At 71.0% G+C, this 56,285-nt stretch carries 50 protein-coding genes (1 of these 50 cut by a window edge); 35 read left to right on the plus strand and 15 right to left on the minus strand.

What is annotated here, in order from left to right; translation table 11 throughout:
- Nucleotides 1-1,689 carry the 3' portion of an FtsK/SpoIIIE domain-containing protein gene (locus ACFV3I_RS08800; RefSeq protein ID WP_247638655.1) on the plus strand. It extends 966 nt beyond the left edge of the window, so the window shows 1,689 of its 2,655 coding nt (coding positions 967-2,655); the start codon falls outside the window, past its left edge; the stop codon is at nt 1,687-1,689.
- A gap of 10 nt (nt 1,690-1,699) precedes the next feature.
- On the opposite strand, the gene ACFV3I_RS08805 is transcribed toward ACFV3I_RS08800, so the two are convergent.
- Nucleotides 1,700-2,695 (minus strand): asparaginase, encoded by a 996-nt coding sequence (locus ACFV3I_RS08805; protein ID WP_136030025.1) that lies wholly within the window; start codon nt 2,693-2,695, stop codon nt 1,700-1,702.
- An 85-nt stretch (nt 2,696-2,780) separates the two neighbouring features.
- Here ACFV3I_RS08805 and ACFV3I_RS08810 point away from each other — a divergent pair, with 85 nt between their 5' ends.
- Nucleotides 2,781-3,278: an OsmC family protein gene (locus tag ACFV3I_RS08810; protein WP_136030023.1), complete on the plus strand. Its 498-nt coding sequence runs from the start codon at nt 2,781-2,783 to the stop codon at nt 3,276-3,278.
- Between the two features lie 99 nt (nt 3,279-3,377).
- Here ACFV3I_RS08810 and ACFV3I_RS08815 read toward each other — a convergent pair whose 3' ends face one another.
- Nucleotides 3,378-4,157: a 1-acyl-sn-glycerol-3-phosphate acyltransferase gene (locus tag ACFV3I_RS08815; RefSeq protein WP_205812755.1), complete on the minus strand. Its 780-nt coding sequence runs from the start codon at nt 4,155-4,157 to the stop codon at nt 3,378-3,380.
- 123 nt (nt 4,158-4,280) lie between these two features.
- Here ACFV3I_RS08815 and ACFV3I_RS08820 point away from each other — a divergent pair, with 123 nt between their 5' ends.
- Together ACFV3I_RS08820 and dxr are read left to right on the plus strand one after the other, a co-directional pair.
- On the plus strand, nt 4,281-5,243 hold the full coding sequence (locus tag ACFV3I_RS08820; RefSeq protein ID WP_378822720.1) for an FKBP-type peptidyl-prolyl cis-trans isomerase: 963 nt from the start codon (nt 4,281-4,283) through the stop codon (nt 5,241-5,243).
- A gap of 37 nt (nt 5,244-5,280) precedes the next feature.
- The gene (dxr, locus tag ACFV3I_RS08825; protein ID WP_136030019.1) at nt 5,281-6,363 is read left to right on the plus strand and encodes a 1-deoxy-D-xylulose-5-phosphate reductoisomerase; all 1,083 of its coding nucleotides are present in this window, start codon (nt 5,281-5,283) and stop codon (nt 6,361-6,363) included.
- Nucleotides 6,364-6,416: 53 nt separating this feature from the next.
- Here dxr and ACFV3I_RS08830 read toward each other — a convergent pair whose 3' ends face one another.
- From ACFV3I_RS08830 to ACFV3I_RS08840, 3 genes are all read right to left on the minus strand, one after another.
- The gene (locus ACFV3I_RS08830; RefSeq protein ID WP_378823215.1) at nt 6,417-8,012 is read right to left on the minus strand and encodes a Mur ligase family protein; all 1,596 of its coding nucleotides are present in this window, start codon (nt 8,010-8,012) and stop codon (nt 6,417-6,419) included.
- Nucleotides 8,009-8,704 (minus strand): YcnI family protein, encoded by a 696-nt coding sequence (locus ACFV3I_RS08835; protein ID WP_247638659.1) that lies wholly within the window; start codon nt 8,702-8,704, stop codon nt 8,009-8,011. Before ACFV3I_RS08835 ends, ACFV3I_RS08830 begins: the two co-directional genes overlap by 4 nt.
- 83 nt (nt 8,705-8,787) lie before the next feature.
- A complete protein-coding gene (locus tag ACFV3I_RS08840) occupies nt 8,788-9,372 on the minus strand; it encodes a hypothetical protein (RefSeq protein ID WP_378822721.1) in 585 nt (194 codons plus the stop codon).
- 65 nt (nt 9,373-9,437) lie between these two features.
- Between ACFV3I_RS08840 and ACFV3I_RS08845 the strand changes: the two genes are divergently transcribed.
- On the plus strand, nt 9,438-10,751 hold the full coding sequence (locus ACFV3I_RS08845) for an RIP metalloprotease (protein ID WP_136035342.1): 1,314 nt from the start codon (nt 9,438-9,440) through the stop codon (nt 10,749-10,751).
- Nucleotides 10,752-10,772: 21 nt separating this feature from the next.
- On the opposite strand, the gene ACFV3I_RS08850 is transcribed toward ACFV3I_RS08845, so the two are convergent.
- Nucleotides 10,773-12,656 carry a chorismate-binding protein gene (locus tag ACFV3I_RS08850; RefSeq protein ID WP_378822722.1) on the minus strand — a complete coding sequence of 628 codons (1,884 nt, stop codon included), beginning with the start codon at nt 12,654-12,656 and terminating at the stop codon, nt 10,773-10,775.
- Between the two features lie 215 nt (nt 12,657-12,871).
- Here ACFV3I_RS08850 and ispG point away from each other — a divergent pair, with 215 nt between their 5' ends.
- Both ispG and ACFV3I_RS08860 read left to right on the plus strand, forming a co-directional pair.
- Nucleotides 12,872-14,023 (plus strand): flavodoxin-dependent (E)-4-hydroxy-3-methylbut-2-enyl-diphosphate synthase, encoded by a 1,152-nt coding sequence (gene ispG, locus ACFV3I_RS08855; protein ID WP_205812722.1) that lies wholly within the window; start codon nt 12,872-12,874, stop codon nt 14,021-14,023.
- 50 nt (nt 14,024-14,073) lie between these two features.
- On the plus strand, nt 14,074-14,940 hold the full coding sequence (locus ACFV3I_RS08860) for a hypothetical protein (protein WP_206251393.1): 867 nt from the start codon (nt 14,074-14,076) through the stop codon (nt 14,938-14,940).
- Here ACFV3I_RS08860 and ACFV3I_RS08865 read toward each other — a convergent pair.
- Nucleotides 14,909-16,366: an RNB domain-containing ribonuclease gene (locus ACFV3I_RS08865; RefSeq protein ID WP_378822723.1), complete on the minus strand. Its 1,458-nt coding sequence runs from the start codon at nt 16,364-16,366 to the stop codon at nt 14,909-14,911. The genes ACFV3I_RS08860 and ACFV3I_RS08865 overlap by 32 nt on opposite strands.
- Nucleotides 16,367-16,471: 105 nt before the next feature.
- Between ACFV3I_RS08865 and ACFV3I_RS08870 the strand changes: the two genes are divergently transcribed.
- From ACFV3I_RS08870 to ACFV3I_RS08880, 3 genes are all read left to right on the plus strand, one after another.
- The gene (locus ACFV3I_RS08870; RefSeq protein WP_136032876.1) at nt 16,472-17,527 is read left to right on the plus strand and encodes a zinc-dependent alcohol dehydrogenase family protein; all 1,056 of its coding nucleotides are present in this window, start codon (nt 16,472-16,474) and stop codon (nt 17,525-17,527) included.
- A 130-nt stretch (nt 17,528-17,657) separates the two neighbouring features.
- Nucleotides 17,658-18,428: an isocitrate lyase/phosphoenolpyruvate mutase family protein gene (locus tag ACFV3I_RS08875; RefSeq protein WP_378822724.1), complete on the plus strand. Its 771-nt coding sequence runs from the start codon at nt 17,658-17,660 to the stop codon at nt 18,426-18,428.
- Between the two features lie 40 nt (nt 18,429-18,468).
- Complete coding sequence (locus ACFV3I_RS08880) at nt 18,469-20,226, plus strand: proline--tRNA ligase (RefSeq protein ID WP_378822726.1); 1,758 nt, start codon at nt 18,469-18,471, stop codon at nt 20,224-20,226.
- An 18-nt stretch (nt 20,227-20,244) separates the two neighbouring features.
- Here ACFV3I_RS08880 and ACFV3I_RS08885 read toward each other — a convergent pair whose 3' ends face one another.
- Nucleotides 20,245-20,745 (minus strand): pyridoxamine 5'-phosphate oxidase family protein, encoded by a 501-nt coding sequence (locus ACFV3I_RS08885; RefSeq protein WP_136032881.1) that lies wholly within the window; start codon nt 20,743-20,745, stop codon nt 20,245-20,247.
- 140 nt (nt 20,746-20,885) lie between these two features.
- Here ACFV3I_RS08885 and ACFV3I_RS08890 point away from each other — a divergent pair, with 140 nt between their 5' ends.
- From ACFV3I_RS08890 to ACFV3I_RS08915, 6 genes are all read left to right on the plus strand, one after another.
- Nucleotides 20,886-21,926 (plus strand): TIGR00730 family Rossman fold protein, encoded by a 1,041-nt coding sequence (locus ACFV3I_RS08890; protein WP_378822727.1) that lies wholly within the window; start codon nt 20,886-20,888, stop codon nt 21,924-21,926.
- 106 nt (nt 21,927-22,032) lie between these two features.
- The gene (gene nusA / locus ACFV3I_RS08895; RefSeq protein ID WP_136032885.1) at nt 22,033-23,016 is read left to right on the plus strand and encodes a transcription termination factor NusA; all 984 of its coding nucleotides are present in this window, start codon (nt 22,033-22,035) and stop codon (nt 23,014-23,016) included.
- A 76-nt stretch (nt 23,017-23,092) separates the two neighbouring features.
- Nucleotides 23,093-23,332, plus strand: coding sequence for a YlxR family protein (locus ACFV3I_RS08900; RefSeq protein WP_240744613.1), 240 nt, complete (start codon nt 23,093-23,095; stop codon nt 23,330-23,332).
- 94 nt (nt 23,333-23,426) lie between these two features.
- A complete protein-coding gene (gene infB / locus ACFV3I_RS08905) occupies nt 23,427-26,174 on the plus strand; it encodes a translation initiation factor IF-2 (RefSeq protein ID WP_378822728.1) in 2,748 nt (915 codons plus the stop codon).
- A gap of 69 nt (nt 26,175-26,243) precedes the next feature.
- The gene (rbfA, locus tag ACFV3I_RS08910) at nt 26,244-26,669 is read left to right on the plus strand and encodes a 30S ribosome-binding factor RbfA (RefSeq protein ID WP_136035107.1); all 426 of its coding nucleotides are present in this window, start codon (nt 26,244-26,246) and stop codon (nt 26,667-26,669) included.
- Nucleotides 26,670-26,774: 105 nt separating this feature from the next.
- Nucleotides 26,775-28,910: a LuxR C-terminal-related transcriptional regulator gene (locus tag ACFV3I_RS08915; RefSeq protein WP_378822729.1), complete on the plus strand. Its 2,136-nt coding sequence runs from the start codon at nt 26,775-26,777 to the stop codon at nt 28,908-28,910.
- A gap of 7 nt (nt 28,911-28,917) precedes the next feature.
- Here ACFV3I_RS08915 and ACFV3I_RS08920 read toward each other — a convergent pair whose 3' ends face one another.
- Nucleotides 28,918-29,784 carry an A/G-specific adenine glycosylase gene (locus ACFV3I_RS08920; protein WP_247638884.1) on the minus strand — a complete coding sequence of 289 codons (867 nt, stop codon included), beginning with the start codon at nt 29,782-29,784 and terminating at the stop codon, nt 28,918-28,920.
- A 142-nt stretch (nt 29,785-29,926) separates the two neighbouring features.
- Between ACFV3I_RS08920 and truB the strand changes: the two genes are divergently transcribed.
- The 6 genes from truB (at nt 29,927) to ACFV3I_RS08950 (ending at nt 36,218) form a co-directional block, all read left to right on the plus strand.
- On the plus strand, nt 29,927-30,820 hold the full coding sequence (gene truB / locus ACFV3I_RS08925; RefSeq protein ID WP_378822730.1) for a tRNA pseudouridine(55) synthase TruB: 894 nt from the start codon (nt 29,927-29,929) through the stop codon (nt 30,818-30,820).
- Complete coding sequence (locus ACFV3I_RS08930) at nt 30,817-31,185, plus strand: hypothetical protein (protein WP_136035100.1); 369 nt, start codon at nt 30,817-30,819, stop codon at nt 31,183-31,185. The genes truB and ACFV3I_RS08930 overlap by 4 nt, the downstream gene beginning before the upstream one ends.
- 56 nt (nt 31,186-31,241) lie before the next feature.
- The gene (locus tag ACFV3I_RS08935) at nt 31,242-31,679 is read left to right on the plus strand and encodes a hypothetical protein (protein WP_205812769.1); all 438 of its coding nucleotides are present in this window, start codon (nt 31,242-31,244) and stop codon (nt 31,677-31,679) included.
- Nucleotides 31,676-32,626 (plus strand): bifunctional riboflavin kinase/FAD synthetase, encoded by a 951-nt coding sequence (locus tag ACFV3I_RS08940; RefSeq protein ID WP_136035096.1) that lies wholly within the window; start codon nt 31,676-31,678, stop codon nt 32,624-32,626. The genes ACFV3I_RS08935 and ACFV3I_RS08940 overlap by 4 nt, the downstream gene beginning before the upstream one ends.
- 209 nt (nt 32,627-32,835) lie before the next feature.
- Nucleotides 32,836-34,980: a DEAD/DEAH box helicase gene (locus tag ACFV3I_RS08945; RefSeq protein ID WP_136037264.1), complete on the plus strand. Its 2,145-nt coding sequence runs from the start codon at nt 32,836-32,838 to the stop codon at nt 34,978-34,980.
- A gap of 209 nt (nt 34,981-35,189) precedes the next feature.
- Nucleotides 35,190-36,218 (plus strand): 6-phosphofructokinase, encoded by a 1,029-nt coding sequence (locus tag ACFV3I_RS08950; protein ID WP_136035092.1) that lies wholly within the window; start codon nt 35,190-35,192, stop codon nt 36,216-36,218.
- 11 nt (nt 36,219-36,229) lie between these two features.
- Here ACFV3I_RS08950 and ACFV3I_RS08955 read toward each other — a convergent pair whose 3' ends face one another.
- Nucleotides 36,230-38,329, minus strand: a complete 2,100-nt coding sequence (locus ACFV3I_RS08955) for a S9 family peptidase (protein WP_206251386.1) — start codon at nt 38,327-38,329, stop codon at nt 36,230-36,232.
- A gap of 152 nt (nt 38,330-38,481) precedes the next feature.
- On the opposite strand from ACFV3I_RS08955, the gene ACFV3I_RS08960 reads away from it, so the two are divergent.
- The 4 genes from ACFV3I_RS08960 to ACFV3I_RS08975 are packed head-to-tail and all read left to right on the plus strand — an operon-like array spanning nt 38,482 to nt 42,721.
- Nucleotides 38,482-39,888, plus strand: a complete 1,407-nt coding sequence (locus ACFV3I_RS08960; protein WP_136045665.1) for an inorganic phosphate transporter — start codon at nt 38,482-38,484, stop codon at nt 39,886-39,888.
- Nucleotides 39,885-40,220, plus strand: a complete 336-nt coding sequence (locus tag ACFV3I_RS08965) for a peptidase (protein WP_136045664.1) — start codon at nt 39,885-39,887, stop codon at nt 40,218-40,220. Before ACFV3I_RS08960 ends, ACFV3I_RS08965 begins: the two co-directional genes overlap by 4 nt.
- A gap of 59 nt (nt 40,221-40,279) precedes the next feature.
- The gene (locus ACFV3I_RS08970) at nt 40,280-41,209 is read left to right on the plus strand and encodes a phosphodiesterase (protein ID WP_136035084.1); all 930 of its coding nucleotides are present in this window, start codon (nt 40,280-40,282) and stop codon (nt 41,207-41,209) included.
- 51 nt (nt 41,210-41,260) lie between these two features.
- Complete coding sequence (locus tag ACFV3I_RS08975) at nt 41,261-42,721, plus strand: aspartate ammonia-lyase (protein ID WP_136035081.1); 1,461 nt, start codon at nt 41,261-41,263, stop codon at nt 42,719-42,721.
- 60 nt (nt 42,722-42,781) lie between these two features.
- On the opposite strand, the gene ACFV3I_RS08980 is transcribed toward ACFV3I_RS08975, so the two are convergent.
- Entirely contained in the window at nt 42,782-43,651 is an 870-nt protein-coding gene (locus tag ACFV3I_RS08980; protein ID WP_247638671.1) for a fumarylacetoacetate hydrolase family protein, read from the minus strand.
- Between the two features lie 89 nt (nt 43,652-43,740).
- Between ACFV3I_RS08980 and ACFV3I_RS08985 the strand changes: the two genes are divergently transcribed.
- The 3 genes from ACFV3I_RS08985 (at nt 43,741) to ACFV3I_RS08995 (ending at nt 46,349) form a co-directional block, all read left to right on the plus strand.
- On the plus strand, nt 43,741-45,042 hold the full coding sequence (locus ACFV3I_RS08985; protein ID WP_240745440.1) for a PrsW family intramembrane metalloprotease: 1,302 nt from the start codon (nt 43,741-43,743) through the stop codon (nt 45,040-45,042).
- A 205-nt stretch (nt 45,043-45,247) separates the two neighbouring features.
- Nucleotides 45,248-45,616, plus strand: a complete 369-nt coding sequence (locus ACFV3I_RS08990) for an FKBP-type peptidyl-prolyl cis-trans isomerase (RefSeq protein ID WP_136035078.1) — start codon at nt 45,248-45,250, stop codon at nt 45,614-45,616.
- A gap of 178 nt (nt 45,617-45,794) precedes the next feature.
- A complete protein-coding gene (locus ACFV3I_RS08995) occupies nt 45,795-46,349 on the plus strand; it encodes a YceI family protein (RefSeq protein ID WP_136035076.1) in 555 nt (184 codons plus the stop codon).
- Between the two features lie 31 nt (nt 46,350-46,380).
- Here the strand turns inward: ACFV3I_RS08995 and ACFV3I_RS09000 are convergent, their stop codons facing one another.
- Nucleotides 46,381-47,673 (minus strand): MFS transporter, encoded by a 1,293-nt coding sequence (locus ACFV3I_RS09000; RefSeq protein WP_378822731.1) that lies wholly within the window; start codon nt 47,671-47,673, stop codon nt 46,381-46,383.
- A 184-nt stretch (nt 47,674-47,857) separates the two neighbouring features.
- Between ACFV3I_RS09000 and rpsO the strand changes: the two genes are divergently transcribed.
- From rpsO to ACFV3I_RS09015, 3 genes are all read left to right on the plus strand, one after another.
- Nucleotides 47,858-48,127 carry a 30S ribosomal protein S15 gene (gene rpsO, locus ACFV3I_RS09005; RefSeq protein WP_055993247.1) on the plus strand — a complete coding sequence of 90 codons (270 nt, stop codon included), beginning with the start codon at nt 47,858-47,860 and terminating at the stop codon, nt 48,125-48,127.
- A gap of 169 nt (nt 48,128-48,296) precedes the next feature.
- Nucleotides 48,297-49,166 carry a hypothetical protein gene (locus ACFV3I_RS09010; protein ID WP_136035071.1) on the plus strand — a complete coding sequence of 290 codons (870 nt, stop codon included), beginning with the start codon at nt 48,297-48,299 and terminating at the stop codon, nt 49,164-49,166.
- Nucleotides 49,159-49,488 carry a transcriptional regulator gene (locus ACFV3I_RS09015; protein WP_136035069.1) on the plus strand — a complete coding sequence of 110 codons (330 nt, stop codon included), beginning with the start codon at nt 49,159-49,161 and terminating at the stop codon, nt 49,486-49,488. Before ACFV3I_RS09010 ends, ACFV3I_RS09015 begins: the two co-directional genes overlap by 8 nt.
- 6 nt (nt 49,489-49,494) lie before the next feature.
- On the opposite strand, the gene ACFV3I_RS09020 is transcribed toward ACFV3I_RS09015, so the two are convergent.
- Complete coding sequence (locus ACFV3I_RS09020) at nt 49,495-50,493, minus strand: isopenicillin N synthase family oxygenase (protein WP_206251380.1); 999 nt, start codon at nt 50,491-50,493, stop codon at nt 49,495-49,497.
- A 173-nt stretch (nt 50,494-50,666) separates the two neighbouring features.
- Here ACFV3I_RS09020 and efeU point away from each other — a divergent pair, with 173 nt between their 5' ends.
- The 3 genes from efeU to efeB are packed head-to-tail and all read left to right on the plus strand — an operon-like array spanning nt 50,667 to nt 54,167.
- A complete protein-coding gene (efeU, locus tag ACFV3I_RS09025; protein ID WP_247638674.1) occupies nt 50,667-51,608 on the plus strand; it encodes an iron uptake transporter permease EfeU in 942 nt (313 codons plus the stop codon).
- The gene (efeO, locus tag ACFV3I_RS09030; protein ID WP_378822732.1) at nt 51,605-52,837 is read left to right on the plus strand and encodes an iron uptake system protein EfeO; all 1,233 of its coding nucleotides are present in this window, start codon (nt 51,605-51,607) and stop codon (nt 52,835-52,837) included. Before efeU ends, efeO begins: the two co-directional genes overlap by 4 nt.
- Nucleotides 52,838-52,859: 22 nt before the next feature.
- A complete protein-coding gene (gene efeB / locus ACFV3I_RS09035) occupies nt 52,860-54,167 on the plus strand; it encodes an iron uptake transporter deferrochelatase/peroxidase subunit (protein ID WP_247638676.1) in 1,308 nt (435 codons plus the stop codon).
- Nucleotides 54,168-54,173: 6 nt separating this feature from the next.
- Here the strand turns inward: efeB and ACFV3I_RS09040 are convergent, their stop codons facing one another.
- Together ACFV3I_RS09040 and ACFV3I_RS09045 are read right to left on the minus strand one after the other, a co-directional pair.
- Nucleotides 54,174-55,067, minus strand: a complete 894-nt coding sequence (locus tag ACFV3I_RS09040) for a serine hydrolase (protein ID WP_247638677.1) — start codon at nt 55,065-55,067, stop codon at nt 54,174-54,176.
- On the minus strand, nt 55,064-56,194 hold the full coding sequence (locus ACFV3I_RS09045; RefSeq protein WP_136035058.1) for an acyltransferase family protein: 1,131 nt from the start codon (nt 56,192-56,194) through the stop codon (nt 55,064-55,066). The genes ACFV3I_RS09040 and ACFV3I_RS09045 overlap by 4 nt, the downstream gene beginning before the upstream one ends.
- Nucleotides 56,195-56,285 lie beyond the last annotated feature (91 nt).

Raw genomic sequence — 56,285 nt, forward strand, 5'->3', positions numbered from 1 at the left:
GGCGCGGGCAAGAGCGAACTGCTCGTGACCTGGGTTGCGGCGATGTGTGCAGCGTACGGACCGGATCGGGTGACGTTCGTGCTGGCCGACTTCAAGGGTGGGACGGCGTTCGAGCCGCTTCGCGCTCTCCGCCAGGTGTCGGCGGTGATCACGGACCTCGACGACGAGGGTGCGCGCCGGGGTGTCTTGAGCCTGCGGGCGGAGATGCGACGACGGGAGGCCGCCCTCGCCGCGGCCGGCGTTCGTGACGTGTCAGAGGCCGACCTGCCACGCCTGGTGATCGTGGTCGACGAGTTCGCCGCCCTGCTCCTCGAGCACGCCGACCTCGGCGACGTGTTCATCGACATCGCTGCGCGCGGCCGCGCCCTGGGGATGCACCTGGTCCTCGGGACGCAGCGTGCGGGCGGCGTGATCCGTGACGCCCTGGCGGCGAACTGCCCGCTGCGGATCAGCCTGCGGGTCGCAGATCCCGCGGACAGCAGGGCCGTGATCGGGACGGACGGCGCGGCGCTGCTCGATGGGGGGCCGGAGGGGCGCGGCTGTGCGCTCGTGCGTCGACCGCAGGATGCGGAGCCGCAGCTCGTGCGCGTCGCGCTGACCGGTCCCGGAGACCTGCGGCGTGCAGCGACGCGCTGGAGCCAGGCGGTTCCGGCTGTCAGCCCCTGGCTCCCGCCGTTGCCGCGACGCATCGATCTCGCAGACCTTCGTGGCGCGGATCACGACGGCAGCGACGACGCCGGGGGAGACGCGGTGGTGCTCGGTCTCGCCGACGACCCGCAGCGACAGCGGCAGCCTCGGGAGCTCCTGCGTCCGGGACGTGAGCGCGGGCTCGCCGTGGTCGGCGCTCCGGGCAGCGGACGCACGGCGCTCGTGCGCGCGGTGGCGGCCCAGCGCCATGATGCCCTGCTGTTCCCCTCCGATGCGGAAAGCGCGGTGGACCTGCTCGCGGCGTGGGTCAGGGGTGACACGGAGATCCCCGAGCTCGTGCTGTGCGACGACATCGACGCGCTGCACGCCGAGCTCCCCGTCGAGTACGCACAGGAGTTCGCGCAGCGGTGGGAGCAGTCGCTGCGCCTGTCACCTTCGACGACCTGGATCCTCACGGCCGCACGGGCATCGGGTCCCTTGGGCCGTGTGCTCGACGCGCTGCCCCGTCGAGCGCTTCTACGCGCGGCGTCGCGCGTCGAGCACCTCGCAGCGGGTGGCGAGACGTCGGGGTTCGTGCGGGACCGACCGCCGGGACGCGCGGTGCTCGACGGGCGGGAGGTGCAGTTCGCCTGGGCGGACGAGCGGCCGAGGCAGTCCGCTGCCTCCTCGACGGAGATCTGGGCACCGGCGAGGCCGGTCGTGGCGCTGGTCACGGCGGGCGCGTCGGACGCGGTGGGCGCACTCCGCGCGGCGCGCCCGGAGTGGGACGTGCGGACGGCCGGGAGCGACGTGCCGACGACCGCGAGCCCGTGCATCCTGATGGCCGACGCGGAGGGCTGGCAGCGGCAGTGGGCCCTGTGGCAGCAGATCCGCGCCGAGGGCGAGGTCCTGGTCCGCGCGGAGCGTCCGTCCGATCTGCGCCAGCTAGTCGGTGTGCGCGACCTCCCGCCGTTCGCCCGGCTGCATCAGGGGCGCGCGTGGTCGGTGGTGGGGGACCGCGCGCCGCGGCGGGTCGTCGTGCCGGGGCTCGGGTCGCGGTGAGGCTGGTGCGTCAGAGGCCGGCGCCGGGGCGGACCGTTCCCACGCGGGCACCGCCCCCGAGCACGTCGAGCGGGAGGGCCTCCGCGAGACCGGCCACGTCGGTGTCGCTCAGAGAGCCCGCGCGAGCCAGGAGGGTGGCGGCGACGATGGTGGACGCGCGCGCGGCGCCGTCGAGCATCTTCAGGGCCGCGGTCGTCCCGTCCGGCGCCACCATCACCATGACGCCCTCCGCGCCGCCCTTGGTGAAGACGCCGAGACGCTCGGTCGCGATGGTGTCGGGGCGGCCGGGCCCTTCGACGGTCCAGGGGTTCTCGCGCACCGCGCGGACGAGCGACCCGGCCACGCGGTGCAGCGCGAACGGCGAACGGTCGGACGCGGTGCCGATGCGGTGGATCGCGCGCGCGAGCCCGGTGAGGGTGAGCGCATGCACCGGAGCGCCGCAGCCGTCGATGGAGGTGTGCGCGATCTTCTCCCCGGTGAGGCGCTCGACGACCTCCCGGATGTGAGCCTGCAGCGGATGCGCGGGGTCGAGGTATCCGGCGGTCGGCCAGCCGGTGGCCACGCAGGCCCGCAGCATCGCGGCGTGCTTGCCCGAGCAGTTCATGCGGACGCGCGCCTCCTGGCCGTGTTCGCGCACCAGCTCGTCGCGGGTCGCGGAGTCGCCCGGCCAGGCCGGAGGGCACGCGAGGTCGTCTTCCGTCAGGCCCCCGGCGGTGAGGATGTCGCGCACCACCGCGGCGTGCCGGTCCGTGCCCGTGTGGCTCGCCGTGGCGAGGGCGAGCTGTTCGCCCTCCAGCGGTGCGCCGGCGGTGATGCACGCCACGGCCTGCAGCGGCTTGAGACTCGACCGCGGGAGGATGAGCGCGTCGGCGTTGCCGTGTCGCGCGATCACCTCGCCGTCGGGCGAGAGCACCACCGCGGCGCCGGCGTGACGTGACTCGATGAATCCGCTCCGTTCGACGACGGCGAGCTCGACGGAATCCTGAACGGTGAGTGTCTCCAGCACTCCACCAGCCTAGTGCCGGTGGTCCCGCGGCCTCGGGGTCCCCGCGGAGGGTCGCGACGTCGGCGGCACCTGGCAGACTGAGCGCATGGCAGAGCACACCACGTCGCGTCCGCTCGGTGAACACCGCTACGCTCTCACAACTACGTGGACGGGCAACTCCGGCACCGGAACGAGCGGATACCGCGACTATCGCCGCGACGTCACGATCGAGATCGAGGGCAAGCCCGCGCTGCTGGCCTCGTCCGACAAGCCGTTCCGCGGAGACCCCTCCCGCTGGAACCCCGAAGACCTCCTGCTGGCCTCGCTCTCCGAGTGCCACCTGCTGTCGTATCTGCACGCCTGCGTCACCGCCGGCGTCGTGGTCGTCTCCTACCGCGACAGCGCGCGCGGGCTGATGCGCGAGAACGGGGCAGGAGGGGGATCATTCGTCGAGGTGACGCTCTCCCCGGAGGTCGTGGTCGCCGATCCGTCCATGATCGAGGCGGCAGAGCGGGCGCACGCCCAGGCGAACGAGTGGTGCTTCATCGCGAACTCGGTCAACTTCCCGGTGCGGCACGAGGCCACGGTCACCGCGAGCGCGTGACCCCCGCGGCGGAGGGGCAACCGCTGTTGGACTCCTCGCCCGGGAAGGGACACGTGGTCGCCGCTACCGGGAGGGTCCGGGGTTCACGCTCAGCGCTACTCAGCGGCGCTCGTGCGGGAGCGCCTGCTTGATCTTCTCGATGGTGCCCTGGGCCGGAGCCTCGTTGTAGGTGCCCGCCAGTTCCTGACCGGACAGGGCATGGATCGCGGCCATGATCTCGTCGGTCGCGAGCCGCCGTGCGCGTCCGCTGGTAGCGGGTCCGTGGGGGGACAGGTCGAGCGGCTCGCCGAACCGCACCGTCACGCGTTCGGAGAGCGTCGGCATCTTCGCGCCCACCGGCATCACCTTGTCGGTGCCGATGAGTCCCACCGGGACCACCGGTGCGCCCGTCTGCAGGGCCAGGAACGCCACGCCCGTCCGGCCCTTGTACAGGCGACCGTCGGTGGAACGGGTCCCCTCGGGGTACAGCGCGACCGCGAGGCCCTCCTCGAGCAGCTGCCGCTGCAGATCGAGCGCGTCGAGTGCTGCCTGACCCGCGCCGCGCCGGACGGGGATCGCGCCGATCGCCTCGAAGAAGGTCTTGGTGAGGCGGCCGCTGAATCCGGTCCCCTCGAAATAGCTCGACTTCGCAAGGAAGTGCACGGGCCGCGGTGCCGCGACCGGGATGGCGATCGAGTCGATGAACGACAGGTGGTTGCTCGCGAAGATCACCGGACCGGTGGTGGGGACGTTCTCGCGGCCCTCGATCCGGGGACGGTAGATCAGCCGCGCGAGCGGGGCGATCAGGCTGCGACCGAGCGCGTACGTGAAGCCCGCATGGCGCGGCTTCGGCGTGTCCTCTGAGGCGGGTTCGGGCTCGACGGACTGCTCAGAGGTCATCAGAGCAGGATACTCCCGGCCCCATGCCGACGTGGGAATGAAGACTCGCGCCCCACCTCCCAGGGAGGGCAAAGGGCGATGGGGCAGGATGGAGTGTCCCGCCCGCGATCCCGAGGTCTCACTGTGCGCAAGCGTCCGCTCATCGTCCTGTCCACCGTCGCCGCGGCGACCCTCCTGCTCGCCGGCTGCTCCGGCAGCGGTGCGCCGGAGAGCTCGGGCACCCCCGACCCGTCCTCCTCGAGTGGGTGTCTGCTCGACGCGCAGCCGGGCAAGACCTCGGATTCCATTGACGTTCAGGGCGAGGGACTCGATGCCGTCGTCAAAGTGCCAGCTGATGCGGCCTTCGCCGATGTGGAGCGAACGGTGATCGCTGAGGGCACAGGTGACGAGGTCGTCGCGAATGACCTCGTCGGGGTGAAGTACCAGATCGTGGAAGCGTCGACAGGTGAAGTCGTCGATTCCTCGGCACGAAGCGAGGGTGGTGAGGCTCCCGTCCTTCTCGACCAGAACAGTGCATCTCTCTTCATCGCCGCTCTCGAGTGCCAGCCGATCGGAACGCAGGTCGTCCTCGCCCTTCCAGGCGAGGTCTTCGGCGAGGGCGGGACGAATAAGGTCGTGTACGCAGAGGCCGTCGAGCAACTGCCCGAGGTCGCCACCGGTACGCCGGTCGACCCGACCCCCGGCATGCCCGAGGTGAAGCTGGACGACGACGGCAAGCCCAGCATCACGATCCCGGACGGCGATGCGCCGGCCGAGACCCAGGTCGCCGTGCTCAAGCAGGGAGACGGAGCGACGGTCGCCTCGGGCGACCTGGTCGTCGTGCAGTACCTCGGCGTCAAGTGGTCCGACGGCAAGGAGTTCGACTCGAGCTGGAGTCGCGACGCGGCACCGGCGCAGTTCCAGACCACCGGCGTGGTCGCCGGATTCCGGAAGGCGCTCGAAGGTCAGAAGGTCGGCTCGCAGGTGCTCGTCGTGATGCCCCCGTCCGACGGCTACGGTGCGAGCGAGGGCAACGAACTGCAGAACGAGAGCCTCGTATTCGTCGTCGACATCCTCGCCACGACCCCGGTCCAGGCGCAGCAGTAGCGCGGGCGCGACGGCGGCCGTGTCCTAGGCTGGCGTCATGCGTCGCGTCATCGTCCTCGGCTCCACCGGTTCCATCGGCACCCAGGCGCTGGACGTGATCCGCGCCAACCCGCGCCGGTTCGAGCTCGTCGGGCTCGCCGCGGGCTCCAACCGCGAGCTGCTGACAGAGCAGGCGGAGCAGTTCCAGGTGGAGGACACGGCCCTCGGAGCCGTCGAAGCGGAACAGCTCGTGCGGGACGTCGAGGCCGATGTGGTGCTCAACGCCATCACCGGCTCGATCGGACTCGGCTCCACGCTCGCCGCGCTGCAGGCGGGCCGCACGCTCGCCCTCGCGAACAAGGAGTCGCTGATCGTCGGGGGAGATCTAGTGCTGGCGGCGGCCGCCCCCGAGCAGATCGTCCCCGTCGACTCCGAGCACTCCGCCCTCGCACAGGCGCTCCGCTCCGGGACGCATGACGAGGTGCGACGCCTGGTGGTGACCGCGTCGGGCGGACCGTTCCGCGGACGCACGCGCAGTGAGCTCACCGAGGTCACACCGGGGCAGGCGCTCGCGCACCCCACCTGGAACATGGGCAGGACGGTCACGACGAACTCCGCCACCCTCGTCAACAAGGGGCTCGAGGTGATCGAGGCGCACCTGCTGTTCGACGTGGCCTACGACGACATCGAGGTGGTCGTGCACCCGCAGTCGATCGTGCACTCCATGGTCGAGTTCATCGACGGGTCCACCATCGCACAGGCGTCCCCGCCGGACATGCGTCTGCCGATCTCCCTCGGCCTGGACTGGCCGCACCGCATCGGCGGCGTGGGTCGACCGCTGGACTGGACGACCGCGAGCTCGTGGACCTTCGAGCCGCTCGACGGCGAGGCCTTCCCGGCCGTCGCACTCGCCAAGGCGGTCGGACGCGCGGGCGGCACCTTCCCGGCCGTGTACAACGCAGCCAACGAGCAGGCCGTCGACGCGTTCCACGAGGGACGCCTGTCGTTCCTCGGCATCGTCGACACGATCTCCGCGGTCGTCGACCAGCACGAGGCGCCGAGCACCCTCACGGTCGAGACGCTCGCAGAGGCCGAGGACTGGGCACGGCGCACGGCCGATCGGCTCATCGCCGCGAGCTGACGGCGCGGCCGCCGAGGGCGCCCGATGCAGCGCGGCGCTGCACCGGGCGGCGGTCAGTCCTCGTCCGGGTAGGGCACGGGCCAGCGCGGTTCCGGGACCGGCCATCCGGCGGCCTTCAGCGCGCGGCGGGACAGCTCACGCGCCGAGTACGGGGTGCGCACGCCGCGGATGTCCCGGTAGTCCTGATGCCCGGGACCCGCCCACAGGATCGCGTCGCCGTCGCCCACCAGGCCGACCGCCGCGACGATCGCCGCCTCCGGTGGGGAGTACTCGTGGATCTCCGCGTCGGGTCGTGCCCGGCGCGCGCCCTCCACGAGGGTCGCCCGGATGGACGCCGGGTCTTCGAAGCGCGGGTGGTGATCGGTCACGACGAGGATGTCGCTGCCCTCCACGGCCGTGCGCGCCATGTCGAAGCGCTTGCTGGCGTCGCGGTCGCCATCCGCGCCGAACAGCATCAGCACCTTTCCGGGGGTGACCCGGCGCACGGCGGCGAGGGTCTTCTCGAAGGCGTCCGGCGAGTGCCCGAAGTCCACGAACACCGCCGGTCCGCGGTCGCCGGAGACGAGCTGCGTACGGCCGGGGAGGTAGGCGTGGATGCCGCCGTCGCGGCCGAGCGCGTCGGTGATCCGCTCCCACGCGTACCCGCCCTCCAGCAGCATGACGATCGCGAGCGCGGCATTGGCGGCCATGTGCGGACCGATCACCGGCACCGTGGTGGTGAGGGTTCCGGCAGGGCCGCTCATCGTGAAGGTGGTGCCGGCGGCGCGCTCCTCGTCGATCACGACCACCCAGTCCGCGCGGGCCGCGGCATCGGGATCGGCGGCGATCGACGGCGTGCCGACCGTGACGACGGGGATCTCCGCGCGATCGACGACCAGCGCGCCGGAGGGGGAGTCGAGGCAGATCACGCCGCGGACCGCGCGATCGGGACGGAACAGCGGCAGCTTCGCCTCGAAGTACTCCTCCATGTCGGCGTAGTCGTCGAGGTGGTCGTGGCTGAGGTTCGTGAAGCCGGCGACATCGAACCGGATCCCGTCGACGCGGTGGCGGGACAGCGCCTGCGCGCTCACCTCGACCGCGACCGCTTCCACGTGCCGCTCGCGCATCAGCGCCAGGAGCGCGTGCATCTCCGACGCCTCCGGCGTGGTGAGCCGCGACACGATGACCTCGCCCGCGATGTGGCGCTCGGCCGTCGACGACAGCCCCGTGACGACGCCCATCTGCTCGAGGATGCCCTCCAGGAGGTGGGAGACGCTCGTCTTGCCGTTGGTGCCCGTCGTCGCGAAGAGCAGCGGCAGGGGGTCGTCCGCCCCGGTGCCGTAGACCCAGGCGCTCAGGTCGCCCAGCACGGCGCGCGGATCGTCCACCACGAGGACGGGCAGGCCGGCGTCCGCGGCGATCTCCGCGCCGCGCTCGTCGGTGATGACCGCGACCGCGCCCTTCTCGGCAGCGGTCGCCGCGAAGTCGGCTCCGTGGCGGTTCACGCCCTGGATCGCGACGAAGGCCTCACCGGGGCGAAGATCCGCGGTGGCGAGAGTGATGCCGCTCAGGGACACTCCGGTGGCGTCGCCGCGCACGGTGGCGGCGAATCGGGAGGCCAGTTCGGAAAGCTCGCGCCGGGGTCGGACGCGCGGCGGGCCGGGGCTCAGGCCCGGCGGCGGTAGGCCAGCACGGCGACCACGAGAGCAGCCGCCCCGGCGAGGAGCCCGCCCGTGCCGAGGGCGATGCCGAGCGGGTCGGCGGCCGTGGCGGCCGCGTCGGCGTCCGCGGTGTCCGCCTCCCCGTCGCCGTGGGCGCCATGCATCGACGCCTCCGCATCCGTGACCGTGACCACGGGAGCGGGGGCATCGAGCGCGTGCGGGTCCTCACCCTCCTCGGCGAGCTGCGTCCATTCGGTCGCACCGTCGACGCACTGCTGCACCACCGGGAAGGCGAGCGTCTCGGGCGTCTTCTCGTCGAGCCCGACCGACATGCTGACCGCGCCGCGGAGGTCGGTCGGCACCGGCGTGAGCGCGGTGTACGTGACGGCGCTCACGAGGCCGTCTTCACCGCGCTCGACCTGGATGGTCCAGTCGCCGTCCAGGGTCGGGGCGACGGACGTGAGGCCGTCCGGCATGGTGATGCGCAGTGCCGTGGTCGGCGAGGTGCCGCAGCCGTGGGCGAACGAGAACGTGAGCACGCCGTGGTCGCCGGCGGCGAGCTCATCCGGGCTGACGGACACGTGGGCTCCCGCCATGAGCGGAACCGCGAGGGCGAGGGCGATCCCGCCGAGCGCGCCGGTCGTGGCGACGAGGGCCCGGCGGGAGCGCGGACGACGAGGGGACGTGGTGGTACGGGACATGATTCTCCAGAAAAGGTGTGCGGGCGCGCCGGAGGGCGCGCAAAGGGTGGCCGAGGGTTCGGCCGTGATTCTCGGGCGGCGGGTCAGCCGCGTGCGCACACCGGGGGGCCGCGCCGGGAGACGGCGGCGGCCACGGCACGGTCGAGGGGAGCGAAGCGCAGCGGACGCAGCGGGGTCGGGCGGCGATGGCCGGAGAAGCCCGTCGGCGACGCGCGACGCACGAGAGCGCGGAACCAGCCGGCGACGGCCCGCAGGAGGCGTTCGGCGTGCCACACCAGCAGAGTTGTCAGCACGGCGGCGCCGGCGTGCGCGAGGAGCATCGTCGCGTCGATGGGCGCGACGGAGACGGTGCCGCTCAACGCTGCCAGGTCGAAGTGATGGACGTGCGGGCCGATCGCGCCGTCGACGTCCGCGGTGGGGGAGCCGAGCAGCTGGAACACCAGGTGGAACACGGCTTGAGACACGAGCACGGCGACCGCGACGCGCCAGCGCGACCGACGGAGCCCGAGGAGGGCGGCGGTCGGTGTCAGGAACAGCACCGTGACCGCGAGGATCAGCAGCGGGTGGGGTGCCGCGCCGCCTCCGATGGTGTGGGACACCGCGGCGATGAGGGTCGCGGTGGCGGACACGGCGGCGGCGCGCAGGAGTCGCAGCTGCCGGGTGGTCACCATCCCAGCCTAGCCAAGCGGCGCGGGCGGGGCGGATTCCTAGCTGCGGGCAGTACCGTGGGCGGGTGGAAATCCTGCTCTATGTGGGCGGCATCCTGTTCATGCTGATCGGCCTCGGCCTCTCGATCGGTCTGCACGAGGTCGGCCATCTCGTCCCCGCGAAGCTCTTCGGCGTGCGCGTCGGCCAGTACATGATCGGCTTCGGCCCGCGGCTGTGGTCGAAGCGGATCGGCGAGACCGAGTACGGCTTCAAGCTGCTCCCGCTCGGCGGGTTCATCTCGATGTCCGGCATGTATCCGTCGTCGAAGGGGGAGCGTCCGGCGTCCGGGGTGTTCCGCACGCTCATCCAGGACGCCCGCTCGGCCAACGACGAGACGATCGCCGAGGGCGCGGAGGACCGGGTCTTCTACAAGCTGCCGGTGTGGAAGCGCGTGATCGTGATGCTCGGCGGTCCGCTGATGAACCTGGTCCTGGCCGTGGTGATCTTCACGGTGCTCGTGTGCGGCATCGGCGTGCAGCAGGGGACGACGACCATCTCCGCGGTGAACGAGTGCGTGGTGCCCGCGTCGTCGACCGCCACCGAGTGCGCCCCGGACGACCCGGAGTCCCCCGCGGCGGAGGCGGGGGTGCGACCCGGTGACGTGCTGGTGTCGATCGACGGTCAGCCCGTGTCGACCTTCGAGCAGGCGACGACGATCGTCCAGGCCTCGCCCGGCGAGACGCTCGAGCTGGTGGTGCGCCGCGACGGGGCCGAGCAGACGCTGAGCCTCACGCCCATCGCGGCGGAGCGCACCATCACCGACGCGAGCGGGCGGCCCGTGCTCGACGATCAGGGCGACCCGGTCGTGCGCGAGGTCGGGTACGCGGGGATGATCTCGCAGATGGGCTTCGTGCAACAGCCGCTGAGCGCCGGACCGGAGATGGCCGCCGAGAACGTCGCGAGGGTGGCGTCGCTCATCGTCACGCTGCCCGTGCGGCTGTGGGATGTGGGTGTGTCCCTGGTCACCGGGGGCGAACGCGACCCGAACGGCCCGTTGAGCGTCGTCGGCGTCGGGCGCCTGGCCGGCGAGGTCGCGGCGACCGATGCCCCGATCCTCAACCGGTTCGCCGTCCTCCTGGGGCTGCTGGGGTCGCTCAACGTGGCGCTGTTCGTGTTCAACCTGATCCCGCTGCTGCCGCTCGACGGCGGTCACATCGTGGTCGCGCTGTGGGAGGGGATCAAGCGGGCATGGGCGAAGCTCTTCCGGCGCCCGCCGCCCGCACCCGTGGACGCCACCCGGCTGGTGCCGCTGACGGTGGTGGTGGCCGTCCTGCTGATCGGGATGGGGGCGCTGCTCCTCGTCGCCGACCTGTTCAACCCCGTCAAGCTGCTCGGCTGACCGGCCCGGCACCGGCGCCGGTCACGCGAGGGCGTACGACACCAGGCGTTCGAGCGTGCGGATGCCGTCGCGCGACAGGATCGACTCCAGGTGTCCCTGCACGGACGCGAAGCGCGGGCCGCGGAGTGCGAACACGTCGCCGGAGCCCGGGTGGGCGGAGACCTCCGCATCCCCGATCCTCGTGACACCGGGTGTCACACGCGCGGTGAAGGTGTTGTAGAACCCGATCGAGGCGTCCTCGCCGAACACGGGCACCGACTTCTGCAGTCCCTGATGCGGGGCGGCCAGCGGGACCAGCGCCGCGCCCTGACGGTCCGCGAGGATCTGGTGGCTCAGGCACACGGCGAGCAGGGGGGCCTCGGCGTCGAGCCGTCGCTCCACGACCGCGCGCATCCGGGCGATCCGCGCGCTGCCGGTGTCGCGGGGGTCGCCGGGGCCGGGGCCCGCGACGACGAGGTCGGCCGCGGCCACTGCGTCGTCGGTCACGGCATCCCAGGCGGAGATCGTCACGTCCAGGCCGAGGTGACGCAGCTGGTGGGCGAGCATCGTGGTGAAGCGATCCTCGGCATCGACCACGAGGGCGGAGCGCCCCGTGAACGGGCCGGTGAACTCCTCGCCCTGCGGGTTCAGCCAGAACTCGGCGAGGCGGGCGTTGCGGGAGGACAGCAGCGCGGCGATCTCCGGGTCGTCGGCGAGGGAGCGGCGTGCACCGGGGGCATCGGCGTCGCTGCGAGCCTCGGCCGCACGGTCGCGGTCGATCGCCCCGATGGCGCCGAGCACGCCCGCCGCCTTGCCGTGGGTCTCTGACACCTCGCCGTGCGGGTCGGAGTGGCGCACGAGGGTCGCGCCGACGGGGACGCTGAGCTCGCCGTCGGCGAGATACACGGTCCGGATGAGGATCGGGGCGTCGAGGTCGTGCCCGCCGTCGGCGTTCGGGGTGAACAGCGCTGCGACGCCCGAGTAGTAGCCGCGGGGCTTCTTCTCATGGCGACGGATCACCGCGCACGCGTTCTGCATCGGTGAGCCCGTGACCGTGGGAGCGAACATCGTCTCGCGGAGGATGTCGCGCGGATCCATGCCGCTGCGTCCGCGGAGCATGTACTCCGTGTGGGTGAGGCGGGACATCTCCTTGAGGTGCGGGCCGGTGATGCGCCCGCCGTCGGCGCAGACGGCGCTCATCATCTTGAGCTCCTCGTCCACCACCATGAACAGCTCCTCGGTCTCCTTGGTGGAGGCGAGGAAGTCGGCGAGGGTCTCCTTGGTCGAGCCCCCGGCCGGATGCCGGAAGGTGCCGGAGATGGGGTTCATGGTGACGACGCCCTCACGCGCGACGACGTGCGCCTCCGGGCTCGCGCCGACCGCGATCCGCCCCGGGGTGACCACCGCGAACGTCCAGTACGCCCCGCGCTCATGCGCGAGCAGGGCACGGAACCACGTGAGGGCGGCCGTGCGGTCGTCGGTGTCGATGCTGGCGGTGTAGTCGCGGCGGATCACGAAGTTCGCGCCCTCGCCGCGTCCGATCTCGTCGGAGATGACCGTCTCGACGATGGCCGCGTACTCCTCGTCAGCGATGTCGAAGCCGCCGTCGCGCAGGGGGACCGACGAGGTCGGCAGCGCATCGAGCACCGCAGGCGTCGGCAGGTGCAGGTGCTCGTCCACCACGATGCAGCGCAGGGGAGCGCCGTCGTCCTGCGCGACGAAGCCGCGCTCGCGCACCTGGCGGTAGGGCACCAGTGCGAACACCTCACGCGGCACGCCGTCCGCGGTGAGCGGGATGTCGGCGAGCAGGTCGACGTCGACGACCTCGCCCGTGAGCAGCTCGACGGAGTCGGCGCCGTCGCGCGCGATGAGCATGAAGGATGCGGACGGATCGGCGCTGAGCTCGGCGAGTCGTGAGAGGGTCATCGATGTCTCCTGTGCAGGGCTCCGGCTCGGCGCAACGAAAAGACCGCCCCGGAGGCGGTCTGGATTCGTGGGAACGCGAACACCGCCTAGGAGGCGGGCCACCAGGTGAGGTTCGCGAGCATGGGGCGAAACTACCACACGCGGCACCCGCGACCCGGGCGGATGACGGGCCGCGCATCCAGCCCGCGTGCATCCGGGCGGCGTAGGCTGAGGGGGTGCCAGCTGTGAACCTTGGGATGCCTCGCATCCCCGAAGTCCTCGCCCCGCGCCGCAAGTCCCGCCAGATCAAGGTCGGCAAGGTGCTCGTGGGCGGCGACGCCCCCGTCAGCGTGCAGTCGATGACGACCACCAAGACGACCGACATCAACGGGACCCTGCAGCAGATCGCCGAGCTCACCGCCTCCGGGTGCGAGATCGTGCGCGTCGCCGTGCCGTCCCAGGACGACGCCGACGTGCTGCACATCATCGCGAAGAAGAGCCAGATCCCGGTGATCGCCGACATCCACTTCCAGCCGAAGTACGTGTTCCAGGCGATCGATGCGGGCTGCGCGGCCGTGCGGGTGAACCCGGGCAACATCCGGAAGTTCGACGACCAGGTGGGCGCGATCGCCAAGGCGGCGCAGGACGCGGGTGTCTCGCTGCGGATCGGCGTGAACGCCGGGTCCCTCGACCGCCGCCTGCTGGAGAAGTACGGCAAGGCCACGCCCGAGGCGCTCGTCGAGAGCGCGGTCTGGGAGGCGTCCCTGTTCGAGGAGCACGACTTCCACGATTTCAAGATCTCCGTCAAGCACAACGACCCGGTCGTCATGGTCAAGGCGTACCGCCTCCTGGCCGAGCGGGGCGACTGGCCCCTGCACCTCGGCGTGACCGAGGCCGGGCCGGCGTTCCAGGGCACGATCAAGAGCGCGACGGCCTTCGGCATCCTGCTCGGTGAGGGCATCGGCGACACCATCCGCGTGTCGCTGTCGGCGCCGCCCGCCGAAGAGGTGAAGGTCGGCCACCAGATCCTGCAGTCGCTGAACCTGCGGGAGCGCAAGCTCGAGATCGTGTCGTGCCCGTCGTGCGGTCGCGCACAGGTCGACGTGTACACGCTCGCGGAAGACGTGACCGAGGGTCTCAAGGACATGACGGTGCCGCTGCGTGTCGCCGTCATGGGGTGCGTCGTGAACGGTCCCGGTGAGGCCCGCGAGGCCGACCTGGGCGTCGCCTCCGGCAACGGCAAGGGGCAGATCTTCGTGAAGGGCGAGGTCATCAAGACCGTGCCCGAAGAGGACATCGTCGCGACGCTGATCGAGGAGGCGAACCGCATCGCCGCCGAGATGGGCCCGGACGCACCGCTCGGCACCGCGCAGGTCGTCACGGCCTGACCGTCGTCCGCACCCCGATCGCCATCCCCGCCGTACCGCACAGGAGAAGCATGTCCTCGCCCACCGTCGTGACCTTCGCCACCGGCTCCACGAGTGGAGAGGGCGTCGTCACCCACGTCGAGAGGACGCCGGAGGGCGTGGTGGTCGTGGTGGACGAGACCCCGTTCCACCCCGTCGACCACACCTGGCCCGACCAGCCGGGTGATGCCGGGACCCTCACGGTCGACGGCTCCTCCGTGGCCGTGGCAGAGGCCGTCATGGCGGCCGTGTCCGACGACGGCACGTTCGCGGTGGGTGCCGACATCCCCGTCAAGCGCGGGGCGGAAGGGTGGACCTGGCTGGTCGGCCACCGCCTCACGGGCGACGCCCCGGCGGCCCTGGTGCCCGGGGTCGCCGCGCGGCTGGACGTCGATGCAGACCGTCGCGCTGGCCTGAGCCGCGGGCACACCGCCTGTCATCTCGCGTCCCTCGCCCTCGACCTCGCGGTCGCCGACCTGTGGCGCAAGGACCCGGGCGCCGACGCCCTCGGCACCCCCGACTTCGAGGGGCGCGCCAACCAGACGAGCCGCATCCACGCGGATGGCGCCGTCGACGAGTACCGCCTGGGCAAGAGCCTGCGCCGCGCGGGCTTCGACACCGAGACCTTCGCGTCGACCCTCGCCGACCGCGAACAGCGGATCAACGCACAGCTCGAGGCGTGGGTCGAGTCCGCCGCCGCGAGCCGCGTCGAGACCGAGGGTCCGACGATCGTGGACCGTCGCCGCTGGCACTGCGAGCTGCCGGAGGGCGAGGCCGTGATCCTGTGCGGGGGCACCCACGCGCACTCGCTCGACGAGTTCGTCGCGATCCGGGTGGCGTTGGACCTGTCGGATCCTCAGCTGCTCGTCATGACGACGACCGCGACTCCCGCGGCCTGAACTCTTCGGCGACGCCCTCGAACTCCACCTCGCCCTTCGCGATGTCCGCGCGCGCCACGCGCACGCGGAGGCGATCGCCCGGCTTCACGCCGACGGGAGCGGGGGCGCTCGCCGTGACCGCGGGCTCGGCGATCTGGATGGTCACGCGCTCGCCGCGATCCTCGACGACGGTGGCGTCGAGCTCGGTGCCGACCAGCGGGGTCAGCAGCGCCGCCTCCACGGCGTTGACGGTCCCGGACGCCAGCCGGGAGGCGCGCTGACCGGACTCCTGCATCAGGCCTGGCAGATCGGCGAGCGAGTCACGCACCCATGCCGGTACGGGTGCGCCGCTCGAGACCGCCAGGCAGATCGCCAGCGACCACCGGTCGACGAGTCGCCGCAGGGGCGCGGTCGCATGCGCGTAGGGGGCGGCGATGGCGGCCTGGACGGCGTCGTCCGGAGCCGTGCCGTCGAACACCAGATAGCCCGCGCCGCGGAACAGTGACGACGCGGCTTCGAGCACGGGCAGCGTCAGCGGGTCGTCCCTGTCCAGACCGCGCAGGAACTCGCCATAGGTGCCGTCGGTCCACGGGCGACCGAGGGCGATCGTCTGCAGGCGGAACGTCTCGAAGGCGGCATCGTCGGGCTCCGGCATCGTGCGCAGGATGCCGACGCCCGCACCCAGCATCAGCTGCGCTGCCGCCATCCCCGTCATGATCGACAGCTGAGCGTTTGCCTCCTCGATCGGGAGGGGACGGCGACGCACGATCGCGTAGCTGCCGTCCTCCGCGCGCACGACCTCCTCGTCGGGAAGGTTGAGGCTGGCCCCGCCACGCTTCCGCTCCCGCTCGAGCCGAAGGGCGCCGATCTCCGGGAGGAGCGCCGCTGGTCCACCCTCGCCGCGATCGAGGGCGGCCTGCGTCGTCGCGTAGTCGAGCTGGGCGCGGGAGCGGATGAGCGCCCGTTCGAGCCGGAAGTCGCCGACCTCCCCGGTCTCGTCCAGCGCGAAGGTCCACACCAGCGCGGGGCGGTCGGCGTCGGCGAGGAGGGAGGCGCGGTCCTCGCTGAGCACGGGAGGGTGCAGCGGGATCGTGCCGTCCGCCGCGTACAGGGTCTGTCCGCGCCGACGCGCTTCCGCATCGACCGCCCCGCCGGGCTCGACGAAATCGGGGACGTCCGCGATCGCGTAGCGCACGGTGTACCCCGACGAGGTCTTCTCCAGGTGGAAGGCCTGATCGAGGTCGCGCGAGCCCGCCGGGTCGAGCGTCGCGAAGGGGATGTCGCGCAGGTCGAGCTCGGGTGTGGATCCGCTGGCGCGCTCGGCCTCGGCGAGCACGTCGGGTGGGAACGAGGTGGGGGCGTCGAGCGCTTCGCGGAGGTCGGCGAGCGCGGCGGCGAGCTCGGTCTGGGCGGCGGAGGGAGCGACATGGGACCGGCGCTGAGGCATGGCTCCCACCCTAGGCCGAGAAGCCCCGATCTCCGGAGGCGTTCTGTCGGTGGTGGCGCGTAACATTTCACCGACGACGTCAGGGTGACGCCGGAAGGGACAGCCATGAAAGCACTCGTCTACCACGGAGCCGGAGAGAAGCGATGGGAGGAGGTTCCGGATCCGACCATCCTGGCGCCGACCGACGCGATCGTCCGCATCGAGGCCACGACCATCTGCGGCACCGACCTGCACATCCTCAAGGGCGATGTCCCGGCCGTGACCGAGGGGCGCATCCTCGGTCACGAGGGTGTCGGGGTGATCACCGAGGTCGGAGGAGCCGTGACCGATCTCGCCGTGGGGGACCGCGTGATCATCTCGTGCATCACCTCGTGCGGGAAGTGCGACTTCTGCACCGCCGGGCTGGCATCGCACTGCCGAGCCGAGGAAGGGGCGTCGGGGATCGGCTGGATCCTCGGGCACCTGATCGACGGCACGCAGGCGGAGCTGGTGCGGATCCCGTTCGCCGAGACCTCGCTGCACCGGCTTCCGGATGGCGTCTCCGCCGAGACGGCGGTCGTGCTCAGCGACATCCTTCCCACGGGCCACGAGATCGGGGTGCAGTACGGCGGCGTGAAGGCGGGCGACGTGGTCGCCGTCGTCGGCACCGGGCCGGTGGGCCTCGCGGCGATCATGACCGCGCAGCTCTACGGGCCGAGCAAGATCATCGCGATCGACCTCGACGCGAACCGTGTCGAGCAGTCCAGACTCTTCGGGGCCACGCACGGCGTGGTCGCCGGCGCCGAGGACTGGCGCGATCAGGTGCTCGCCCTGACCGACGGGCTCGGCGTCGACGTCGCGATCGAAGCCGTGGGTGTTCCGGCAACCTGGGGCATGGCGCTGGACATCGTGCGCCCCGGCGGGCACGTCGCCAACGTCGGAGTCCACGGCGCACCCGTCGACTTCCCGATCGACCGCCTGTGGATCCAGAACCTCACCATCACGACGGGCCTGGTGAACGCCGACACGGCGCGCATGCTCACCCGGCTCGTCGCCGAGGGTCGGATCGACCCGGCGGTGTTCGTCAGTCACCGCTTCGCGCTGGACGCCATCGAACAGGCGTACGACACGTTCGCGCGGGCCGCGGAGACGAAGGCGCTGAAGGTGGTGCTCACCGCCTGAACGCACAGGGGACAGAGGGTCGGCATGGGGGGATGCCGACCCTCAGCATCCGTCGGCGCCCCGCGACCGGGCAAGACATCATCCCCACCACTGCGGCCCTCGCGTCCGTGCCGGGCGTTAGCGTGGGGACATGACCACTGCTGCGAAGGCTCAGACCCTTGTCGGACTCTATGACGCGCCGGAGATCCTCCGCGTGGTGAACGTGTGGGACGTCGTGTCGGCGCGCGCGGTCGCCGCTCTGCCCGAGACGAAGGCGATCGCGACCGCCGGACACGGCATCGCCGCGACCTTCGGCTACGACGACGGCTCCACCCCGCGCGAGCTGATGATCGACATGGTGGGACGCATCGCCGCCGCCGTGCAGGTCCCGGTCACCGCCGACCTCGACGACGGCTACGGCGACGCGGGGGAGACCACGCGGCTCGCGATCGCCGCCGGTGTCGTCGGGGCGAACGTCGAAGACCGGCTGAAGCCGCTCGACGAGTCGGTGGCCGCGGTCGAGGCGATCGTGAAGGCGGCCGAGGCGGAGGGCGTGCCGTTCGCGCTCAACGCCCGCACCGACGCGTTCGTGCGCGCGGGGCACCGTCCCGTCCAGGAGAGCGTCGCCGATGCGATCCAGCGCGGCCGCGCTTTCCTCGACGCGGGAGCGACGGCCGTGTTCGTGCCCGGGATCCTCGACGCGAACGTGACGCGGCAGCTCGTCGAGGGCATCGGCGAGCGCAAGGTGAGCGTCATCGGCATCCCCGGTGCGCTCGCCGCCTCGGAGTACGAGAAGCTCGGCGTCGCCCGCATCTCGTACGGTCCGCTGCCGCAGCGGGTCGCGCTCACGGCGCTCCAGGAGCTGGCGGATAGCCTGTACGCGGGCGGCGTCGTCCCGCAGGGCCTGCCCGCCCTGAACTGACGCGGCGGGACGGGGGACCACGGCTCACTACACTTGAGCCGTGGTCACTCGTCTCTCGAACTTCTTCCTCCGTACACTCCGTGAAGACCCTGCCGGTGCAGAGGTCGCCAGTCACAAGCTGCTGATCCGCGCCGGGTACATCCGACCGCAGGCCGCGGGCATCTTCGCGTGGCTGCCGCTCGGGCTGCGGGTGAAGGCCAAGATCGAGACGGTCATCCGCGAGGAGATGGCCGCCGCGGGTGCCCAGGAGGTGCACTTCCCGGCGCTGATGCCGCGGGAGGCTTACGAGGCGACGGGTCGCTGGGAGGAATACGGCGATCTGCTGTTCCGCCTCCAGGACCGCAAGGGGGGCGACTACCTGCTCGCCCCGACGCACGAGGAGGCCTTCACCCTGCTCGTGAAGGACCTGTACTCGTCGTACAAGGATCTGCCGCTGACGATCTACCAGATCCAGGACAAGTACCGCGACGAGGCGCGGCCCCGCGCCGGCCTTCTCCGCGGCCGCGAGTTCACGATGAAGGACGCCTACTCGTTCGACGCCTCGGACGAGGGGTTGGACGTGAGCTACCAGTCTCAGCGCGACGCCTACGAGCGGATCTTCCAGCGCCTGGGACTCGAGTACGTGATCGTGCAGGCGGATGCGGGCGCGATGGGCGGCTCGCGCAGTGAGGAGTTCCTCCACCCCACCCCCGTCGGCGAGGACACGTTCGTGCGCAGCGCCGGTGGTTACGCGGCGAACGTGGAAGCGTTCACGACCGAGGTGCCTGCGCCCGTGCCGTTCGACGCCGACGCGACCCCGGTGATCTTCGACTCGCCCGACACCCCCACCATCGAGACGCTCGTCTCGCACTGCAACCGTGAGCTGGAGGGCGAGTACACGGCGGCGGACACGCTCAAGAACGTCGTGCTCGCGCTGAAGCCCCTCGACGGCACCCGCGAACTCGTCATCGTGGGCATCCCCGGCGACCGCGAGGTGGACGAGAAGCGCGCCGAGGTCGCCTTCGCTCCCGCCGAGGTCGAGACCGCGACCGCGGACGACTTCGAGAACAACCCTCTGCTCGTCAAGGGCTACATCGGTCCGTGGTCACCCACGGGCGCGGTGCTGGGGGAGGAGTCCGCCACCGGCATCCGGTACCTCGTCGACCCGCGGGTGAGCGAGGGCACCAGCTGGATCACCGGGGCGAACATCGACCAGAAGCACGCCCACTCCGTCGTGATGGGCCGCGACTTCGCCGCCGACGGCATCGTCGAGATCGCGAACGTGCGCGCGGGTGACCCCGCGCCCGACGGCTCCGGTCCGGTCGAGCTCGCGCGCGGCATGGAGATCGGCCACGTCTTCCAGCTCGGTCGCAAGTACGCCGAGGCGCTGGGACTGAAGGTGTTGAACGAGAACGGCAAGCTCGTGACGGTGACGATGGGCTCGTACGGCATCGGTGTCACGCGCATCCTCGCGATCATCGCCGAGCTGAACAACGACGACAAGGGACTGATCTGGCCCGCGTCCGTCTCCCCGTTCGACGTCCAGGTGGTGGCGGCGGGCCGCGACCAGGTGGCCTTCGACGTCGCGGAGGAGATCTCGCAGCGGCTGGAGAGCGCGGGACTCGATGTCCTGTACGACGACCGTCCGAAGGTCTCGCCCGGCGTCAAGTTCGGCGACGCCGAGCTCGTCGGTGTGCCGCGCATCCTGATCGTGGGTCGCGGTGCCGCCGAAGGACAGGTCGAGCTGTGGGATCGGCGCAGCGGCGAGCGTGACGCGCTGTCCATCGAGGAGGCGGTCGCGCGACTCACGTCGCGCTGACCTCGGTGACCGCGCGGCTCAGCAGGTGATGCGGCCGTGATCCATGGTGTCGTCCGGGGTGTCGTGGGTCACGAGGGCTTTCAGCGCCCCGGCGGCCATCGCGATCTTCCCCTTGGCGGGTTCCCAGAACTCGGTGACCCGCGGGGTGACCCGCAGGAGGGCGATGCCCGGCGTCTCCAGGCCGTCGGCGAACCAGATGTCGAGTGACGGCGAGTAGAGCTCTTCCATCTTGGCGCGGTCGTGCACGACCTCCGCGGTTCCGGCGACGGAGACGTAGCGCATGCCCTTGGAGTCGCAGTACGCGAGCCCCACGTCGTGGTTGCGGCGTGCCTCATCGACCTTCTCGGTGTCCTCCGCGGTGAAGAACCAGATGTCTCCCGCATCGTCCATCTGCCGGGTGGACATCGGGCGGCTCACGAGGTGGCCGTCCTCGTCGACGGTGGTGAGCATCGTGATGTCGATGTCCTCCACGAGCTCGGAGACGCGGGCGAGGGCTTCAGGTCCGGTGATCTCGGTCATGGAGCCAGGATGCCCCCGCCCGGTCGCCGCCGCAGGGGCGTTGACAGGGGCGGACGAGCGTGCTGACGCCGCGCGTGGTGCTCCGCCGCGCGGACGGCGTTGCGGGGCCCGATCGCGTGCGAGCATGACACGCTGGTGACATGGCCGAACAGTCCCTTCCTCCCGCGCTCACGTCCGAGATCAACGCCGTGCTGGACGAGGCGGGCGTGCACGCGGATCGGCGCCTGGTGATGCGGATGCTCCGGACCGCGCTGCAGCTGGGGGAGGACGGCACGGATCGCCTCGACCTCAAGATCGCCTCGGCGGCGCTGGCCGAGATGCGCGACGCCTTCCGTCTGTTCGCACCGTTCCGCGGTGTACCGAAGGTGACGGTGTTCGGCTCCGCCCGCACGCGCCAGGACGACCCGCTGTACGTGCAGGCGCGGGACGTGGCCGCCGCGCTCGCCCGCGATGGCTGGATGGTGGTCACGGGCGCCGGCCCCGGGATCATGCAAGCCGCGGCGGAGGGAGCGGGCCCCGCGCTGTCGCTCGGTGTCTCCATCCGGCTGCCCTTCGAGGAGAAGGCCAACGCGGTCGTCGCAGGTCAGGACCAGGTGGTCGCGATGAAGTACTTCTTCACGCGCAAGCTGATGCTGATCAAGGAGTCGAGCGGGTTCCTCTGCCTTCCCGGCGGGTTCGGGACGCTGGACGAGATGTTCGAGCTCCTCACGCTCCAGCAGACGGGTAAGGCGGAGCCGACGCCCATCGTCCTGCTCGACGAGAAGGGCGGGTCGTTCTGGGAGGGGATGCGTCGCTTCGTCGACGAGCACCTCGCGCCGATGGGTGTGATCTCGGAGGGCGACTTCGATCGGGTCGTGATCACCGATTCGGTGGAGGCGGCGAGGGCGGAGATCACGGGCTTCTGGCGCAACTACGACTCGCTGCGCTGGGTGGGGGACGCGCTGGTGCTGCGGGTGCGCGCGGAACCGACCGAGGCCGAGGTGGCGGAACTGAACGAGGCGTTCGGCTCGATGCTGTCGGACGGTCGCATCGAGCGGACGCCGCCGCTGCCGCCCGAGGCGGCCGACGACGATCGCCTCGACCTGCCGCGTCTGATGCTGCACCTGGATCAGCGCCAGGTCGGCAACCTGTTCCGCCTCATCGGGGCGATCAACGCGCTGCCGTCCGCCCCGACCGCCTGACCCGCCCCCGCCCCTGCCGCGTGGCCGGGGTCTCCGACGCACGGTATCGTTGTACGGATGTCGCGCGTGCGATCAGGCGCGACGAGAGCTGAATAGGGAGGCCGTCATGGACATCGAACTGAGTCTGCTGCGAGGGATCGAGAAGGAGAAGGCGATCCCGTTCGACGAGCTCGTCGCGATCATCGAGCAGGCGATCCTGACCGCGTACTCCAAGCACGTGTCGCCCGAGGGGGCGGCGCCCGAGGGCGTCCGCGTCGAGCTCGACCGTACGACCGGGCACGTCGCCGTGCTGCAGGTCGTCCGTGACGAGGAGGGCGCGGTCATCGGCGAGGAGGACGCGACCCCCGACGACTTCGGACGTATCGCCGCCTTCGCCGCCAAGCAGGTCATCAGCCAGCGCCTCCGGGACATCGCCGACGACGCCGTGCTGGGCGAGTTCAAGGGGCGTGAGGGCGACATCGTCGCCGGCGTCATCCAGCAGGGGCCCAACCCGCGGATGATCCACGTCGACCTCGGCTCGGTCGAGGCGATCCTCCCGCCGGAGGAGCAGGTGCCCGGCGAGGAGTACACGCACGGCTCGCGTCTGCGCGTGTACGTCACGAGCGTCGCCAAGGGGCTCAAGGGGCCGCAGATCACCGTGTCGCGCACCCACCCGGGCCTCGTCCGCAAGCTGTTCGCGCTCGAGGTGCCGGAGATCGCAGCCGGACTGGTCGAGATCGTCTCGCTCGCGCGGGAGGCCGGTCACCGTACGAAGATCGCCGTGCGCGCGAACGACCCGTCGATCAACGCGAAGGGCGCGTGCATCGGCGAGCTCGGGCGGCGCGTACGCGCCGTCACGGAGGAGCTGTCCGGCGAGAAGATCGACATCGTCGACCACGACCCCGACCTCGCGACCTTCGTCGCCCATGCGCTGTCACCGGCGAAGGTCACGAGCTCGTTCGTGCTCGACGCCTCCACCAAGGCGGTCAGGGCGCTCGTGCCGGACTACCAGTTGTCCCTCGCGATCGGCAAGGAGGGGCAGAACGCCCGCCTCGCCGCCAAGCTGACCGGCGCGAAGATCGACATCCAGCCGGACAGCGTCCTCGACTGATCGGACTCCGCGGCCCGCCACGCCCCGGGGCGGGCGAACGCGGACGGAACGCAGGTGTAAGATGGATCCCGTACGAATGTGCGTCGGTTGTCGCACGCGTGCTCCCCGCTCCGCCCTGCTCAGGGTGGTGAGCCAGAACAACACCCTCGTCCTCGATGAGCGTGCTGTCCTGCCGGGACGAGGCGCGTGGGTGCATCCGACACAGGAATGCATGGATGCCGCCCTGCGGCGCCGTGCTTTCGGACGTGCACTCCGTGTGTCCGCCACTCTGGACACGCAGACCATCGAACAGCATCCGCTGAGAACCAAAGGCTGAACGGCTATGGAAACAAAGTGAACGGCTCGAAATGAGACCCGTCCGCGACTAGTGGTCTGCCCTGTCTGGGCAGACCGACCCAGACAGGAGAATTGTGGCTGGTAAACCACGCGTACATGAGATCGCCGCTGAACTCGGCGTCGACAGCAAGGTCGCCCTCGCGAAGCTCAAGGAGCTCGGCGAGTTCGTGAAGAGCCCGTCGTCGACGGTCGAGCCCCCGGTGGCGCGCAAGCTGCGCGCCGCGATCGAGGCCGACCCGTCGCTCAAGGCGTCCGGCGAGCCCGCGGCGGCCAAGCCCGGGCCCAAGCCCGCGGCGAAGAGCTCGGCACCGACCCCCGGCCCGAAGCCGGGACCCAAGCCCGGACCCGCGGCTCCGGCCGCTCCGGCACCCGCCGAGGCTCCCGCCGCCGCACAGGCTCCGGCGGAGAAGGCTCCGGCTCCCGCGGCTCCGGCCAAGCCGTCCGCTCCGGCGCCGGCCGCCCCGTCGTCGGGTGACGGCAACGCCCCGAAGCCCGGTGCGCCGCGCCCCGGCAACAACCCCTTCTCGTCGGCGCAGGGCATGGGGCAGCGCCCCGCCGGTCCCCGTCCCGGCAACAACCCCTTCGCCTCGGCGCAGGGCATGGGACAGCGGCCGACCCCCGGCAACATCCCGCGTCCGCAGGCGCCGCGTCCCGGGGCTCCTCGTCCCGGAGCGCCCCGTCCGGGTTCGCCCCGTCCGGGTGCGCCTCGTGGCGGCCAGGGCGGTCGTCCCGGTGCTCCGTTCCAGCAGCGCACGGGCGGTCCCGGTCGTCCGGGTGGCGCCGGTGGCGGTCCCGGTGCGGGCCCCCGTCCCGGTGGTGGCTTCGCCGGTCGTCCCGGTGGCGGCGGCGGTCGCGGTCGTGGCCCCGGTGGCGGCACGGCCGGTGCCTTCGGTAAGGGCGGCGGCAAGAGCAAGCAGCGCAAGTCGCGGCGGGCGAAGCGGCAAGAGTTCGAGATGCGGAGCGCCCCGGTCGTCGGCGGCGTCAACGTCACGCGCGGCAACGGCGAGACGATCCGCATGCGCCGCGGTGCGTCCATCGCGGACTTCGCCGACAAGATCGAGGCACTGACCGGCTACACCGTGCAGCCGGGCACGCTCGTGACGATCCTCTTCAACCTCGGCGAGATGGCCACGGCCACCGAGTCGCTGGACGAGGCCACGTTCGAGGTCCTGGGTGAGGAGCTGGGCTACAAGGTCCAGATGGTCTCGCCCGAAGACGAGGACAAGGAGCTCCTCGAGGGCTTCGGTCTCGACCTCGAGAAGGAGCTGGCGGAGGAGAGCGAGGACGACCTCGAGATCCGTCCCCCGGTCGTCACCGTCATGGGTCACGTCGACCACGGTAAGACGCGCCTTCTCGACGCGATCCGTCAGACGAACGTCATCGAGGGCGAGGCCGGCGGCATCACCCAGCACATCGGTGCGTACCAGGTCTGGACCGAGCACGAGGGCATCGAGCGGGCCATCACCTTCATCGACACCCCGGGTCACGAGGCGTTCACCGCCATGCGTGCCCGTGGTGCCCAGGTGACCGACCTCGCGATCCTCGTGGTCGCGGCCGACGACGGCATCATGCCGCAGACGGTGGAGGCCCTGAACCACGCCCAGGCGGCGAACGTGCCGATCGTGGTCGCGGTCAACAAGGTCGACAAGCCCGCGGCCAACCCGGCCAAGGTGCGTCAGCAGCTGACCGAATACGGTCTGGTGGCCGAGGAGTACGGCGGCGACGTGATGTTCGTCGACGTGTCGGCTCGCGCGAACACCGGCATCCAGGACCTCCTGGACGCCGTGCTGCTCACCGCGGACGCCGGTCTCGACCTCACCGCCAACCCGAACAAGGCCGCTCGCGGTGTCGCCATCGAGGCGAAGCTCGACAAGGGCCGCGGTTCGGTCGCGACGGTGCTGATCCAGTCCGGAACCCTGCGGGTCGGTGACGCGATCGTGGCGGGTACCGCCTACGGCCGCGTGCGCGCGATGATCGACGAGAACGGCGAGACCGTCGAGGCGGCCGCGCCGTCTCGCCCGGTCCAGGTGCAGGGACTCAACTCCGTGCCCCGCGCCGGCGACGTCTTCATCGTCACCGAGGAAGACCGCATGGCCCGTCAGATCGCCGAGAAGCGTGAAGCGGTCGAGCGCAACGCCCAGCTGGCCAAGGCCCGCAAGCGCATCTCGCTCGAGGACTTCACCCGTGCTCTGGAAGAGGGCAAGGTCGAGTCGCTCAACCTCATCATCAAGGGTGACGTCTCCGGTGCCGTCGAGGCGCTGGAGGAGTCGCTCCTCAAGATTGAGGTCGACGACTCGGTCCAGCTGCGCATCATCCACCGCGGTGTCGGTGCGATCACCGAGTCCGACGTGAACCTGGCGACGATCGACAACGCGATCATCGTGGGCTTCAACGTCCGCCCCGACACGAAGGCGCGCGAGCGCGCCTCCCGTGAGGGCGTGGACATCCGCTTCTACTCCGTCATCTACAACGCGATCGACGAGATCGAGAGCTCGCTCAAGGGCATGCTCAAGCCGGAGTACGAAGAGGTCCAGTCGGGTGTCGCCGAGATCCGCGAGGTGTTCCGCTCCTCGAAGTTCGGCAACATCGCCGGTGTCATCGTGCGGTCGGGAACGATCACGCGCAACGCGAAGGCCCGCGTCATCCGCGACGGCGTCGTCATCGCCGATGGCCTGGCCATCGAGTCGCTGCGCCGGTTCAAGGACGACGTCACCGAGGTGCGCACCGACTACGAAGCCGGTATCGGCCTCGGCAAGTACAACGACATCCAGATCGGCGACGAGATCGAGACCACCGAGATGGTCGAGAAGCCTCGCGGCTGATCGGGTTCGACACCTTCGGGCGGGGATGCTGAGGCGTCCCCGCCCGAAGGCCTCTGAAGGGAAAGAGCTATGGCAGGCGAACGACAGGCACGACTCGCGGACCGCATCCGTGTGATCCTCGCCGAGCGTCTCGAGAAGGGTCTGCGCGACCCGCGGCTCGGGTTCGTGACCATCACCGATGTCCGCGTGAGCGGAGACCTGCAGCACGCCTCGGTGTTCTACACGGTCCTCGGCTCGGAGGAGGAGCGCATCGCGAGCGGTGCCGCCCTGACCTCGGCGACGGGCATGCTGCGCAGCGAGGTCGGCCGACAGCTGAGCACGCGTCTCGTGCCGACGCTCGAGTTCATCCCGGACGCGCTCCCGGAGAACGCCGATCACATCACGGCGCTGCTGCGTGAGGCGCAGGAGCGGGACGCCGAGGTCGCGAAGCTCGCCTCCTCTGCCTCCCCGGCCGGCGACGCCGACCCGTACCGCTCGGTCGACGACGAGGACTGATCCGTTTGATACCCTCGGGTCCGCGGGGATGACATCCGATGGACCTGGGGGATCGGCATTCCAGCGACGGTATCGAGCGACGGCGGTGTCGTCGCGCCCGCGATCGTGGAGCTGCTGCTCCGCGATCTTCTCGCGCGCGAACTGGTCTGCGCGCCGCACGTGGTGGCGCGACTGGCCGCGCGTCTCGCCGCCGATCCGCCGAGCGTCGTCGAGGTCGCGGAGCGGCTGACGCCGGACCAGCGGCTGGGACGGCGCGCGCTGCCCTCACCCCTGCCCCTGACGCCCGCGGTCGAGCGTGCCTTCGCGGAGCTCGAGCTCTCGGAGCGTGACCGCACGCTGCTGCTCGCGCAGACACTGCGCAGCGGCGACGACCTCGGCACCCTGGTCGCGTTCGACGGCCGGTCGGCGCGGGAGCTGGCGGCCTCCCCGGTCGGCGCACTGCTCGTGATCCATGCGGGCCGGGTGCGACTGTCCGACCCGCGCCACTCGGTGTGGATTCAGGCGCTGTCGACCTCGGCGCGGACGGCGGAGGTGCATTCCCGGCTGGCGGGACTGCACGCGGCCCTCGGCGATGAGGACGCAGCCGCGTGGCATCGGGCGCGCGCGTCGTTGACCGGCGACCCCGCGGCCGCACGGACGCTGGTCGGTGCGGCGCGGAGACTGCTCGGCGCCGGACGGGAGGAGCGCGCGCTGGCTCTCGCCCGGGAGGCCGCGGCGCACGTGTCGGGCCACCGGCGGGACGGGGCGATGCTGCTCGCCGGACTCGCGGCCGTCGGCGCGGGGCTCGCCGGGGATGCCGTGCACGATCTCGGCAGCCTGTATCCCCGCGCGTCGGCGCGGCTCCGGGGACGGGCGCTCGGGGGACTGCTGGTGGCGCAGACGTTCGTGCTGGGCGCGATGCCGGATGTCGATCCCGCGCTGTTCCGACCGCGGAGCGCGAAGGGTCGGGCGGCGTGGCGCGACTGGACGAGAGCGGCCGGGCTCGCGGCGCTGCTGTGCGCGGAACGAGGAGACCGGGCCCCGATGCGCCTGTGGCTCGACGCGGTGCGCGAGGGAGCCGCGGTCGTCGGGGCCGAGACCGAGCTGCGGGAGCCCGTCGTCGCCCTGTGCTGGCTTCTCGCGGGGGACAGCGAGGTCGGCGTCGGAGAGGGTGAGGGGCCGCTGTGCGGAACCCTGCTCCGGGCGCTCCGACTCGCGGCTCGCGGTGACATCGAGCAGGGGCTGCGCCTGCTGCGCGACGACTCGCCCCTGGCCGATCTCGCACCGGACCATCTGGTGCCGGGGCTCGAGCGCAGTCCGCTCGTGCGCGCCTATCGGGCGGTGGCCGAGACGCTGCTGCTGGTGTGGCGTGGTGACATCGGCGCGGCGCGGGAGCGGCTGCTCCGCGCCGCGGTCGAGCTCCCGGTCGCGCTTCCGTTCGCGGGACTGGGGGTCGTCCTCGCGCGGCGGCTCGATCTCGCCGTGCGGGGGGAGATCGGACCGGTCGCCCACGCCCTCACGGCCGTGCTTCCGGTAGGGGGAGGCGTCGACGGGTTGGTCGACAGCGGGATCGAGGCCTTCCTGGCGGGCGCGGTGGACGCGGCGGGGGCGGCGGTGGAGCTCTGGCGCGACGGCGGGGCTCCGGAGCCGGTGCTCGGTGTTCCCGGGCTCGAGGAGGTGGCTGTCGCGGCGCAGGTGCAGCGCGCGGCATCCGGGCCCGTCACACCTCCGGACCTCGCGGCGGCACGCGACCTCCGGGTGCGCCTCCTGGCGGCGTCGGCGGGGAGCTGGCCGTCGGAGCGAGACGACGTGCGGGAGACGGCGCGCACGCTGCGCTCCCCGTTCGCGCGGGCGCGCGTCGAGCTCGTGCTGGGTCTGCAGCACGCGGTGCGTGACGACCATCTCGCCGCACGGATGCACCTGCAGCGGGCGGAGCGGCTGTTCGAGGCGGCGGGTGCGGACGCGTGGGCGCGGGCGGCCAGGGACAGGATCGATCGGCTCGACACCACGGCGGCGCAGCTCGTCCCCGCGCCGGAGCGGCTCTCGGTGTGCCGCAGCGTGTGGAGGCGGCGGCTCACCGCCCGTGAGCTCGACGTCGCGATGCTGGCCGTTCGTGGCGCGGGCAACCGCGAGATCGGTCGAGAGCTGAGCGTGTCGGTGCGGACCGTGGAGGTGCACCTCGGGCGCGTGTTCGCGAAGCTGGAGGTGCGCAACCGTGTCGAGCTCACGGCTCTCGCCCACCGCACCGAGCGTCACCTCTGATCCGGGGTCACCGGGGGAGCGTGAGCCCTTCGCCGTCGGTCTCGGCGAGGCCGTCCGCGATGAGGGAGTCGATCGCCCGGTCGCGCTGTCGGGCGTCGGGCCACTCCGGGATCACCGCGGCCAGGGGGACGGCGTCGGGGGCGGCGTCGCGGAGGAGGCGCAGCACCGTGCCGCGGGCCTGACGGTCCGATCCCTCGTAGGCGGCCTGGCGGCGTCGAGCGTCGCCGGTGTCCGGTCGACCGGCCGCCAGCCAGGCGCACTGCTCGGCGATCGGGCACACCTCGCAGCGCGGTGCCCGAGCCGTGCAGATCGTGGCGCCCAGCTCCATGGTCGCCGCGTTGAAGAGCGCGGCCTCCACGTCGTCGTCCGGCAGCAGCGCGTCCATGAGGGCGAGGTCGCGCCGGGACGGCGGCGCCGGGTGTGCGCGCCCCTCGACCGCCCTGGCCAGCACGCGTCGGGTGTTGGTATCGACGACCGGGTGCCGATCACCGTACGAGAACACCGCGACCGCTCGTGCCGTGTAGTCGCCGATGCCGGAGAGGGCCAGGAGCGCGTCGACGTCACGCGGCACGACACCTCCGTGCCGCTCGACGACCTCGATCGCGGCGCGGTGGAGCCACAGGGCACGGCGCGGGTAGCCGAGGTTGGCCCACTGCTGCACGACCTCGGCGGTCGTCGCCTCGGCCATCGCCGCGGGGGTCGGCCACCGCGTCAGCCAGGCGTCCAGATGCGGGATGACCCGGGTGGCGGGGGTCTGCTGCAGCATGAACTCGCTGACCAGCACGCCCCAGGCGCCGAAGCCGTCGTGGAACTCGCGGCGCCGCCACGGCAGGTCGCGGGCGGCCGATCGATACCATGACGTCAGGTTCGGCATCGTCGTGGGGGAAGACGGCGGAACGGGCACCCCGCCAGCCTAGGCGAGCGGGATCGGGAGGACCGGGCCGAGGGACGGAGCCGTCGTACGAGGTGCGCGGCTGACGCACGGACGGCGCACCACGCGTCGGTAGGCTGGAGGGATGGTCCCCTCCGGCATCCTCCTCGTCGACAAGGCCGGCGGGCTCACCAGTCACGACGTGGTCGCCCGCACGCGGCGGGCCTTCGGCACCCGCAAGGTGGGTCACGCCGGCACGCTCGACCCGATGGCGACCGGGCTGCTGGTGATCGGCATCGAGGGTGCGACGCGGCTGCTCACCTACGTCGTGGGTGCCGACAAGACCTACCTGGCCACGATCCGGCTCGGCGCCACCACGACCACGGACGACGCCGAGGGTGACACGCTCACCGTCGCCGAGTCTGCGGCGTGGTCGACCGTCACCGACGACGCGATCGCTGCCGGCGTCGCCGCGCTGACGGGGGAGATCTCCCAGGTGCCCAGCGCGGTGTCGGCCATCAAGGTCGACGGACGTCGCGCCTACGACCGGGTGCGCGCGGGGGAGGAGGTCGTGCTCGCGGCCCGCGAGGTCTCCGTCAGCCGGTTCGACGTGCTCGCCAGCCGTCGCGGCGAGGACCACATCGACCTGGACGTGATCGTGGACTGCTCGTCCGGCACCTACATCCGCTCCCTGGCCCGCGACCTCGGTGCCGCGCTCGGGGTCGGGGGCCATCTGACGGCCCTGCGGCGGACCAGGGTCGGCCCCTTCGACGCGGCGGACGCGGTGGGCGTCGACGAGCTGGAGGGCGCGCCGACGCTGACCCCGGCGCAGGCGGCGTCCCGCATCCTCCCGGTGCTCGCGGTCTCGGCGGATGAGGCGAGGGACCTGCGGCACGGGAAACGCCTGGTGGGCCAGGCCGATCGACTCTCCGGCGCCCTCGTCGCGGCGATCGATCAGGACGACGTGCTGGTCGGCATCGTCGAGAGACGCGGCGCCGACGTCAAGAGCGCCATGAACATGCCGGAGGCCGTCCGATGATCCTGTGGTTCACGATCGTGCAGATCGCGGTGGCGGTCGCCGCCGGCGTCTTCTGCCTGGTGGCCGGTCTCGCGGGGCGCCGGCCGAGCGACTTCTCGGTCGGCGCGCTCGCACTCGTCGAGCTGCTGCTGATCGGGCAGGTCGTCGTCGCGATCGTCGCCCCGCTCGCGGGGAACCCGCCCACGGGCGATCTCCTCGAGTACTGGGTGTATCTGGTCTCCGCCGTGCTGCTGCCGATCGGCGCCGTGCTGTGGGCCCTGATGGAGCGCAGCCGCTGGAGCACGGTCGTGCTGGGCGTCGCGGCGCTCGCGATCGCGGTCATGCTGTGGCGCATGCAGGCCATCTGGACCGTCCAGGTCGCCTGACGGCGGGAGCCCCGCGGAGTCCGGCGTCCCGCCGCGGCTCTAGGATGGAATGCGCTATGAGCTCCACCGCCCCCTCCACCCGGATGACCGGAATCGGTCGCGTCCTCGTGATCGTCTACGCCGTCATGGCGCTGGCTGCCACGGGGCGCAGCTTCGTGCAGATCGTGCGCCGGTTCGATGAGGCGCCGCTCGCGTACACGCTGTCCGCCGTCGCCGCGCTCGTCTACATCCTCGCGACACTGGCGCTGATCTTCGCCCGGCGTCGCGGGTGGTACACCGTGGCGTGGGTCGCGATCGTATTCGAGCTCACCGGCGTTCTCGTCGTCGGGGTGCTGAGCATCCTGCTTCCCGCGCTGTTCCAGCACGAGACCGTGTGGTCGCTGTTCGGCCGCGGCTACCTCTTCGTGCCGCTGGTGCTTCCCGTCTTCGGCATCTGGTGGCTGCGCACGCACCGCCCCGTCGCGGTGGAACGCCCGGTGGAGGCCGTCGCGTGATCGTGTTCCGCAGTCCGGAGGAGGTGCCGGACGGCTTCGGACCCAGCGCGGTCGCCATCGGCAAGTTCGACGGGGTGCATCGAGGGCACCGCGCCGTGATCCAGCGGCTGAAGGACACCGCGGCCGCCACGGGGAGCCGGGCGGTCGCCGTCACCTTCGACCGCAACCCGCTCGCGGTCCTGCGCCCCGACCGGTGCCCCGAGAACGTCGTCACGGTGGAGCGCAAGCTCGAGCTGCTCGGCGAGCTGGGCCTCGACGCGACCCTGATGCTGACCTTCGACGAGGAGCTCGCCGCCCGCTCGGCGGAGGACTTCGTGGTGGACATCCTGGTGGGCGCGCTGCAGGTGTCGACCGTGTTCGTCGGCGCGGACTTCCGGTTCGGGCACCGCGGAGCAGGCACACCCGAGCTGCTGCGCGAGCTGGGCCCCCGCTACGGCTTCACGGTCGAGGTGGTCGAGGACGTGTACCTCGAGGGGTCGTCGCGGCGCGTGTCGTCGAGCTGGATCCGCGAGCTGCTCGTGGACGGCGACGTCGCGGGCGCCGCGCGGGTGCTGGGGCGCTCTCCCGATGTGCGCGGCGAGGTCGTGCACGGCCTCAAGCGCGGCCGCGAGCTGGGGTTCCCCACCGCCAACCTCTCGACCATCGTCGACGCGTTCGTCCCCGCGGACGGCATCTACGCCGGCTGGCTGGTCGACCACGACACCGGCATCCGGCATCCGTCCGCGATCTCCGTCGGCACGAACCCCACGTTCGACGACGTGCTGGTCCGCCAGGTCGAGGCGCACGTGCTGGGGGAGACGGGGCTCGACCTCTACGGGCACGACGTGACGGTGGAGTTCGTGGAGCGGTTGCGCGGCATGGTGGCGTTCGAGGGCATCGAGAAGCTCATGTCGCAGATGGCGGCCGATGTGGCGCAGGCTGCGGCGATCCTCGGCGTGGAGTCCTGACCGCTGCACCGCGATTCCGGCGCGCGGTTCCGCGGGCGGTCGGCCCGATGACATAGAATGGGAGCAGGCTCCCGCCGACCCGCGCACCGCCGTGAGCGCCGGAGGGAGACGATCCACGGTCCGCACGGTCCTGGCTCACGCCACACGCGGACGACGAGAACGGCCATCGGCTCCCTGGGGGCGCCGGGCCCTTCAGGCTCAGGAGGAGCATGCCGACCACGGCAACCGCCGCCACGCGGCGCAAGAAGACGTCCCGTCGCGACGACGAGGCACCCCTCATCCCGATCCTCGCGCGCAAGGTGCGCGAGATCGAGGCGAAGTCCCAGCGCGGCAAGCTGGGCCCGACGAACCGCACGAAGTTCCAGGTCATCGCGTTCCTGGTGCGTGAGGAGCGCGCGCGGGTCAAGGCCGACACCGAGATCACCGACGCCGCGCGCACCGAGCTGCTCAAGCGTCTGGACGGCGTCGCCACGATCCTCGCCAAGACGGCCGCGCGCGACACCTCGCTCATCCAGCTGCTGGAGGCCGACCAGGCCACGTCGCCCGTCGCCAAGCGCATGCGCCGCGACTGGCTGCTGGAGTCGGGCGCCGAGCTGCCGCCCGAGGAGCTCATCATCGCGGACCAGGCGCCCGTGCAGGCCCCCGTGGTGCCGGCCGCGATCGCCGAACGTCAGGTGACGCCGCCGTCCGTGGAGTCGCGCCAGCTCGCCAACCCCTTCCTCGCGCCCGACCTCACGCCGCGCCCGGCCAGCACGCCCCGGCGCCGCCTCGACGGCTGGGAGCTGATGGGGCCGCTGTACAAGGCGTTCGAGACCGGCGCCGGCGGTGCGGCAGCCTCGATGGAGCTTCCGCCCGCGCCCGAGTTCGACCACGTGTCGCCCAAGGGCCTCGACGTGATGGTGCACCAGTCGCGCTTCCTCGAGGCGGTGCGCGCGGGGCACCGCAGCTTCCTGCTCGCGGATGAGCCGGGTCTGGGCAAGACCGCGCAGTCGGTGCTGGCGGCATCCGTCGCAGGCGCCTACCCGCTGCTCGCCGTGGTGCCGAACGTGGTGAAGATGAACTGGGCGCGCGAGGTGGAGCGGTGGACGCCGCAGCGCCGCGCGACCGTCATCCAGGGCGACGGCGACGACATCGACGCGTTCGCCGACGTGTTCATCGTCAACTACGAGATCCTCGATCGTCACCTGTCGTGGCTCGCGACCATCGGTCTGCGGGGCATGGTCGTCGACGAGGCGCACTTCATCAAGAACCTGTCGTCGCAGCGCTCCCAGAACGTGCTGTCGCTGGCCGCGCAGGTGCGTGAGCGCACGCCGGGACACGACCCGCTGATGCTCGCGCTCACGGGTACCCCGCTGATCAACGACGTCGAGGACTTCGACGCCATCTGGCGCTTCCTCGGGTGGACGAACGGCGAGAAGCCGGGACCGGCGCTCATGGAGAAGCTCGACGCGACCGGGTTCACGCCCGCCGACAAGGCGTTCTATCCCGAAGCGCGGGACGCGGTGATCTCGATGGGTATCGTGCGCCGCAAGAAGAAGGACGTCGCGGCCGACCTCCCGGACAAGCTCGTCGCAGATCTGCCGGTGCAGCTCGACGACGAGTTCGGGCGCAGCATCCGTCAGGCCGAGCGCGAGCTGGGGGAGCGGCTGGCCGCGCGCTACCGCCGCATCATCGAGGCACGGGGCGATCGCGGGCTCCTTCCCGGCGAGATCGACGACGACATCGTGCGCCTGGTCGCTCAGAACGAGCTCGAGGAGTCGAAGGCCGCGGGCACCGGAGGCGACAACGTCTTCACGATGGTGCGCCGCATCGGTCAGGCAAAGGCGCCGCTCGCGGCCGACTACGCGGCGCAGCTGCAGCGGTCGGTCGGCAAGGTCGTGTTCTTCGCGAAGCACATCGACGTCATGGACCAGGCGGAGGCGCACTTCGCCGCCGCGGGCATCCGCGCGGTGTCGATCCGCGGCGATCAGACCACGACCGTGCGTCAGCAGGCGATCGACGACTTCAACGGCGACCCGGACGTGGGCATCGCGGTGTGCTCGCTGACGGCCGCCGGTGTGGGGCTCAACCTCCAGGCCGCGTCGAACGTCGTGCTCGCCGAGCTCTCGTGGACGGCGGCCGAGCAGACGCAGGCCATCGACCGCGTGCACCGCATCGGGCAGGACGAGCCGGTGACGGCGTGGCGCATCATCGCCGCGCACACGATCGACACCAAGATCGCGGAGCTCATCGACCAGAAGCAGGGCCTCGCGGCCAGGGCGCTGGACGGCGAGGCGACCGAGGAGGCGGCGAGCGAGTCGGTGCAGCTGGCGGCCCTCATGCACCTGCTGCGCGAGGCCCTCGGCGGGAGCTGAGCCTCCGCTAAGAACGCGAGTTCTTAACGCCGGATTCGCCTCGGATCGGGCTCCAATCGCGAAGTTCGCGGATTCCGCGGGGCGGACGCGTCAAGATCCTGGTTTTTCGACGCGTCCGAATGGCGGCGGAGGGCGGCGTGCCGCTAGGGTCGATCCCAGGCACCGTCGCCTTTCCCCCTCCCGACACTCGAACCTCCGAAGGCAGCAGCATGAAGATCGGCATCCTGACGAGCGGCGGCGACTGCCCCGGACTCAACGCGGTCATCCGCGGCATCGTGCTCAAGGGCACCACCACCTACGACCTGGAGTTCGTCGGCATCCGCGACGGCTGGCGCGGGGTCGTCGAGGGCGACTTCATGCCCCTCACCCGGCACGAGGTGAAGGGTCTGTCGAAGGTGGGCGGCACGATCCTCGGCACGAGCCGCACCAACCCGTACGAGGGTGAGCGCGGCGGCGCCGAGAACATCGCCAAGACGCTCTACGGTCACAAGATCGACGGCATCGTGGCGATCGGCGGCGAGGGCACCCTGGCCGCGGCCGATCGGCTCGCGAAGGACGGCATCAAGGTGCTCGGCGTCCCGAAGACGATCGACAACGACCTGCGCGCCACCGACTACTCGTTCGGTTTCGACACCGCGGTGAACATCGCGACCGACGCCATGGACCGTCTGCGGACGACCGGCGACTCTCACCAGCGGTGCATGGTCGCCGAGGTCATGGGCCGTCACGTCGGCTGGATCGCGCTGCACGCCGGCATGGCCGCCGGTGCCCACGTGATCTGCATCCCCGAGGTCCCCATGTCCATCGACGAGATCACCGAGCTGGTCACGCGGGCACACGACCGCGGCCGCGCTCCGCTGGTCGTGGTGTCGGAGGGCTTCACGCTCACGGGCATGGAGGAGGCCTACAGCGACAAGGGCCTCGACGCCTTCAACCGCCCGCGCCTCGGCGGGATCGGCGACCTGCTGGCCCCGGAGATCGAGCGGATCACCGGCATCGAGACCCGCGCCACGATCCTGGGGCACATCCAGCGCGGCGGCTCGCCCTCGGCGTTCGATCGCGTGCTGGCAACGCGCCTGGGCCTGCACGCCGCCGACGCGATCGTCGACGGCGCCTGGGGCCAGATGGTGGCGATGCAGGGCACCGACATCGTGCGCGTGCCCTTCGCGGATGCGCTGGGCGAGCTGAACACGGTGCCGCGCTACCGCTACGACGAGGCCGCCGCGCTGTTCGGCTGACCCGCCGCGGCTCAGGCGTCGGCGAGGCCGAGCGTGTCGAGCAGCCAGGCGAGCTCGAACGCGCGCTCACGCCAGGAGTTGTAGCGCCCGCTCACGCCCCCGTGCCCGGCGACCATCTCGCACTTGAGGAGCACGTCGGTCGCCCCGGCCTCGCGGAGCCGGGCCACCCACTTGGCCGGCTCGACGTACAGCACTCGCGTGTCGTTGAGCGACGTCACGGCGAGGATCCGCGGGTAGTGCACACCCTCGCGCACGTTCTCGTACGGCGTGTACGACTTCATGTAGGCGTACACCTCTGCGTCGTGCAGCGGGTCGCCCCACTCGTCCCACTCGATCACGGTGAGGGGAAGCGACGGGTCGAGGATCGTGGTCAGGGCGTCGACGAACGGCACCCCGGCGAGCACTCCGGCGAACAGCTCGGGGGCCAGGTTCGCGACCGCGCCCATCAGCAGGCCGCCCGCACTGCCGCCCTCGGCGACCAGCTGCGCGGGCGTCGTCGTGCCCTCCGCGACCAGGTGCCGTGCGCACGCGACGAAGTCCGTGAAGGTGTTGCGCTTGTGCAGCAGCTTCCCCTCCTCGTACCACTGCCGTCCCATCTCGCCGCCGCCGCGCACGTGGGCGACCGCGAAGACCACGCCGCGGTCGAGCTCCGACAGCCGCGCCACGGAGAATCCCGGGTCGATCGAGTGCTCGTACGAGCCGTAGCCGTACAGGTGCACGGGGCGCGCCTCGGCACCCGGCTCCCCGAACGACCGCTTCCAGACGAGCGAGATCGGCACGCGGGTGCCGTCTTCCGCGGTCGCCCACTCGCGGCGCTGGCCGTAGGCGGAGGGCTCATAGCCGCCCAGGACGGCCACCTGCTTGCGCAGCACGAGCTCGCGCGTGGCGAGGTCGAGCTCGTACACCGTGCCTGGCGTCACGAAGGAGGTGTAGCCGAGCCGGAGGAAGGGGGCGTGCCACTCGGGGTTGCCGCTCACGCCGGCGGAGTAGAGCGGCTCGTCGAAGCGGAGCTCCTCGACCGCATCGGTCGCGTAGTCGAGCAGGCCGACCCGTTCGAGCCCCTCGCTGCGGTACTCCACGGTGGCGAAGTCCCGGAACGCATCGACCCCGAGGAGTCGCCGTCCCGGCTCGTGGGGGAGGATCACGCGTCGCTCGCCCTGCGGGTCCGCGACGGTCACCGACACGAGCTCGAAGTCCAGGGCGCCGTCGTTGTGCAGGATCAGCAGTCGGTCCTCGCCGTCGACCACGGCGTGCTCCAGCGAGTACTCCACACCCTCGCGACGCGGCCACACCAGCTGCGGCTCCGCGGTGATGTCGCCGGACAGGTCGACCAGGCGCTCCTCGCTCGTGATGCTCGACCCGACCGCGATCACGAGGTACCGGCGGCTGCGGGTGATCCCGGCGCCGAGCCAGAACTTCTCGTCCGGCTCGTGGAACAGCCGCACGTCGTCCGCGACGGGGGTGCCGAGGCGGTGCAGCCACAGGGTGTCCGGGCGCCAGGCCTCGTCGCGCGTGGTGTAGAGCACCCCCGTGCCGTCGGGGGTGAAGAAGGCGCTGCCGGTGTTCGGGATCTCGTCGTCGAGCGTGGTGCCCGTCGCGAGATCGCGTACGCGCACGGTGTAGAGCTCGTCGCCCTCGAAGTCGGTGGACCACAGGAGCTTCGTCGCGTCATCCGTGGTGTCGAAGGCTCCGAGCGAGAAGAACTCGTGGCCCTCCGCCTCGGCGTTGCCGTCCAGCAGCACGACCTCGCCGGGCACCGGGACGCCGGGCTCCAGGCGCGGGGGAGTCCAGTCGTCGGGTTCCGCGGCCGCGCGGCAGTGGATCGCGTACTGCGCGCCCTCCTCGGTGCGGCTGTAGTACCACCAGTCGCCGCGGCGGGTCGGCACCGACAGATCCGTCTCCTGCACGCGGCCCTTGATCTCCTGGAACAGGGTCTCGCGCAGTCCGGCCAGGTGGGCGGTCTCGGCCTCGGTGTGGGCGTTCTCGGCCTCGAGATGAGCGATGACCTCGGGGGAGTCCTTCTCGCGCAGCCATTCGTAGGGGTCTTCCACGGTGTCCCCGTGGTGCGTGCGGAACGTCGGACGGCGGGCGGCGATCGGGGCGTCAGTCACCGCTCCACGCTATCCCAGGTCGAGTTGACCGGCACGGGGGACGGTGGGAGGATTTACCGGGGCCGGTAAACGGAAGTCAAACCCACGGTGAACTCTTCGTTCGTCACGTCGATCCCGTCGACATTCCCTTTCCTCAAGACCGAAAGCGAACGGTGGAAACCGCAGCCCTCATTGTTGTGCTCGTCATCGCGCTGGCACTCTTCTTCGACTTCACGAACGGCTTTCACGACACCGCCAACGCGATGGCCACTCCCATCGCGACCGGTGCCCTGAAGCCCAAGACCGCGGTGCTGCTGGCCGCCGTGCTCAACCTCGTCGGTGCCTTCCTGTCCACGGAGGTGTCGAAGACCATCTCGGGCGGCATCATCCGCGAGGATGCGATCCTCGAGGCGGGGGCGCAACTGTTCCTGTCGCTCATCTTCGCCGGACTCATCGGTGCGATCACGTGGAACATGCTCACCTGGCTGCTCGGCCTGCCGTCGAGCTCCTCGCACGCGCTGTTCGGCGGCCTGATCGGCGCCACGCTCGTCGGCGCGGGCCTCGGCGGCATCGACTTCGGCGCAGTGCTGTCGAAGATCGTGCTCCCCGCGCTGATCGCCCCGATCACGGCGGGCATCATCGCGTTCGCGGCCACCAAGATCGCGTACTCGGTCACGCGCCGCTACGACGGCAAGCCGGACGGACGCGACGGCTTCCGCTGGGGTCAGATCTTCACGTCCTCGCTGGTCGCGCTGGCGCACGGCACGAACGACGCGCAGAAGACCATGGGTGTCATCACCCTGGCCATGATCACGATCGGCTGGCAGTCGGGAGCCCACCACGAGCCCGAGCTGTGGGTGATCGTCGCGTGCGCCTTCACGATCGCGCTCGGCACGTACCTCGGCGGGTGGCGCATCATCCGCACGCTCGGCAAGGGGCTGACCGATGTCAAGCCGGCGCAGGGCTTCTCCGCCGAGAGTTCGACCGCGGCCACGATCCTCGCGTCCAGCGCGCTGGGCTTCGCGCTCTCCACGACCCAGGTGGCGTCCGGCTCGGTCATCGGCTCGGGGCTGGGTCGCCGCGGCTCGACCGTGCGGTGGCGGACGGCCGGACGCATCGGCGTCGGCTGGCTGCTGACGCTGCCGGCCGCCGGCGGTGTCGGCGCCCTCGCGGCCCTGCTGGTCGTGTGGCTCGGCCCCTGGGGCGTCGCGATCGATGCGGTCCTTGCGCTCGCGATCATCCTGGGCCTGTTCCTGCGTTCGCGGCGCAACGCGGTCACGCACGCGAACGCGATGAGCGATGTGGCGGAGTCGGGTCTCGCGATCGAGCTGCCGGACACGCCCCCGCCCACGCGCCGTCAGCAGCGCATCGAGCGCGCGAAGGCCGAGGCCAAGGCGCGTGCCGAGGCCAAGGACCGCGCGAAGGCCGAGGCGAAGAACAAGGCCAAGAAGAAGGCGGAGGCCAAGGCCGGTGCCAAGGCGGCGAAGACCGGCGCTGCACCCGTCGCCCCGCCCCCGGCCCCGGCACCGGAGTCGGCCGCCGACGAGGCCACGATCACGCGGAACGGGGACTCGGCATGAGCGTCACGATCGACTGGCTCGCGTTCTTCCAGGTGTTCGCCGCCGCCCTCATCGGCGCTGCTGCCATCGTCACCTTCTACGCGCTGGGACTGCGGCTCCTGGTCCGCAGCGGCCGGGCCCCCGTCGTGAGCCCCGCCGAGTTCACCGACGCGATCACCGTGATCTCCGAGAAGGAACTCAAGCGCGCGGCCAAGCAGGCGGCCAAGGCGGCGAAGAAGAGCCCGCTCACCGAGGGACAGAAGACTCTCGCGCTCGTGGGTGCCTACGCGTGCTTCGTGCTGTGCGGTGCGGCGGTCATCGGCGGCATCCTCCTCCTCGTCCTCGGACACTGAGACCCCGCGGCCCTGGCGCGTCCGGACCCGGCGTCGGGGCGTGACCCTAGGCTGAGGTCATGTCCGCGGCACCCGGAACCCCGTACGTCTTCGGCAGGCACGACCCGGCCTCCCACGTCCTGATCCACGTGAGCGACCCGCACTTCCTCGCGGGAGGGGCACTGCTCGGCGGGAGCTACGACGTGCAGGCCTCGTTCGATCGCACCCTCGCGGCGATCCGCGCCGTGCATCCGGCGCCTGCAGCCATCGTGGTCACGGGCGACCTCGCAGACCTCGGTGAGCCCGACGCGTACCGGCGACTGCGAGCCGCGCTCGAGCCGGTCGCCGCGGACCGGGGCACACCGATCGTGTGGGTCGCGGGCAACCACGACGAACGCCCCGCGCTGCGCCGTGAGCTTCTCGACCGGGAGCCGACGGAGGAGCCGGTGACGGGCGTGTGGGAGCTGGACGGACTGCGGCTCATCGCGCTCGACACGAGTGTCCCCGGATGGCACCACGGAGACCTCGACCCCGGTCAGCTCGAGTGGCTGGCCGGACTGCTCGCGGAGCCGGCGCCGCACGGCACGCTGCTGGCGATGCACCACCCGCCGCTGCCGAGCCACCTGCCGCTGTTCGACATCCTCGAGCTGCGCCACCAGGACGAGCTCGCGGAGGTGATCCGCGGCACCGACGTGCGGGGGATCCTCGCGGGACACCTGCACTACTCCTCGCACGGGGTGTTCGCCGGCGTCCCGGTGAGCGTGGCCTCGGCGACCTGCTACACGATGAACGTCGCCCGGCCGGCACCCGACGTGAACGGCATGGACGCGGCGCAGTCGTTCCAGCTCGTGCATGTGTATCCCGACACGATCACCCACACCGTCGTCCCGGTGGTCGACGCTCCCACGGGCGACTTCTTCTCCTCCGAGTGGCTGGAGCGGATGGCCGCCCTCACGCCGGAGCAGCGGCTCGACGCGTTCTCCCGGAAACCGCCGCGCCGACCGGCGTAGACTGGTCGCATCCCCCACTTTTCCATTCGCCACGACCCACGAGGATGTGACATGGCTTCTGCCGCGCCTGCACTTACACGTACCGAGACCGATTCGCTGGGGAGCATGGAGATCCCCGTCGACGCCTACTGGGGGATCCACACGGCCCGCGCCGACGCGAACTTCCCGATCTCCAAGCGGCCGATCTCCGTGTACCCCGACCTGGTGATCGCTCTGGCGATGGTCAAGCAGGCCAGTGCGCGGGCGAACAAGGAGATCGGCGTGCTCGATGCCGAGCGTGCCGACCTGATCGACCGCGCGGCGCAGCGGGTGATCGACGGCGAGTTCCACGAGCAGTTCACCGTCGGCGTCATCCAGGGCGGTGCCGGCACCTCGACCAACATGAACGCGAACGAGGTCATCACCAACATCGCGCTCGAGATGGCCGGACGCGAGAAGGGCGACTACGCGTTCCTCTCGCCGATCGACCACACCAACCGCAGCCAGTCCACCAACGACGTGTACCCGACGGCGGTCAAGATCGGGCTGTCGCTCACGTTGCGGTCGCTGCTCGACGAGCTCGACGCCCTGCGCATCGCGTTCCTGGGCAAGGCGAGCGAGTTCCACGACATCCTCAAGGTCGGGCGCACCCAGCTGCAGGACGCGGTGCCGATGACGCTCGGCCAGGAGTTCCACGGCTTCGCCACGACGCTGGGGGAGGACCACAGCCGTCTCACCGAGAACGCCTCGCTCATGTTCGAGATCAACATGGGCGCCACGGCGATCGGTACCGGCATCACCACGCACGTCGACTACGCGCCGGCCGTGCTCAAGCACCTGCGCGAGATCACGGGGCTCGACCTGGAGACGGCGACCGACCTCGTGGAGTCCACGAGCGACACCGGCGCCTTCATGTCGTTCTCGTCGTCGCTCAAGCGCAACGCCATCAAGCTCTCGAAGATCTGCAACGACCTGCGCCTGCTCTCGTCGGGTCCGCAGGCGGGCCTCGGCGAGATCAACCTCCCCGCCCGCCAGGCCGGCTCGAGCATCATGCCGGGCAAGGTGAACCCGGTGATCCCCGAGGTCGTGAACCAGGTCGCGTTCGCCGTCGTCGGCGCGGACACCACGGTGACCATGGCGGTCGAGGGCGGACAGCTGCAGCTCAACGCGTTCGAGCCGGTCATCGCGCACTCGATCTTCCAGTCCATCACCTGGATGCGTCAGGCCATGTGGACCCTGCGCGTGAACTGCGTCGAGGGCATCACCGCCAACCGCGACCGCCTCGGCGCGATGGTGGGCGCGTCGGTCGGCGTGATCACGGCGCTCACCCCCTTCATCGGCTACGCCGCCGCGGCCGCGCTCGCGAAGACCGCGCTGCTGACCAACCGCAACGTCGCCGATCTGGTGGTCGAGGCGGGCCTCATGTCGCGCGACGAGGTGACCAAGCAGCTCTCGCCCGCGCGCCTGTCGGGCCTGGAGGCCGTGACGGCGGCCATCCCGATCGTCACGCCCGACGACCTCATCCAGATCTGACCCGCTGCACGCCGAAGGGGACGGGAGCCGCGGCTCCCGTCCCCTTCCGCGTGTCCGGTGTCAGTCGAGGATGCGGCAGTGCGTGGTGAGCTCGCCGATCCCGTCGATGCCGACCGTGACCGTCGAGTGGTCGCGGAGGAAGATCTGCGGGTCGCGCGAGTAGCCCGCACCGCCGGGGCTGCCGGTGGAGATGAGCGTCCCGGGCAGCAGCGTGAGCGACTGCGACAGATGCGCGATCAGCTTCGCGACCGAGCGCACCATCTGGTCGGTGCTCGCGTCCTGCACCGTGTGCCCGTCGACGACCGTCCAGATGTGGAGGTCCTGCGGATCGGGCACCTCGTCGGCCGTGACCGCGAAGGGACCGGTGGGCGTGAAGCCGTCGAACGACTTGCAGCGCGACCACTGCGCCTCGGAGAACTGGATGTTCCGCGCGGTGATGTCGTTCACCACGGTGTATCCCCATACGTGCGACAGTGCGTCGGCTTCGCTCACGTCTTTCGCGGGGGTGCCGATCAGCACGCCGAGCTCGGCCTCGTAGTCGACGGCTTCGCTGAGGCTGCGCGGCCAGGAGGTGACGTGATCGTGCCCGGTGAGGGAGTTGGGCCACAGTGTGAACACCGTGGGCGCGGCGTCGGTCTTGAGTCCGAGCTCGCTGGAGTGCGCGGCGTAGTTGAGGCCGACCGCGAGCACGGCGGGCGGGGCGAGCACGGCGGAGTCGAAGCTCCAGTCACCCAGCGGGTGACGCGGAGCGGTGCCGTCGGCCAGGGCGGTGCGCAGCTCGTCGAGGGCGACGTCACCCCTCTCGATCAGCTGCTGCAGTGTGGCAGGAGCGTCGGACAGGAGATCGGAGACGAGGATGGCGTCCGTGTCGTCCACCACGGCGAGGACCGCGCGGGGGGAGTCGGGACGGCGCAGATGAGCGAACCGCATGGTTCTACGCTACCGGGTGGCTGCGGCGGGGCGGATGGAGGACTCGACCAGACCCGGGCGGTATTGCTTGTGCCCCATAAGCTTTGGCTATGACTTTCGGAGGACCGGCCGACCCCCAGCAGCCCGGGCGATACACGCCGCCGCCCGCCCAGCAGCCCGCACCGTCGGCGTACTCCGCGGCCCAGTATGCGCAGTCGCCCTATCTGCCGGCGACCTACGGGCAGCAGCCCGGCTACGCGTCCGCACTGGCGCAGCCGACGCCGTACACCCCGCCGGCGCCCGTCGCGCCGTCGCCGGCGGAGTCGCTGCCCGCCCTGCCGGTGACCACGAAGAAGGGCAGGACGGTCTCGCTGTGGCTGTTCGCCTTCCTCGGGTTCCTGCTCCTGGCGCTGATCGGCTACTTCGGCTGGGCGCTGGGGCCGACGGCGTCGGCCGTGGGGCTCGTTCTCGCGCTGATCCCCCTGGCGATCGTGTTCCTCGGGGTGCGGATGATCGACCGATGGGAGCCGGAGCCGAAGCGTCTCGTGATCTTCGCGATCGCGTGGGGCGCGGTGGCGGCGGTCGGCCTCACTCTCCTGGTCGACGTCGGGATGACGATCCTGCTCGGCCCGGTGCCGGAGGCGGTGGCGGCGGTCGTACAGGCGCCGATCGTGGAGGAGTTCTGGAAGGGCCTCGGGGTGTTCCTGGTCTTCCTGCTCGCCCGCCGCTCGTTTGACGGTCCGGTCGACGGCGTGGTGTACGGCGCGCTGGTGGGGGCCGGGTTCGCGTTCACCGAGAACATCCAGTACTTCGCGGTCAGCCTGATCGAGGGTGGCGGCGAGCAGCTCGGCGCCACGTTCGTGGTGCGCGCGCTGCTGTCGCCCTTCGCGCACGCCATGTTCACGTCGCTGACGGGGTTCGCGATCGGCCTCGTCGCGCGCCGGCACGCCTCCGCCGGGGCGGCCCTCGGCGCGGGACTGCTCGGGTGGTTCGGCGCGGTCTTCCTGCACGCGCTGTGGAACGGCTCGGCGACCTTCGCGGACTTCTTCGGCCTCTACTTCACGCTGCAGGTCCCGCTGTTCATCGGCTTCATCCTGGGCATCATCGCGCTGCGGCGGGAGGAGGCGCGGCTCACGCGAGCCCGGCTCGCCGAGTACGCCGCTGCGGGCTGGTTCACGCCGGAGGAGGTCACGATGCTGGCGACGCCGTCCGGTCGCAAGGCGGGATTGACGTGGGCGGCGCAGCTGCGCGGCGACCGTCGTCCGCTCATGCGCGAGTTCATCAAGGACGCGACGGCGCTGGCGGCGGTGCGGCAGCGGGCGATCACCGGCCGCGACCCGCTGGCGGTCGAGGACGAGCGGGCGCTGCTGATCCGCACGCGCGCGACGAGGGCCGCGCTGCTGGCCTACTGATCCGCCCTGAGCAAGACTCAGCGCCCGGTGCTGCGGCGATGCCTGCATGTCTCCCGGGCGCTGAGTTGATCTGCCACCAGGGTGCACCCGGCCCCTCGGACGTGTCAAGGGGCAGGGCGCGAGGCCACCCGCCCGGTCGAGGTGTTCGCTGTGAGCAGGTCCCGTCGCGTTGACCGGGCGCGCGCGGGTCCGCTTGGATGGAGCCATGACTGATCGCACGAAGCCCGAGTTCGACGCCCCGACCGCTCCTGCCCCCGCAGAGCTGGTCATCCGCGACATCATCGAGGGTGATGGTGCCGAGGCCAAGCCCGGTGACACGGTGACCGTCCACTACGCCGGTGTGGAGTTCGAGTCCGGCGAGGAGTTCGACTCCTCGTGGGGCCGTGGCGAGACCATCCAGTTCCCGCTGCGCGGCCTGATCCAGGGCTGGCAGGACGGCATTCCCGGCATGAAGGTCGGCGGACGCCGCGAGCTGATCATCCCGCCGCACCTGGCCTACGGTCCGGTCGGCGGCGGACACTTCCTGTCCGGCAAGACGCTGATCTTCATCATCGACCTCGTCGCCGTGGGCTGATCCCGACGCGACATCTCGAGCGCCTCTCCTCTCGCCAGGAGGGGCGTTCTGTCTTTCCGGAACGCGTGTGCATGCACGGGAATACATTCGCGTGAATGTAGGTTGGGCTGGAGGACGCCGCGATCGCGGCCCTGTCCGTACGCCGCCTCCGCGCGGCCGATTCTCCGAGGAGAAACCCATGACCAGCATCGACATCCCCGGCTACCGCCCCGGCACCTGGGTCCTCGACCCCGCGCACAGCGAGGTCACCTTCAGCGTCCGTCACATGATGATCTCGAAGGTGCGCGGCACGTTCGGCGTGAAGAGCGCGACGCTCGTGGCTCCGGAGAACCCGCTCGAGGCCAAGGTCGAGGCGAGCGTCGACGTGACGTCGGTGGACACGAAGGACGAGGGCCGCGACCAGCACCTCCGCTCGGCGGACTTCTTCGACACCGAGAACTACCCCACGATGGAGTTCGTGTCGACCGGTGCGCGCGTCGAGGGCGGCGACCTGCTGGTCGACGGCGACCTCACGATCCGCGGCATCACGAAGCCGGTCACGTTCGAGCTCGACTTCGGCGGCTTCGGCAGCGACCCGTGGGGCAACTACAAGGCGGGCGCCTCGGCGAAGACGGTCATCAACCGCGAGGACTTCGGCCTCACCTGGAACGCGGCGCTCGAGACCGGCGGCGTGCTCGTGGGCAAGGACGTCACGATCAACCTCGACCTGCAGGGAGCGCTGCAGCAGGACTGATCACCGCACGGCTTCAGGAACCCCGGGTCCGTCAGGGCTCGGGGTTCTCTGCGTCATAGGAGCGGAAGCGGCGGTTGCGCCCGGCGATCAGCGCGACCAGCGCGATCACCAGGATCCCGCCGAGCAGGGGAGGGAACCACAGCGTCGTGAGCGTGGCGAGCGTGCCGGCGTAGAGGGCGCCGATGCGCGGGCCCCCGGCGACCACCACGATGAACAGCCCCTGCAGGCGTCCGCGCATGGTGTCCGGCACGGCCGCCTGCATCATCGTGTTGCGGTAGATCGAGCTGACGTTGTCGGAGGCGCCGGACAGCGCGAGGGCCACGCAGGCGGCGATGATCAGTCCGACGTGGGGTGTGTCCTCGTCGGCGGGGGAGGAGAAGGCGCCCACGAGCAGCACCACACCGAACAGCAGGATCGATGCGCCATAGGCCTCGACCGCGCGTGCGATCCCGCGACCGTGCCAGCGGTACTGCACGACCCGGCCCGAGAACAGGCTCGAGGCGAAGGTGCCCACCGCCACAGCTGCGGTGAGGATGCCGGTGGTGACCGCGCCGCCGCCCAGCAGCAGCGTGCCCAGTGCGGGGAAGAGGACGAGGGGCTGGCCGAAGGTCATCGCGACGATGTCGACGACGTACTGCATCCGGATGTTGCTCGCGCGGCGGAGGAAGCGCCAGCCGTCGACGAGCGAGGCGAGACCGGGGCGGACGATCTCGCCTTCCGGCCGCACCGACGGCAGTGTCCATAGGCCGAGGAACATCGACAGCATCAGCACGACGTCGATCGAGTAGGTCCAGCCGTAGCCCGTGAGGGCGACCAGCAGGCCGGCCAGGGCAGGACCGGCCATGACCGTCAGCCCGAAGGCGACACCGTTGAGCGCTGACGCCGCGGCGAGCTGTTCACGAGGGATGAGGCGGGGGACGATCGCCGTGCGCGTGGCCATGCCGACCGAGTTGGCGGCCGAGTTGATCATGCTCAGCGCATACAGCCACCAGATCGTCTCGGCGCCGGTCCACGTGAGCGCCGCGAGGAGAGCGATGGAGGCGAACGTCACGGTGGCGGCGATGAGGGCGACGCGACGGCGATCGAAGGCGTCGGCGAGCATGCCGCCGTACAGGCCGGCCAGGACCATCGGCAGGAGCCCGGCCACCGCGATCATCGACACCGCGAACGTGCTCCCGGTGAGCGCGAACACGTGCAGCATCACCGTGACGATCGTGAGCTGGCCGCCGATGCCCGCGAGCGTCGAGCCGATCCACATGCGTGCGAAAGCGGGGCTGATCCGCAGCGGCGTCAGGTCGATCAGATGTCCTCGTCCCGCGTTCACGCCACGCACCTCTCCCGCACTCCTCGAGCGTAGTGGAGTGCGCGGGAGCGCTGGTCGGCCGTGTCGCTCGGGGCTCGCCCGGGCTGGTAGACTCGTCAGGTTGCCGTTCGATCGGCCGCGGATAAAGAGAGCTCACGCATCAGGCGTCGGGCGCCGCGCAACAAGCAGAGAGGGGATCGAATCTATGGCACTGGAAGCAGACGTCAAGAAGGCGATCATCGAAGAGTACGCGACGCACCCCGGTGACACCGGATCCCCCGAGGTGCAGGTCGCAATGCTGACGCAGCGCATCAAGGACCTCACCGAGCACCTCAAGGAGCACAAGCACGACCACCACTCGCGTCGTGGTCTGTTCCTGCTCGTGGGTCAGCGCCGTCGTCTGCTCGGCTACCTCCAGGACATCGACATCGAGCGTTACCGTTCGCTGATCGAGCGTCTCGGACTCCGCCGATAAGGCAGAGCGAACCCAGCGTTCAATCGCGCAGAACATTCTTGAGAAGGCCGCCCCACGGTGTGGGGCGGCCTTCGTCGTGTGCAGATGTGTTGTAGCTCTGGTTGCCACCCGTGCAACTTTCCGATAGGAAAGTCATGGAGCTTTCCAAGTGGAAAGCGGGGAAGTCGCCATGGAGCAGAAACCGATCGCAGGCCAGGACGCTCTGGTGCCCCCGGACTCGGAGACGGCCCGGCGGTACCTCGAGGCGGCGGAGGCGGTGGTGGACCGCCGCGAACATGCAGTCGACCGACGTGCTCTCGCCCGGCTGCAGATCGGCAACGCCGTGGTCATGGCTGCGTATTTCGTCGCCTTCGCGCTTGTTCTCCGGCGAGACGACGTGCTGGCGTCGCAGATCGTGCTGTTCACCCTTCTGGTCTGGGGACAGCTGTCCACGGGGATGGCGCAGCGCACGGGCATGCAGTGGCGGATGACGCGTTCGCGGTGGCCGCTGCTGGTCGGCGGCGCAGCGATCATCATCGGTGCGCTCGTGGTGTTCGGCTTCGCTGCTCTCGATACGCGACTTCCTGTCGGGGTGGTGCTCATCCCGGCAGTCACGGTGCTCGTCGGAGTCGGAGGGCATGGCGTCGCGCGGCTCATACGGGCTGCGGGCGACCTGGGTCGTCCCCGTCCGGCTCCCCGTTCGTTGCCGCACCGGCTTCGATGGGGCACCGTCCTCATAGGCGTCGCGTTCGCCGTGCTGACGATGCTCGCAGGATCGCCGGACGACGTGCTGAGGAGCATCATCACCCTGCTCGTGATGCTGTGCCTCGTGGGGTGGATCGCCGCCTCCGCCTCAGACTTCGGTCTACCCGCAGTCGGCGCGTCCTGGCGCTGGCCGCACATCACTGTCTTCTTCATCGCCGCCTGCATGCCCGTCGGCATCGTCCTGGGATCCGGATCGCTCGGCAACGCAGGACTCGTCGGCGTGTGCGCGGGCGCCGGCGTGCTCGCGTCCTTCGTGGCGGTCTCCTTCGTCGCGGGGCACGGCGAACGTGCGTGAGCCCGCGTCTGTCCCACACCCGCGCACGCGGCTGGACGACAACTTTGCCTCGCCCATCCGGTTCTCCCTCATGGCCGGACTGGGCGACGGGATGGAACTCGACTTCGCGGCCCTGCGGGAGATGCTGCAGTGCGGCGACTCGCCCCTGAGCAAGGCGATCGCGCACCTGCAGGCCGCCGGGTACGTGGTCGCGCGCAAGGGCGCGGTCGGGGGGCGCTCGCGCACCTGGGTGCGTTCGACGAAGGCAGGGCGCGATGCCTTCGCCGCGCACCTTCAGGCACTGCGTGAGATCGTGGCCCTCGGTGCCGGGCAGGAACTGTGACGCCCGTCAGACGGTCACGAGGTCGGGGTGATGGATCGCCGCGACATCGGGGTGCGCACGAAGCCGGGACTTAAGCGCGTTCTCGCCGTAGGTCGCGTGGATCGGATTTCCCGGGTCATCGGTGACCCCGGTCGCCTGAGCGGCGAGGTCGGCGGGGAGCTCGAGCAGCGGGAGCTGCTGATCGAGTGCGGGGTTGAAGAAGAACGGGATCGAGATGCGCTCCTCGGGTGCCCGCGGTGAGATCACGCGGTGGTTCGTTGCCTTGAGGTAGCCGCCGGTGGCATACTCCAGCAACTCTCCGATGTTGACGACGAATGCGCTGGACACCGGGGGAGCCGAGACCCACTCGCCGTCACGCTCGACCTGGAGGCCCCCCTTTCCGGGCTCGACCCACAACAGCGTCAGCACACCGGAGTCCTTGTGCGCTCCGACGCCCTGCTGTGGTTCCGGCTCGTCCGTGCCCGGGTATCGCACGATCTTGATCAGGGTCGACGGATCGCGGAACGTCTCGTCGAAGTAGGTCTCGTCCGCGCCGAGAGTGACAGCCCAGGCGCGCAGGAGTTTGCGTGCGATCTCTGTCAGGGAGTCGTGCCACTCCGCGACCACGGCCTGGAGCTCGGGCTGGGCCGCTGGCCACAGGTTCGGGCCGATCAGGCGGTTGAAGGCGGGGCCGTCGCTCACGGGCTCGCGCTCCGGGCCGATGTCGATCTGCTCGCGCCAGTCGACCTTGCCCTGGGTCCGCTCGCCGCCGACTCGGGTGTAGCCGCGGAAGTGGGGGCTGTTGACGTTCTCGATCGCGAGCTTGTCCTCTTCGGGGAGGGCGAAGAAGTCGAGTGCGGCGCGGTGCAGGCGCGCCTCCAGCTCGGGAGAGACGCCGGTGCCGGTGAGGTAGAAGAAGCCGACGTCGTGGGTCGCGGCACGCAGCTCGTCGCGGAACCGCGCCGCGGCCTCGGGGCCCTGGTCGAGCTGGGAGAGGTCAAGGATCGGGAGCGAGAGTTCAGCCATGGACCGAGGGTATGTCGAGGTTCTCGGACCGCGGGCGAGTGTTGCGTCGCGTTACTCGGGCGGGTGTCCCGGCACCGGCGGATGTCATCCGGTCGGGGGAACGGGTGTCGCGGTGCTAGAGTCTCGTTGGTAAGGGATGCCTTACCTCAGTCTTCATCAGAGGGACACCGTCCGTGCTCGCCACCTTCCTCATCGGCCTCCGCGAGGGGCTCGAAGCCGCACTCGTCGTCGGCATCCTCGTCGCCTACCTGCGGCGTCTCGACCGGCGTGATGCGCTCCCGAAGCTCTGGGCGGGCGTCGGTCTCGCGGTCGGTCTCGCTCTGGCCATCGGCGCGGTCCTCACCTTCGGCGCGTACGAGCTCACGTTCACCGCCCAGGAGCTGATCGGCGGCGGGCTGTCCCTGCTCGCGGTCGCGATGGTCACCTGGATGATCTTCTGGATGCAGCGGGCCGGACGCACGATGAAGGCGACCCTGGAGGGCGGCGTCGACCGTGCGCTCACCGCGGGCGGACTCTGGGCGCTCGTCGCGATCGGCTTCGTCTCCGTCGCCAGGGAGGGTATCGAGACCACCCTGCTGCTGTGGTCGATGGTGCAGTCGTTCGGCGACGCGCCCTCCGCGCTGCTGGGTGCGCTGCTCGGTCTGCTCGCCGCGGTGGCCCTCGGCTGGCTGATCTCGCGGGGCGCGCTGCGCCTCGACCTGCGCCGGTTCTTCGCCTGGACCGGCGGGTTCCTCGTGATCGTCGCCGCCGGCGTGCTCGCGTACGCCGTCATGGATCTGCAGGAGGCGGGGGCGCTGCCCGGTCCGTTCACGGCCGCCGCGCCGATCGACGCGGCCACCGGCGCGGTCGCCGTGGGGGCGGCCGGCTTCCCGTTCGGCTGGGCCTTCGACGTGTCGTCGGGGATCGCCCCCGGCGGCCCTCTCGCCGCCGTGCTGCAGGCCACCATCGGCTTCATGCCGGCCATGACCTGGCTCCAGGTGACCGCCTGGGTCCTCTACCTCGCCATCGTCGGCACGTTCTACGTGCGTGGCCTCCGCCCGCGGCGTCGCTCCGCGGCACCGACGCCGCGCCCTCGCACCAAGGCGACCCCTCTCTCACAGCAAGGAGCAGCATGACCATCTCGTCCCGGTCCCTGGGGGTGCTGGCCGTGACCGGCGCAGCCGTCCTCGTCCTGAGCGGCTGCGTCGCGAAGGAGGACACCGCGGCCACGGCCGCCTTCGAGGTGTCGTCCACCGACTCCGACTGCGCGGTCTCGGCCGCCACCGCGGAGAGCGGCACCCTCACGTTCGACGTCTCGAACGACACCGACCAGGTGTCGGAGTTCTACCTGCTCGCGGACGACGGCCTGCGCATCGTCGGCGAGGTCGAGAACATCGCGCCGGCGGCGTCGCGTACGCTCACGGTCGTGGTGCAGCCCGGTGACTACTTCACGCTGTGCAAGCCGGGCATGGTGGGCGACGGCGTGGGCAAGGCCGCCTTCGCCGTCACGGGCGACCCGGTGGCCGTCGACGGGCCGGACGCCGAGCAGAAGACGAAGGCGGTCGACCTGTACGCGGCGTTCGTGAAGGATCAGGTCGGTCAGCTCGTGCCGGCGGTGGAAGAGCTCGTGGCCGCCTACGAATCCGGCGACGACGCGACCGCCCGCACGCTGTTCCCGCAGACCCGCGCCTTCTACGAGCGCATCGAGCCCGTGGCCGAGGCCCTGGGCGACCTCGATCCGCGCATCGACTTCCGCGAGGTTGACGCCGTGGCCGACGGGCTCGACTGGACCGGCTTCCACCGCATCGAGAAGGACCTGTGGGTGCCGGCGCAGGACGCCCTCAACGCCGACGGGGAGACGCCCGCGTGGCAGGGCTGGGCCCCGTCCACGCCCGAGGAACGCGCCGACTACGGCGACCTGCTGCTCGCCGACGTGCAGGAGCTGTACGACTACGTGCACTCCGACGACTTCACAACGACCCTGGAAGACCAGGGCATCGCGGGTGTCTCCAATGGCGCGATCGCGCTGCTCGACGAGGTCGCGACCGGCAAGATCTCCGGCGAGGAGGACTGGTGGTCCGGCACCGACCTGTTCGACTTCGCGGCGAACGTCGAAGGCTCCAAGATGGCGTTCTCCCTGGTGCAGGACTTCGCCACGGCGCAGGGCGACGACGGCGCCGCGCTGGTCGACGAGATCGAGTCGGGGTACGCCGCGCTCGAGTCGTCGCTCGCCACGCACGGCTCCCTCGCGGACGGGTTCGTCGGGTACGCCACCCTCACGGCGGACGACAAGCGTGAGCTGACCGACCTGATCAACGCCCTGGCCGAGCCGCTGTCGCAGCTGACCGCGACGGTGCTCGACTGACGGGACCGCAGAGGCGCCGGACATGACCGAGAGCGAACCGATCCGCGAACCGGAGGACCGGGCGGAGGCCGCACGCGTCGACGCTCGCGCGGGGCTGAGCAGGCGCGGACTGCTCGGTCTCGCGGTCGGCGGCGGGGTCGCAGGTCTCGCGGTCGGCCTGGGGGCGGGACTGACCGGCGGCGTCGCGCTCGGACGCGCCCGCGCCGCCGAAGACGCGCAGAACAGCTACGACTTCTTCGGCGTGCACCAGGCCGGCATCACCACGCCCGTGCAGGACCACCTGCACTTCGCGAGCTTCGACATGATGCCGCGCACCGACCGCGACGACCTGATCTCGCTGCTCCAGGACTGGAGCTACGCGGCCTCGCGCCTCACGCAGGGACTCGAGGTCAGCGCGAGCGGTGCCGTCGGCGGCAGCCCGGAAGCCCCGCCCGACGACACGGGTGAAGCGCTCGGTCTGCCGTCCGCCGGGCTGACCATCACGATCGGGTTCGGTCCGAGCCTGTTCGAGAACGAAGCCGGCGACCGCTACGGCATCGCGGCGCAGCGCCCCGCAGGGCTGGAGCGGCTGCCCGCCTTCCTCGGCGACGACCTCGACCCCGAGATGTCCCACGGCGACCTCTGTGTGCAGGCGTGCGCCGACGACCCGCAGGTGGCGGTGCATGCGATCAGGAACCTCAGCCGGATCGCGTTCGGGCGTGCGCGACTGCGGTGGTCGCAGCTCGGGTTCGGCAAGACGTCCCGCACCACGGCGGCGCAGGCCACGCCGCGCAACCTGTTCGGCTTCAAGGACGGCACCGCAAACATCCTCGCCGACGACACCGCCGCGCTCGACGAGCACGTGTGGGTCTCCGCCGCGGACGATCCGGGCTGGCTCGCGGGCGGCTCGTACCTGGTCGCCCGGCGCATCGCGATGCTGATCGAGACGTGGGACCGGGTGCGACTCTCGGAGCAGGCCACCATCATCGGCCGCGACAAGGGCGAGGGCGCCCCGCTCTCCGGCGGCGACGAGTTCACCGAGCCCGACTTCCACGGCGGCGCGATCGACGCCCACAGCCACGTGCGGCTCGCGCACCCGACGCAGAACGACGGCGTGCGCATCCTCCGCCGCGGCTACAACTACGTGGACGGCAACAACACGCTCGGACGGCTCGACGCCGGGCTCTTCTTCCTGTCGTATCAGCGCGACCCCGCGCAGTTCATCACGCTGCAGCGCCGGCTGGCGACCGACCGCATGAACGAGTACATCCGCCACGTCGGGTCGGGGATCTGGGCGGTGCCGGCCGGCGCGAAGCCCGGCTCCTACGTGGGTGCCGAGCTCTTCGCCTGACTGGCCCTAGGACCCGAGCCGCGCGGCCTCCAGCACCTCGACGACGGACGAGGCCAGCGCATCGGCTCCCGCGTGGTCGTCGGCGCTGATCGTCACCACAGCGTCATCGAGGAAGATCATCAGCTGCCCGTAGGCGCCGTGCAGCCGCCAGGCCCGTCCCGGTCCGCCCCACCCGGCGAGGGCGTAGCGGTCGTAGCCCGGGTTCACGCCGGCGACGACGCCGTCGCGGTGCATCGCATCGATGTGCTCCGGCGACACGAGCCGACGCCCCTCCCACGCGCCGCGGTCGCGGATCAGCCGCCCGGCGCGCGCCATCTCCTCGGTGCGCAGCGCGAGACCGCCGCCCGCCTCGATGCGGCCGTGGGGGCAGCGGGTCCACCGCGCGCCGTGAATGCCGAGCGGCCCGAGCAGGCGGTCGTCGAGGTAGTCGCCCACGTCGCCGACGCGCGCGGCGAGGGCCGCCATGGCGGTGTAGGTGCTGGCATTGGAGTACTGGAAGACGCGCCCGCGGGAGGGGCGCCGCAGGAACTCCGCGGCGAGGTCGGGCCAGTCGGTCAGAAGTGTGGGCGACCAGGGCAGGTCGATCCCGCTCGACATCGACAGGAGGTGGCGCAGCGTCACCCGGTCGACGCCCGGCCCGAGCTCGTGATCGGGGAGGAGGTGCGCCACGGGCTCGTCGAGCGAGACCACGCCGTCGTCGGCGGCGAGAGCCACGGCGAGCACGCACACGCCCTTCGCGACCGACTGGATGTCCTCTCGCACGTCCGGTGCCCAGCGGTGTTCGGCGGTCCCGTCGCCCGCGCGCACGTGGAGGCCGTGTGCGCGGAAGCCCGTGTCCTCGATGATCGCGACCAGGCTGTCCTTTACGGAGAGGGCGTCGGCTCCGGGGGCGCCGCTCATCGGGGACGACGCGAGCCGGTCGGGTCGTTCCTGCGACCCTCGCGCGCGGCGAGCTCGGGATCGGAGAACAGCCAGCGCGGGCGCGGCTCCACGAGCGGGCGGAACAGCCGTCGCACGGGCTTGGTAGCCAGCAGCAGCGCGAGGACCACCGAGAGCGCGGTCACGAGCGGCAGCCAGAACCACGTCGGCTCGAGGTCGCGCAGCACACCGCTCTCCCGGAAGGGATAGAGCACGAACGAGTGCAGCAGGTAGACGTACATCGTGTACTGGCCGAAGGTCGTCCACCAGTACGAGCCGCGCGGGATCAGCGCGAAGAACGCCGCGCACAGGACGACGGCGAGCAGCATGAGGGCGACCCGGATCGCGCCGGCCCACCACTGCGTGCCGACCAGGTCGGAGTAGGAGGCCTCGTAGAACAGCCATTCGCGCAGGTCGGCGGCCTGCCACAGCGGAAGCCAGTTCCAGGCGGCCCACCCGGTCGCCGCGAAGACGCCGATCGCCGCCGCGCGGATCCACCAGGGGCGGAAGTCCAGCAGGCGCAGCCGGTTGACGATGTCGTGCTCGCGCAGCCACCAGCCGAGCGTGAAGAAGGGGAGGAGGCCCAGCGTGCGGGACAGCGAGAAGGTGCTGTCGACGTTGGAGAGGTAGCCGGCGCCGATCGAGATCACGACGGTCCACAGCAGCGGCCAGCGCAGCAGCGCGAGGTAGGGGAGGACGAGGCGGAAGATCGCCAGCGCCAGGAGGAACCACAGTGTCCAGCTCGGTTTGGTGAAGTTCGGGGTGGCCTGACCTTCGACGAGCCACTTGGTGAGGGTCCACAGCGTCTCGAAGATCACGTAGGGCAGGACGATGTCGGTGATCACCCTGGCCATCTGCGTCTTGGTGGGCGAGCCCGACTTGGAGAAGTAGCCGGAGATGATCGCGAACGCCGGCATGTGGAACGCGTACAGCGCGAGGTAGAACGCGAACGCGATGTCGGAGTCGTAGATGAGCCGCTGGATCGCATGGCCGAGCACGACGAGGACGATGCACGCGTAGCGAGCGTTGTCCCAGAACGGCACGCGCCGGCGCTTCCGCGGGACGGACCCGGTGGCGGGCCCCGTGATGTCGGCCCCGGTGGTGCTCATCCTCCGAGGCTACAGGCGCGGGAATAAAGTTGCCGTGCACGCGTTGACACGATTACATTCAAATGAATAGAACCGGGTGGCACGATCATCG

Source organism: Microbacterium sp. NPDC059771 (genome assembly GCF_042732495.1).
Classification (GTDB): Bacteria; Actinomycetota; Actinomycetes; order Actinomycetales; family Microbacteriaceae; genus Microbacterium; species Microbacterium sufflavum.

What these genes read in the sequence shown, in the direction of transcription:
- ACFV3I_RS08875 (WP_378822724.1), top strand. Translation starts at nt 17,658, where the DNA reads ATGACCACTGCTGCGAAGGCTCAGACCCTTGTCGGACTCTATGACGCG.
- ACFV3I_RS08900 (WP_240744613.1), top strand. Translation starts at nt 23,093, where the DNA reads ATGTGCGTCGGTTGTCGCACGCGTGCTCCCCGCTCCGCCCTGCTCAGG.
- ACFV3I_RS08860 (WP_206251393.1), top strand. Translation starts at nt 14,074, where the DNA reads ATGTCCTCGCCCACCGTCGTGACCTTCGCCACCGGCTCCACGAGTGGA.
- efeB (WP_247638676.1), top strand. Translation starts at nt 52,860, where the DNA reads ATGACCGAGAGCGAACCGATCCGCGAACCGGAGGACCGGGCGGAGGCC.
- dxr (WP_136030019.1), top strand. Translation starts at nt 5,281, where the DNA reads ATGCGTCGCGTCATCGTCCTCGGCTCCACCGGTTCCATCGGCACCCAG.
- truB (WP_378822730.1), top strand. Translation starts at nt 29,927, where the DNA reads ATGGTCCCCTCCGGCATCCTCCTCGTCGACAAGGCCGGCGGGCTCACC.
- ACFV3I_RS08995 (WP_136035076.1), top strand. Translation starts at nt 45,795, where the DNA reads ATGACCAGCATCGACATCCCCGGCTACCGCCCCGGCACCTGGGTCCTC.
- ACFV3I_RS08965 (WP_136045664.1), top strand. Translation starts at nt 39,885, where the DNA reads ATGAGCGTCACGATCGACTGGCTCGCGTTCTTCCAGGTGTTCGCCGCC.
- efeO (WP_378822732.1), top strand. Translation starts at nt 51,605, where the DNA reads ATGACCATCTCGTCCCGGTCCCTGGGGGTGCTGGCCGTGACCGGCGCA.
- ACFV3I_RS08935 (WP_205812769.1), top strand. Translation starts at nt 31,242, where the DNA reads ATGAGCTCCACCGCCCCCTCCACCCGGATGACCGGAATCGGTCGCGTC.
- ACFV3I_RS09040 (WP_247638677.1), bottom strand. Translation starts at nt 55,067, where the DNA reads ATGAGCGGCGCCCCCGGAGCCGACGCCCTCTCCGTAAAGGACAGCCTG.
- ACFV3I_RS08850 (WP_378822722.1), bottom strand. Translation starts at nt 12,656, where the DNA reads ATGACCCTCTCACGACTCGCCGAGCTCAGCGCCGATCCGTCCGCATCC.
- ACFV3I_RS08885 (WP_136032881.1), bottom strand. Translation starts at nt 20,745, where the DNA reads ATGACCGAGATCACCGGACCTGAAGCCCTCGCCCGCGTCTCCGAGCTC.
- ACFV3I_RS08950 (WP_136035092.1), top strand. Translation starts at nt 35,190, where the DNA reads ATGAAGATCGGCATCCTGACGAGCGGCGGCGACTGCCCCGGACTCAAC.
- ACFV3I_RS08980 (WP_247638671.1), bottom strand. Translation starts at nt 43,651, where the DNA reads ATGCGGTTCGCTCATCTGCGCCGTCCCGACTCCCCCCGCGCGGTCCTC.
- rpsO (WP_055993247.1), top strand. Translation starts at nt 47,858, where the DNA reads ATGGCACTGGAAGCAGACGTCAAGAAGGCGATCATCGAAGAGTACGCG.
- ACFV3I_RS08865 (WP_378822723.1), bottom strand. Translation starts at nt 16,366, where the DNA reads ATGCCTCAGCGCCGGTCCCATGTCGCTCCCTCCGCCGCCCAGACCGAG.
- ACFV3I_RS08920 (WP_247638884.1), bottom strand. Translation starts at nt 29,784, where the DNA reads ATGCCGAACCTGACGTCATGGTATCGATCGGCCGCCCGCGACCTGCCG.
- ACFV3I_RS08930 (WP_136035100.1), top strand. Translation starts at nt 30,817, where the DNA reads ATGATCCTGTGGTTCACGATCGTGCAGATCGCGGTGGCGGTCGCCGCC.
- ACFV3I_RS08975 (WP_136035081.1), top strand. Translation starts at nt 41,261, where the DNA reads ATGGCTTCTGCCGCGCCTGCACTTACACGTACCGAGACCGATTCGCTG.
- rbfA (WP_136035107.1), top strand. Translation starts at nt 26,244, where the DNA reads ATGGCAGGCGAACGACAGGCACGACTCGCGGACCGCATCCGTGTGATC.
- ACFV3I_RS08970 (WP_136035084.1), top strand. Translation starts at nt 40,280, where the DNA reads ATGTCCGCGGCACCCGGAACCCCGTACGTCTTCGGCAGGCACGACCCG.
- ACFV3I_RS09045 (WP_136035058.1), bottom strand. Translation starts at nt 56,194, where the DNA reads ATGAGCACCACCGGGGCCGACATCACGGGGCCCGCCACCGGGTCCGTC.
- ACFV3I_RS08810 (WP_136030023.1), top strand. Translation starts at nt 2,781, where the DNA reads ATGGCAGAGCACACCACGTCGCGTCCGCTCGGTGAACACCGCTACGCT.
- ACFV3I_RS08990 (WP_136035078.1), top strand. Translation starts at nt 45,248, where the DNA reads ATGACTGATCGCACGAAGCCCGAGTTCGACGCCCCGACCGCTCCTGCC.
- ACFV3I_RS08815 (WP_205812755.1), bottom strand. Translation starts at nt 4,157, where the DNA reads ATGACCTCTGAGCAGTCCGTCGAGCCCGAACCCGCCTCAGAGGACACG.
- nusA (WP_136032885.1), top strand. Translation starts at nt 22,033, where the DNA reads ATGGACATCGAACTGAGTCTGCTGCGAGGGATCGAGAAGGAGAAGGCG.
- ACFV3I_RS08835 (WP_247638659.1), bottom strand. Translation starts at nt 8,704, where the DNA reads ATGTCCCGTACCACCACGTCCCCTCGTCGTCCGCGCTCCCGCCGGGCC.
- ACFV3I_RS08890 (WP_378822727.1), top strand. Translation starts at nt 20,886, where the DNA reads ATGGCCGAACAGTCCCTTCCTCCCGCGCTCACGTCCGAGATCAACGCC.
- ACFV3I_RS08870 (WP_136032876.1), top strand. Translation starts at nt 16,472, where the DNA reads ATGAAAGCACTCGTCTACCACGGAGCCGGAGAGAAGCGATGGGAGGAG.
- ACFV3I_RS08985 (WP_240745440.1), top strand. Translation starts at nt 43,741, where the DNA reads ATGACTTTCGGAGGACCGGCCGACCCCCAGCAGCCCGGGCGATACACG.
- ACFV3I_RS09020 (WP_206251380.1), bottom strand. Translation starts at nt 50,493, where the DNA reads ATGGCTGAACTCTCGCTCCCGATCCTTGACCTCTCCCAGCTCGACCAG.
- ACFV3I_RS09010 (WP_136035071.1), top strand. Translation starts at nt 48,297, where the DNA reads ATGGAGCAGAAACCGATCGCAGGCCAGGACGCTCTGGTGCCCCCGGAC.
- ACFV3I_RS08945 (WP_136037264.1), top strand. Translation starts at nt 32,836, where the DNA reads ATGCCGACCACGGCAACCGCCGCCACGCGGCGCAAGAAGACGTCCCGT.